The 56765-nt window shown below is 69.5% G+C and carries 50 protein-coding genes and 1 tRNA gene; 18 read left to right on the top strand and 33 right to left on the bottom strand.

Annotated elements, in window-relative coordinates; genetic code table 11:
- Positions 1–128: 128 nt before the first annotated feature.
- From V7Z82_RS00800 to V7Z82_RS00775, 6 genes are all read right to left on the bottom strand, one after another.
- A complete protein-coding gene (locus V7Z82_RS00800; protein ID WP_334146981.1) occupies positions 129–1580 on the bottom strand; it encodes an LCP family protein in 1452 nt (483 codons plus the stop codon).
- Entirely contained in the window at positions 1577–2044 is a 468-nt protein-coding gene (gene purE, locus V7Z82_RS00795) for a 5-(carboxyamino)imidazole ribonucleotide mutase (RefSeq protein ID WP_334148302.1), read from the bottom strand. Before purE ends, V7Z82_RS00800 begins: the two co-directional genes overlap by 4 nt.
- Positions 2045–2163: 119 nt before the next feature.
- A complete protein-coding gene (locus V7Z82_RS00790) occupies positions 2164–3288 on the bottom strand; it encodes a 5-(carboxyamino)imidazole ribonucleotide synthase (RefSeq protein ID WP_334146979.1) in 1125 nt (374 codons plus the stop codon).
- Between the two features lie 79 nt (positions 3289–3367).
- Complete coding sequence (locus tag V7Z82_RS00785) at positions 3368–3925, bottom strand: PH domain-containing protein (protein ID WP_334146977.1); 558 nt, start codon at positions 3923–3925, stop codon at positions 3368–3370.
- 56 nt (positions 3926–3981) lie between these two features.
- Complete coding sequence (locus tag V7Z82_RS00780) at positions 3982–4746, bottom strand: biotin--[acetyl-CoA-carboxylase] ligase (protein WP_334146975.1); 765 nt, start codon at positions 4744–4746, stop codon at positions 3982–3984.
- 2 nt (positions 4747–4748) lie between these two features.
- Positions 4749–6032 (bottom strand): CDP-glycerol glycerophosphotransferase family protein, encoded by a 1284-nt coding sequence (locus V7Z82_RS00775; RefSeq protein ID WP_334146973.1) that lies wholly within the window; start codon positions 6030–6032, stop codon positions 4749–4751.
- Between the two features lie 114 nt (positions 6033–6146).
- On the opposite strand from V7Z82_RS00775, the gene V7Z82_RS00770 reads away from it, so the two are divergent.
- Positions 6147–7169: a glycosyltransferase gene (locus V7Z82_RS00770; RefSeq protein WP_334148301.1), complete on the top strand. Its 1023-nt coding sequence runs from the start codon at positions 6147–6149 to the stop codon at positions 7167–7169.
- Between the two features lie 16 nt (positions 7170–7185).
- Here V7Z82_RS00770 and V7Z82_RS00765 read toward each other — a convergent pair whose 3' ends face one another.
- Genes V7Z82_RS00765 through V7Z82_RS00755 form a run of 3 tightly spaced genes read right to left on the bottom strand, consistent with a single transcriptional unit; the run spans position 7186 to position 11495 of the window.
- The gene (locus tag V7Z82_RS00765; protein WP_334146971.1) at positions 7186–8622 is read right to left on the bottom strand and encodes a CDP-glycerol glycerophosphotransferase family protein; all 1437 of its coding nucleotides are present in this window, start codon (positions 8620–8622) and stop codon (positions 7186–7188) included.
- On the bottom strand, positions 8619–9872 hold the full coding sequence (locus V7Z82_RS00760) for a CDP-glycerol glycerophosphotransferase family protein (RefSeq protein WP_334146969.1): 1254 nt from the start codon (positions 9870–9872) through the stop codon (positions 8619–8621). Before V7Z82_RS00760 ends, V7Z82_RS00765 begins: the two co-directional genes overlap by 4 nt.
- A gap of 54 nt (positions 9873–9926) precedes the next feature.
- Positions 9927–11495 (bottom strand): S1C family serine protease, encoded by a 1569-nt coding sequence (locus V7Z82_RS00755; RefSeq protein WP_334146967.1) that lies wholly within the window; start codon positions 11493–11495, stop codon positions 9927–9929.
- Between the two features lie 98 nt (positions 11496–11593).
- Between V7Z82_RS00755 and V7Z82_RS00750 the strand changes: the two genes are divergently transcribed.
- Positions 11594–12796 (top strand): aminotransferase class I/II-fold pyridoxal phosphate-dependent enzyme, encoded by a 1203-nt coding sequence (locus V7Z82_RS00750; protein ID WP_334146965.1) that lies wholly within the window; start codon positions 11594–11596, stop codon positions 12794–12796.
- Positions 12797–12800: 4 nt separating this feature from the next.
- Here the strand turns inward: V7Z82_RS00750 and V7Z82_RS00745 are convergent, their stop codons facing one another.
- Positions 12801–13610 (bottom strand): carbon-nitrogen hydrolase family protein, encoded by an 810-nt coding sequence (locus tag V7Z82_RS00745; RefSeq protein WP_334146963.1) that lies wholly within the window; start codon positions 13608–13610, stop codon positions 12801–12803.
- 106 nt (positions 13611–13716) lie between these two features.
- On the opposite strand from V7Z82_RS00745, the gene V7Z82_RS00740 reads away from it, so the two are divergent.
- Positions 13717–13790: transfer RNA gene (locus V7Z82_RS00740), tRNA-Met, on the top strand.
- 91 nt (positions 13791–13881) lie between these two features.
- Here V7Z82_RS00740 and V7Z82_RS00735 read toward each other — a convergent pair.
- The 3 genes from V7Z82_RS00735 to V7Z82_RS00725 all read right to left on the bottom strand — a co-directional run bounded on the left by V7Z82_RS00735 (position 13882) and on the right by V7Z82_RS00725 (position 18425).
- Positions 13882–14289 (bottom strand): arsenate reductase ArsC, encoded by a 408-nt coding sequence (locus V7Z82_RS00735; protein ID WP_334148300.1) that lies wholly within the window; start codon positions 14287–14289, stop codon positions 13882–13884.
- 104 nt (positions 14290–14393) lie between these two features.
- Positions 14394–17300: a UPF0182 family membrane protein gene (locus V7Z82_RS00730; protein WP_334146961.1), complete on the bottom strand. Its 2907-nt coding sequence runs from the start codon at positions 17298–17300 to the stop codon at positions 14394–14396.
- Positions 17301–17357: 57 nt separating this feature from the next.
- Positions 17358–18425 (bottom strand): YlbL family protein, encoded by a 1068-nt coding sequence (locus tag V7Z82_RS00725; protein WP_334146959.1) that lies wholly within the window; start codon positions 18423–18425, stop codon positions 17358–17360.
- A 136-nt stretch (positions 18426–18561) separates the two neighbouring features.
- Between V7Z82_RS00725 and V7Z82_RS00720 the strand changes: the two genes are divergently transcribed.
- Entirely contained in the window at positions 18562–19977 is a 1416-nt protein-coding gene (locus V7Z82_RS00720) for a zinc-dependent metalloprotease (RefSeq protein ID WP_334146957.1), read from the top strand.
- Between the two features lie 818 nt (positions 19978–20795).
- On the opposite strand, the gene V7Z82_RS00715 is transcribed toward V7Z82_RS00720, so the two are convergent.
- Positions 20796–22517, bottom strand: coding sequence for an ATP-dependent helicase (locus V7Z82_RS00715; RefSeq protein ID WP_334146955.1), 1722 nt, complete (start codon positions 22515–22517; stop codon positions 20796–20798).
- Complete coding sequence (gene nudC, locus V7Z82_RS00710) at positions 22514–23395, bottom strand: NAD(+) diphosphatase (RefSeq protein WP_334146953.1); 882 nt, start codon at positions 23393–23395, stop codon at positions 22514–22516. Before nudC ends, V7Z82_RS00715 begins: the two co-directional genes overlap by 4 nt.
- A 64-nt stretch (positions 23396–23459) precedes the next feature.
- Here nudC and V7Z82_RS00705 point away from each other — a divergent pair, with 64 nt between their 5' ends.
- Positions 23460–24839: a phosphotransferase gene (locus V7Z82_RS00705; RefSeq protein ID WP_334146951.1), complete on the top strand. Its 1380-nt coding sequence runs from the start codon at positions 23460–23462 to the stop codon at positions 24837–24839.
- Here V7Z82_RS00705 and V7Z82_RS00700 read toward each other — a convergent pair.
- Positions 24785–28264: a UvrD-helicase domain-containing protein gene (locus tag V7Z82_RS00700; RefSeq protein ID WP_442927579.1), complete on the bottom strand. Its 3480-nt coding sequence runs from the start codon at positions 28262–28264 to the stop codon at positions 24785–24787. The two genes, V7Z82_RS00705 and V7Z82_RS00700, sit on opposite strands and share 55 nt — an antisense overlap.
- A 41-nt stretch (positions 28265–28305) precedes the next feature.
- Complete coding sequence (locus tag V7Z82_RS00695; protein WP_334146947.1) at positions 28306–31530, bottom strand: ATP-dependent helicase; 3225 nt, start codon at positions 31528–31530, stop codon at positions 28306–28308.
- A gap of 191 nt (positions 31531–31721) precedes the next feature.
- Here V7Z82_RS00695 and V7Z82_RS00690 point away from each other — a divergent pair, with 191 nt between their 5' ends.
- Genes V7Z82_RS00690 through V7Z82_RS00680 form a run of 3 tightly spaced genes read left to right on the top strand, consistent with a single transcriptional unit; the run spans position 31722 to position 32791 of the window.
- The gene (locus V7Z82_RS00690) at positions 31722–31946 is read left to right on the top strand and encodes a DUF3107 domain-containing protein (protein WP_045280696.1); all 225 of its coding nucleotides are present in this window, start codon (positions 31722–31724) and stop codon (positions 31944–31946) included.
- Between the two features lie 7 nt (positions 31947–31953).
- Positions 31954–32241 (top strand): hypothetical protein, encoded by a 288-nt coding sequence (locus V7Z82_RS00685; protein ID WP_334146943.1) that lies wholly within the window; start codon positions 31954–31956, stop codon positions 32239–32241.
- Between the two features lie 10 nt (positions 32242–32251).
- A complete protein-coding gene (locus V7Z82_RS00680) occupies positions 32252–32791 on the top strand; it encodes a hypothetical protein (protein ID WP_334146941.1) in 540 nt (179 codons plus the stop codon).
- Here the strand turns inward: V7Z82_RS00680 and V7Z82_RS00675 are convergent.
- On the bottom strand, positions 32788–33501 hold the full coding sequence (locus V7Z82_RS00675; protein WP_334146939.1) for a ferritin-like fold-containing protein: 714 nt from the start codon (positions 33499–33501) through the stop codon (positions 32788–32790). The two genes, V7Z82_RS00680 and V7Z82_RS00675, sit on opposite strands and share 4 nt — an antisense overlap.
- A 196-nt stretch (positions 33502–33697) precedes the next feature.
- Here V7Z82_RS00675 and V7Z82_RS00670 point away from each other — a divergent pair, with 196 nt between their 5' ends.
- Positions 33698–35212 carry a DEAD/DEAH box helicase gene (locus V7Z82_RS00670; RefSeq protein ID WP_334146937.1) on the top strand — a complete coding sequence of 505 codons (1515 nt, stop codon included), beginning with the start codon at positions 33698–33700 and terminating at the stop codon, positions 35210–35212.
- Positions 35213–35244: 32 nt separating this feature from the next.
- Here the strand turns inward: V7Z82_RS00670 and V7Z82_RS00665 are convergent, their stop codons facing one another.
- Together V7Z82_RS00665 and V7Z82_RS00660 are read right to left on the bottom strand one after the other, a co-directional pair.
- Positions 35245–36171, bottom strand: coding sequence for a DUF817 domain-containing protein (locus V7Z82_RS00665; protein ID WP_334146935.1), 927 nt, complete (start codon positions 36169–36171; stop codon positions 35245–35247).
- A gap of 72 nt (positions 36172–36243) precedes the next feature.
- Positions 36244–37119 (bottom strand): PHP domain-containing protein, encoded by an 876-nt coding sequence (locus tag V7Z82_RS00660; protein WP_334146933.1) that lies wholly within the window; start codon positions 37117–37119, stop codon positions 36244–36246.
- Positions 37120–37219: 100 nt separating this feature from the next.
- Here V7Z82_RS00660 and V7Z82_RS00655 point away from each other — a divergent pair, with 100 nt between their 5' ends.
- Genes V7Z82_RS00655 through V7Z82_RS00645 form a run of 3 tightly spaced genes read left to right on the top strand, consistent with a single transcriptional unit; the run spans position 37220 to position 40612 of the window.
- Positions 37220–38242, top strand: coding sequence for an endonuclease/exonuclease/phosphatase family protein (locus V7Z82_RS00655; RefSeq protein WP_334146931.1), 1023 nt, complete (start codon positions 37220–37222; stop codon positions 38240–38242).
- A 36-nt stretch (positions 38243–38278) separates the two neighbouring features.
- Positions 38279–39688, top strand: a complete 1410-nt coding sequence (locus V7Z82_RS00650) for an aminopeptidase P family protein (protein WP_334146929.1) — start codon at positions 38279–38281, stop codon at positions 39686–39688.
- 9 nt (positions 39689–39697) lie between these two features.
- Positions 39698–40612 carry a phosphotransferase gene (locus V7Z82_RS00645; protein WP_334146927.1) on the top strand — a complete coding sequence of 305 codons (915 nt, stop codon included), beginning with the start codon at positions 39698–39700 and terminating at the stop codon, positions 40610–40612.
- Here V7Z82_RS00645 and V7Z82_RS00640 read toward each other — a convergent pair.
- From V7Z82_RS00640 to V7Z82_RS00630, 3 genes are read right to left on the bottom strand one after another with little or no spacing between them, the layout of a single operon-like run.
- On the bottom strand, positions 40599–41252 hold the full coding sequence (locus tag V7Z82_RS00640; protein WP_334146925.1) for an alpha/beta hydrolase family protein: 654 nt from the start codon (positions 41250–41252) through the stop codon (positions 40599–40601). The genes V7Z82_RS00645 and V7Z82_RS00640 overlap by 14 nt on opposite strands.
- The gene (locus V7Z82_RS00635; RefSeq protein ID WP_334146923.1) at positions 41249–41893 is read right to left on the bottom strand and encodes a DUF4870 domain-containing protein; all 645 of its coding nucleotides are present in this window, start codon (positions 41891–41893) and stop codon (positions 41249–41251) included. The genes V7Z82_RS00640 and V7Z82_RS00635 overlap by 4 nt, the downstream gene beginning before the upstream one ends.
- On the bottom strand, positions 41890–42678 hold the full coding sequence (locus V7Z82_RS00630) for a general stress protein (RefSeq protein WP_334146921.1): 789 nt from the start codon (positions 42676–42678) through the stop codon (positions 41890–41892). The genes V7Z82_RS00635 and V7Z82_RS00630 overlap by 4 nt, the downstream gene beginning before the upstream one ends.
- Before the next feature lie 87 nt (positions 42679–42765).
- Here V7Z82_RS00630 and V7Z82_RS00625 point away from each other — a divergent pair, with 87 nt between their 5' ends.
- From V7Z82_RS00625 to V7Z82_RS00615, 3 genes are read left to right on the top strand one after another with little or no spacing between them, the layout of a single operon-like run.
- Positions 42766–44034 carry a magnesium transporter MgtE N-terminal domain-containing protein gene (locus V7Z82_RS00625; protein WP_334146918.1) on the top strand — a complete coding sequence of 423 codons (1269 nt, stop codon included), beginning with the start codon at positions 42766–42768 and terminating at the stop codon, positions 44032–44034.
- Positions 44034–44552 carry a DUF1003 domain-containing protein gene (locus V7Z82_RS00620; RefSeq protein ID WP_334146916.1) on the top strand — a complete coding sequence of 173 codons (519 nt, stop codon included), beginning with the start codon at positions 44034–44036 and terminating at the stop codon, positions 44550–44552. The genes V7Z82_RS00625 and V7Z82_RS00620 overlap by 1 nt, the downstream gene beginning before the upstream one ends.
- The gene (locus V7Z82_RS00615; protein ID WP_334146914.1) at positions 44549–45670 is read left to right on the top strand and encodes an Mrp/NBP35 family ATP-binding protein; all 1122 of its coding nucleotides are present in this window, start codon (positions 44549–44551) and stop codon (positions 45668–45670) included. The genes V7Z82_RS00620 and V7Z82_RS00615 overlap by 4 nt, the downstream gene beginning before the upstream one ends.
- Positions 45671–45678: 8 nt before the next feature.
- On the opposite strand, the gene V7Z82_RS00610 is transcribed toward V7Z82_RS00615, so the two are convergent.
- A complete protein-coding gene (locus V7Z82_RS00610) occupies positions 45679–46053 on the bottom strand; it encodes a twin-arginine translocase TatA/TatE family subunit (RefSeq protein WP_334146912.1) in 375 nt (124 codons plus the stop codon).
- An 86-nt stretch (positions 46054–46139) separates the two neighbouring features.
- Here V7Z82_RS00610 and V7Z82_RS00605 point away from each other — a divergent pair, with 86 nt between their 5' ends.
- Positions 46140–46778, top strand: coding sequence for an O-methyltransferase (locus V7Z82_RS00605; protein ID WP_334146910.1), 639 nt, complete (start codon positions 46140–46142; stop codon positions 46776–46778).
- A gap of 89 nt (positions 46779–46867) precedes the next feature.
- Here V7Z82_RS00605 and V7Z82_RS00600 read toward each other — a convergent pair whose 3' ends face one another.
- From V7Z82_RS00600 to dapE, 3 genes are all read right to left on the bottom strand, one after another.
- A complete protein-coding gene (locus V7Z82_RS00600) occupies positions 46868–47041 on the bottom strand; it encodes a DUF3117 domain-containing protein (RefSeq protein WP_017203323.1) in 174 nt (57 codons plus the stop codon).
- 93 nt (positions 47042–47134) lie between these two features.
- Positions 47135–48352, bottom strand: a complete 1218-nt coding sequence (locus tag V7Z82_RS00595) for a hypothetical protein (protein WP_334146890.1) — start codon at positions 48350–48352, stop codon at positions 47135–47137.
- Complete coding sequence (gene dapE / locus V7Z82_RS00590) at positions 48334–49407, bottom strand: succinyl-diaminopimelate desuccinylase (protein WP_334146888.1); 1074 nt, start codon at positions 49405–49407, stop codon at positions 48334–48336. The genes V7Z82_RS00595 and dapE overlap by 19 nt, the downstream gene beginning before the upstream one ends.
- 130 nt (positions 49408–49537) lie before the next feature.
- Between dapE and dapD the strand changes: the two genes are divergently transcribed.
- Both dapD and V7Z82_RS00580 read left to right on the top strand, forming a co-directional pair.
- Positions 49538–50485 (top strand): 2,3,4,5-tetrahydropyridine-2,6-dicarboxylate N-succinyltransferase, encoded by a 948-nt coding sequence (gene dapD / locus V7Z82_RS00585; RefSeq protein ID WP_334146886.1) that lies wholly within the window; start codon positions 49538–49540, stop codon positions 50483–50485.
- A gap of 234 nt (positions 50486–50719) precedes the next feature.
- Positions 50720–52102 (top strand): DEAD/DEAH box helicase, encoded by a 1383-nt coding sequence (locus tag V7Z82_RS00580; RefSeq protein ID WP_334146884.1) that lies wholly within the window; start codon positions 50720–50722, stop codon positions 52100–52102.
- Between the two features lie 97 nt (positions 52103–52199).
- Here V7Z82_RS00580 and V7Z82_RS00575 read toward each other — a convergent pair whose 3' ends face one another.
- The 6 genes from V7Z82_RS00575 to V7Z82_RS00550 form a co-directional block, all read right to left on the bottom strand.
- Positions 52200–53495 carry a citrate synthase gene (locus V7Z82_RS00575; protein ID WP_334146882.1) on the bottom strand — a complete coding sequence of 432 codons (1296 nt, stop codon included), beginning with the start codon at positions 53493–53495 and terminating at the stop codon, positions 52200–52202.
- Positions 53496–53688: 193 nt separating this feature from the next.
- Positions 53689–54801 (bottom strand): succinyldiaminopimelate transaminase, encoded by a 1113-nt coding sequence (dapC, locus tag V7Z82_RS00570; protein ID WP_334146880.1) that lies wholly within the window; start codon positions 54799–54801, stop codon positions 53689–53691.
- Between the two features lie 8 nt (positions 54802–54809).
- Complete coding sequence (gene fdxA, locus V7Z82_RS00565; protein ID WP_045280717.1) at positions 54810–55130, bottom strand: ferredoxin; 321 nt, start codon at positions 55128–55130, stop codon at positions 54810–54812.
- A gap of 9 nt (positions 55131–55139) precedes the next feature.
- Entirely contained in the window at positions 55140–55610 is a 471-nt protein-coding gene (locus V7Z82_RS00560) for a histidinol dehydrogenase (protein ID WP_334146877.1), read from the bottom strand.
- 56 nt (positions 55611–55666) lie between these two features.
- Positions 55667–55981 carry an AzlD domain-containing protein gene (locus tag V7Z82_RS00555; protein ID WP_334146875.1) on the bottom strand — a complete coding sequence of 105 codons (315 nt, stop codon included), beginning with the start codon at positions 55979–55981 and terminating at the stop codon, positions 55667–55669.
- On the bottom strand, positions 55978–56691 hold the full coding sequence (locus V7Z82_RS00550) for an AzlC family ABC transporter permease (RefSeq protein ID WP_334148299.1): 714 nt from the start codon (positions 56689–56691) through the stop codon (positions 55978–55980). The genes V7Z82_RS00555 and V7Z82_RS00550 overlap by 4 nt, the downstream gene beginning before the upstream one ends.
- Positions 56692–56765: the final 74 nt, after the last annotated feature.

Below are 56765 nucleotides of genomic sequence, written 5' to 3'. Positions count from 1 at the left end.
CAGGTCCGGGGTGGGCGGATCCGCGTCGAGCACGTCGCGCGTCGGGCACGCAGCAGCGTGGGCCGAGGGCACGGGTCACCAGGGGATCACGCGTGATCGATCCCATCGGTGCATGGGCCACCACCTGGTCAGGGCGTCGGCGTCGGTGTCTCCGTCGGCGGGTGGAGCGCCTGCTGGATCATCTCGTGGATGTAGGCGTAATCGGGCTGGTGCTCATCGACGCCCTGCTCGGGGGTGAGCTCGATCGTCGTGACCGGCTGCTCCTTGGCCTTCAGCATGAGATCGAAGAACTCGGGCAGCTTGTCCTGCGGGAGATCGGTGTCGATCAGCGCTGTTCCGGCCGCAGCCACCTCGTTGAACCGTGTCAGCACCGTCTGCGGCGTGAACTGGCCGAGGATCGCCTCCTGCAGTTCGCGCTGACGCTTCATCCGGTCCCAGTCGCTCGTCGTGTATCGCGAGCGGGCGTACCACTGCGCCGTGTCGCCGTCCATGCGCTGCTGCCCTGGTTCGATCCAGCCGATCGCCCATTCGTTGACGTCGGTGCCGTGCCAGCCCTCAGGTGGTCCCCCCTTGGGCAGTCGCTCGGTGACGTTGATGTCGACGCCGCCGAGGGCATCGACGAGCTCGGCGAACCCGTGCATGTCGACGAAGACGTAATACGGGATCTTGATGCCGAGCACACCCTCGGCCGCATCCTTGGTCGCCTCGATGCCGGGGGCGGAGCCCTGGGCATCCGCATCCGGATACAGGCCCTTGCCCTCATCGTCGCGGCAGATCTCGGCGGCGTTTCGCACGTGATTCATCCAGCCGTTCCAGCCGCAGGTCGACGAGGCGTAGCCTTCGAAGCCGTTCGGGTAGAGCGCCTGCATGGGGCTGCCCTCGCTGAACGGCGCGTTGGGCAGCTCGCGAGGGATGCCGGTGATCGTGACAGCTCCGGAGGTGGCGTTGACCGAGACGACGGAGATGCTGTCGAAGCGCATGGAGTCGCGTCCGTCACCGCTGTCGGCGCCGAGGAGCAGGATGTTGTAATACCCCTCGTCCGGGGGCAGGCTCGGTCCGCTCTGCCCGAAGATCGAGCCGATCGCGTCACGCGTGGAGCCCACGGCGGTCGCGGCATACGCAGCGCCTCCGCCGACGAGTCCGAGGAGCACGAGAGCCACCACCGGGATCGCGAAGCGCTGCGCGGGCGGCACTCGCACCAGCCGGACGAGTCGCAGGGTGTCGAAGGTCAGCACGATCCACAGCACCGCGTACCCGACCAGCGCGACCTGCAGCAGGGTCAGCAGGAGCGCCGAGAACCAGCCGGCACTGATCAGCCAGAGCAGCACCGGACGGGCGAAGAGCGCGAGGCCGGCGGCGACGATCACCAGGAACCAGGCGCTCAGTGTCGCGCCGAGGCCGAAGCGCCCGAGCTTGCGACTGCCTGCGAGCACCTGTGCCGAGCCGGGAAGGAGCACGTTGAGGACGACGAGCCACCAGCCGCGCTTCGCCATGCCGCCGGCGTCTGATGTGTCCGGGTGCCGCAGCGGCCGGGTCTCGATCAGCGGCCGGGCGGTGGCGCGCGGCGGCGCCAGGGTCACAGCGACTCCTTCAACCGTTCGTTCTTCGCCTCGACCTGGGCCTCGAGCTCGCCCGCGTACGCTTCCACGCGGGCCGCGAGTTCATCGTCGGACGTTCCGAGGATCCGAGCCGCGAGCAGACCTGCGTTTCGAGCTCCGCCGATCGAGACTGTGGCGACCGGGATGCCGGCCGGCATCTGCACGATCGAGAGGAGCGAGTCCATTCCGTCGAGGTACGCCAGCGGCACCGGTACACCGACGACGGGCAACGCGGTCATCGACGCGAGCATGCCAGGCAGATGCGCTGCTCCCCCGGCTCCTGCGATGATGACGCGGATGCCGCGGCCGCGTGCTTCGCGGGCGTAGCTCATGAGCTTGTCCGGCGTGCGGTGAGCGGACACCACCTCGACCTCGTGCGGGATACCGAAGTCGGTGAGCGCCTGGGATGCATCGCTCATCACGCGCCAGTCGGAATCAGAACCCATGACGACGCCGACGAGGGGCGCGGCGGAGGAATGCAGTGGCTCGGTCACCCACTCAGGCTACGGTCTGGCGCTGGAGATTCCCCCAACGGCACGCGGCTGCGCCCCCAGAACTCGACGCCTCAGTCGAAATGCACAGCTGCCGCACGGGCGACGTAGACCGCATCGTCGAGGTCATCGCCCGACACGTTCACGTGACCGACCTTGCGACCGGGGCGCGGTTCCTTGCCGTAGGTGTGGATCTTGGCGGAAGGATGCTCGGCCATCGCCGCGCCGAAGCGCTGCCCGATCGTGCCCTCGACCGGTCCGCCGAGGATGTTCACCATGACCGACCATGCCGCTCGTGGGGCAGTGCTGCCCAGCGGCAGATCCGCGACCGCACGCAGGTGCTGCTCGAACTGGCCGGTGACGGCACCGTCCTGGCTCCAGTGCCCGCTGTTGTGGGGCCGCATCGCGAGCTCGTTCACGAGGATGCGGTCGTCGTCGGTCTCGAACAGCTCCACCGCGAGCATGCCGGTGACCTGCAGGCCCTCCGCGATGCTGCGGCCGATGCCCTCAGCGACCTGCACGAGCCGATCGGATGCCGCGGGGGCCGGCGCGATGACCTCGGCGCAGACGCCGTCGCGCTGCACGGTCTCGACGACCGGGTAGGCCACGATCTCTCCGCTCGGGCGCCGAGCCACCTGCTGCGCGAGTTCGCGTACGAACGGCACGAGCTCCTCGACCAGCAGTGCGTCGTCGTCGACGAGCGCACCGAGCCAGTCGTCGGCCTCGGCGGCAGCACGCACGACACGCACGCCCTTTCCGTCGTAGCCGCCGCGCGGCGTCTTCACGACGCCGGCGCCGTGGTGAGCGTCGAGGAAGTCCTGCAGCTCGGCCGGCGTGCGCACGGCTGCCCACTCCGGCTGCGGAACGCCCAGCTCTGCGAGCTTCGCGCGCATGACCAGCTTGTCCTGTGCGAACTGCAGTGCATCAGGGCCGGGGTGCACCGCAACGCCGTCGGCGACGAGTGCGCGCAGCACATCCTGCGGCACGTGCTCGTGGTCGAAGGTGATCACGTCGACGTCCTGAGCGAAGGCACGAACGACATCGAGATCGCGGTAGTCCCCGACAGCCGTCGCAGCGAGCGAGGCCGACATCCCCTCCGCCTCGGCGAGCACCCTCAGCTCGAGCCCGAGCTCGACCGCCGGGGCGATCATCATCCGAGCGAGCTGTCCTCCGCCGATCACGCCTACACGCAGCGCCATGTGCCGCCTCCATTCGTCGTGACCATTCTCTCGCATCCGGGCGGGAGCGGATCACCGCTTCACGTCGCGGCCGGCAGGCTCAGCGCTCTGTCGAGCCGTCCGCCCCCGTCGACTGCGCGTCGCGGTGCGCGAGGATCTGACTGACCTCGATCTGATCGGCCAGCGTCTCATGCACGAGCGTCACGTTCGGTACGTTCTGCAGCACGAGCGGAGTGTCGACACCGTTGGACAGCGTGATCGATCCGGTGCCCCACATCCGCTGCAGAGGCCCCCGTCGAACGGCGATCGTGTAGCCGCGGGCGTGAGACATCTCACGTCGATGCGTCGAGCCGATGCCGCGGTGCGCGATCACGCGCCTGGTCGTGACGGTCGTGCGTCGAGAGAGCCAGACGACGTACGGCACCACCACCAGCAGCAGCACGAGCGCCCCGGATGCCGCGAGCAGCATCCAGTTCTCGAACGGCGCCGGAAGATTGTCGTAGAAATAGGCCGTGGCGCCGAACGCGGCGACCAGGACAAGCGCTGACCAGAAGAGCCGACGTGCGTGACCCCGGAACCGCGCGATCATCAGCTCTTCCGAAGGCACACCGGGCGGCGGCATCATCGGCCGCCCTCCGAGGGTCACAGGCTGGGTCACCCCACCATTGTGCCCGTGTTCTCGGACAACGCGGTCTTGGCGGCGGCGTGTCAGTCTCAGGCGAGTCGCGCGTGCACGACGTCGCCGGCGGAGATCGCGTGGTCGACGCCACCTGCGGCGACGAGCAGGCGACCGTCGACATCGAGTCCGGTGGCGATTCCTTCGAGCAGTCGCTCGCCGGGCAGCGACACGCGCACGCGGCGCCCGATCGTCGCGCAGCGGGCTGTCACGGCGGCGTGCACGCCGCTGCCGGCAGCGTCGCCTGACTGGGCCAGGGCTGCGAGATGCGTCCGCAGCCCACCGAGGTAGTCGGCGAGCAGACGATCCTGATCGACCTCCGCCCCTTCGGCCGCGAACGAGGTCGCCGTCGGCACCGGGAGCTGATCCGCAGTCATCCGGGTGTTCACGCCGGATCCGACGATCACCGCAGTCCCTGCGGCCTCGGCGAGGATGCCGCAGATCTTCCGCTCGTCGACCAGCACGTCGTTCGGCCACTTCACCGAGACCTCGCGTCCCGGCAACTGCGCCGCGACCGCATCGCTCATCGCCGCGCCGGCGATGAGCGGGATCCATCCGCGTGCCGTCACATCGTCGGGGAGGTCGCGCAGGAGCACCGAGACCGCCAGCGAGGATCCGGGCGGGGCCACCCAGACGCGGTCGAGCCGTCCTCGTCCAGCGGTCTGATTGTCCGTGACCAGCACCGACAGGTGGGGCCAGGACGCCGCCTCCGACGCATGCGCTCGGAGGTCGGCGTTGGTCGATCCTGTCGCGGCGACCGCTTCGAAGCGGCTCGCGACGGCCGCGGCGCGGGGAAAGCCCATGCTCAGAGCTCCTCGTCGTCGGCTTCTTCGTCGTCGTCGTCCTCGTCCGCAGGCGCGGCGCCGACCTCGTGCGCACGCCAGCGCTCCCACTCGGCCATGAGCTGCTCGATCGCCTGGTGGAACTTCTCCGTCGCGACGCCGGGCGTGGTGTCCCCGAAGTAGTGCCGCACCCACATCTGCAGCCGGGCGATGGCAGCCTCGTCGTCGCGGACCCGCTGCACTTCGGCGACGATGTCCTTCGCACTCTCCGTCGTCAACCACTCGCAGTCGGAGAGGTACCCCTTGGTGTCGATCGATGCACGCTCGTCAGCGGGGCGCGTGATCATGAGCGGCTTGCCTGCCGCGAGTCGGTCGTAGACCATGGCCGAGATGTCGACGATCGCGACATCCGCCTCGGCGAGCTGCCAGCCGAGTTCTGCACCGTGGTCGTACACGTGCTGTGCGCGGGGATCGGCGGCGTTGGCCGCCTCGATCGCCGCGATGATGCGCCGGTGCGCTGCGCCGTACTCGTCGTCGATCACACCGCTGCGCGGGTGCGGGCGGTAGATGACCCGGTGCGCGTCGGAGGCGAGCAGCTGGGTCACGAGTGTCTCGCCGTGCGTCGCGATCGATCCGTAGTGCGCGCTCGGGCGGTCGCCCTCCCAGGTCGGGGCGTAGAGCACGACGGTGCGCTCATCGGGCGTGTACGGCAGCACGCCGGAGAAGTGGTCGGCCTGCGGGCGTCCGATCTCGATCGTCCTGCGGTCGATGTCGTAGTCCCAGAGCGTGCGCGACAGCCGGTCGCGAGCGGCCTGTCCTGCGACCAGGGCGTAGTCGTACGCCTTGTACTGGTTCGTGGTCATGTACATCTTGTCGGACTCGCCGTGGTTGATGAAGACGTGCCAGCGACGGCCGTAGCGGAACATCTGGAAGTTCCGGGTGTTCTGGTTCACGTAGAGGACGATCCGGATGTCCTGGGCGGCGATGAATCGCTCGAGATCGCGGATCGTCGGCACGAACGCGACCGGAGGCGCATCCTCGTCGAGCAGCTTCTCGGCACCGCTCGCGTTGCGGGCGAGCACGACGACCGGCCAGCGCGTTGCCAGCTCGGCGAGCGGCCGGTACCACTGGCGCATCTGGTACATGTTGACGGCGCCGTCGGCGAAGTACACCGCGATCTTGAAGTGCCCTTCCGGTGGCGGCGGCGTGTCCGTCAGCCGCCGCCGCACGCGCTGCACGGCCGCTCGGGATGCCAGTGCGCGTTTCAGGAGACGGTATGCCTTCTTCGCGTCAGACAATGCACCCATCCCTCCAGAGTACTGAGTCCATCGAAGTTCCAGGCAGCGTGGGCGCCACCGTGACATGATCGAGAGGTGCAGGAGAGTCAAGCCGCCGGAGCCGCGACAGGGGTCTCCTTCGTGATGCCGGTGCTGAACGAACGCGCATACCTCGAGCACGCTGTCGCCTCCGTCCTGGCACAGGAGCTGGACGGCCCGGCAGAGCTCGTGCTCGCCCTCGGCCCGTCCAGCGACGGCACCACCGAGCTCGCGCACCGACTGGCGGCAACCGACGACCGCATCCGGCTCGTCGAGAACCCGGCCGCCCACATCCCCGTCGGGCTCAACGCCGCGATCCGGGCCAGCCGCTACTCGACGATCGTCCGCGTCGACGCGCACTCCGAGCTCTCCCCCGGCTACGCCGAGCGGGCTCTGCGCACGCTCGAGCGCACCGGCGCTGCCAACGTCGGCGGCGTGATGCATGCCGAGGGACGCGCCCCCTTCCAGAAATCGGTCGCACGCCTGTACAACTCCCCCGTCGGCCTCGGCGGCGGCGCCTATCACGGCGGCGCGCACGAGGGCGAAGCCGAGTCGGCGTACCTCGGCGTGATGCGCCGAGCCGTGCTCGACGAGGTCGGACTGTTCGACGAGTCGATCCGCCGCGGTGAGGACTGGGAGCTCAACCTGCGCATCCGGCAGGCTGGCCACCTGGTGTGGTTCGATCCGAAGCTGTCGGTGACGTACTGGCCGCGCGAGAGCTGGCTGCGGCTGGCACGTCAGTTCCGGGCGACCGGTGCGTGGCGCGGCGAGCTCGTGCGTCGCTTCGGACGCCGCAACGGCCTGCGCTTCTTCGCGCCACCGGCGCTCGTGCTGCTTCTCGCCCTGGCCATCGTGGTCGGCGTCCTGCAGCTGACCGGTGTGCTGAGCGGGATCGCGTCGCTCATCGCCTCCGTCGTGTACGTGCCGCTGGCGCTCTACGTGCTGCTCGTCGTGGCCGTCGCACTGTCACCCGGCGGTGGCAGCATCCGGCAACGACTGTGGACGCTGGTGGTGCTCCCGACGATGCACCTGTCCTGGGGCGTCGGGTTCCTGGCCGGCGTGCTCCGAGGAGCGCACGACACGGTCGACGCTTCGCGCCTGGGCACCCGCAACACCCCGCTCCCCTGAGCGAGGCAGCAGCGGGTCAGCGGGTGACGAATCCCTGATCGAGGATGCGGTCCACCACCCGTTCGGCGGCTCGACCGTCGTCACGTGCGTTGAACTGGGCGCGCCACGCCGCATACCGCGATGCGTAGGCGGCCTCGGTGCCGGCGTCCGCGAGCGCCTCGGCCAGCTCATCCTGCGAGCGCACGAGCGGGCCGGGTGCTCGCTCAGCGAGATCGAAGTAGAACCCTCGCAGCTCACCGCGATAGTGGTCGAGATCCGGCACCAGGAAGTACATCGGCTTGCCGGTCACGCTGAAGTCGAACATCACCGATGAGTAGTCCGTGATGAGCGCATCCGCGGCGAGCAGCAGCTGCGCGGTCTCCGGGTAACCGGTGACGTCGATCACCCTGGCCCCGGAATGGTCTCGACCCTGCAGCAGCGTGCGCGAGTGCCCTCGGACCAGCACCACGGCATCCGTCTGCGTCGCAAGCAGCTCCGCGTCGATGAAGTCGACCATCTCGCTGCGATCGTCGCGCCAGGTCGGTGCGTACAACAGCACCCGCTCGTCCGCCTCGATGCCGAGTGCGGCACGGATGGCCGCTGGATCGCCCGTCGTGAGCGCATCGTTGCGGGGATACCCCTCGACCCAGATCGGGCGCCCGAAGAACGCATATGCCTTCTTGAGGATACGAGCCGAGTAGGGGTTCTGCGCGAGCAGCACGTCCCATCGCCTGGACTCCTTCACGACGGCGGCCATGCGCCGCGGATCGAAGCCCGGCCGGTGCAGCGCAAGCCGCTTCAACGGGGTCCCGTGCCACGTCTGCAGCACCTTCTGTCCGGCCTTGCGGGCGAAGCGGCGACGCAGCCAGTCGTTCACCACGAGGAGTCGCGCTGCGGCGCGGGCGCGCCACCATTCCGGACTGCCTTCGACGACCGCGATCGCGCCGTCCGGCACCGGCACCGACAGGTCGACGACGCTCCAGTAGCGCAGCACACCAGGAGCGCGGACAGCGAGCTCCCGGTCGATCGCCTGCGGGTTGCAGCCGACGCTGCGGCCGTAGAAGCTCTCGAAGAAGACAGCGTTCTCGGTGCCGCCGACCTGCGCGACGTAGCGCTCCTCGAGCGTCGTCTGCCCCTCGACGCTCTCATACACCGGGTCGACGGGTGCTGCGATCCGCACCTGCGTGCCGTCGACGGCGATGCGCAACCCGGAGAGCACGGTCGGCACGATGTCGAGTTCGCCGAGTTCGATGCCGTCGATCACCAGCTCGTAGTCGCCGGTCGGGAGCGGCAGGGTCGGTCCGCCCCACCGCGAGGCTTCGAGCGGGAACGTCGCCTTCCAGGTCTTGCCGCCGCCGGTGATGCGACCCTCGACGCGGGCGCGGGGCCCGACCAGGTGCGCACTCGCCGGACGCGGCCCGGTGCCTGCGATGATCAGCGTCGCTGCCGCATCATCGATCCGGGCCGTTGTCATGCTGCTCCCTTCGGCGCGGGGACGCCCCGCGCGCGGATTGCCTGATACACCCGTCGGGTGTTGCGTCCATCGCGGTACGCATGCATCTCTGCGCTGAGCGTATCGGACCGCGCGGACCGCTCGGCGAACACACTCTCGTCGGACAGCACCTCGCCGAGCTGCCGCAGCAGCGCATCCCAATCGCTTGCCGCATCGGCGCCGGCGACGTCCTCGAAGCGCCCGTAGAAGCCGCGGGTGCCGGCGTACTCGACCGCATCAGGCGCGAGGTAGAGCACCGGCATACGCAGCAGCCCGACGTCGTACGCGAGCGAGGAGTAGTCCGTCACGAGCACGTCGACGGCCGGGAGCACGGGAGTGACATCCGGCAGCAGGCCTGCACCGAGCATCCGCACCCGTCGGCTCGGCACGCTCGGCGCGTAGCCGCCCTCACCGAGCGGATGCGACCGCACCAGCAGGATCGCGTCGTTCGCCTCGAGGACGCGGATGATCTCCACCCACTCGGCAGCGGACGGCACTGCCGGGTCCTCGGCGCCGTCCCGCCAGGTCGGGGCGTACAGGATGGTGCGCGCAGACGACGGCAGCTCGCCGACTGCGTCATGAAGCGCGGATGCGGCACGATCGCGTCGCTCGGCGGCGGTTCCGTGTGAGAGCACGTCGACACGTGGCTCCCCCGTCACGATGACTCGGCCGTCCGGCAGGCTGAACGCCGATTCCAGGCGGCCCCGCGAGCGATGCGAGGCGGCAGGGAGCACGCGGATCCGCTGGGCGGCGCCACGATACAGGAATGCGATGACCTTCCGCAGGATCGCAGCACCGGGGACCGACGGCACCTGCGTGGTGGCCGGCGAGTCCAGGCCGATCCGCTTGAGGGGGATGCCGTGCCAGAGCTGCACGAGGAAAGCGCCGGAGTTCGCGTAGCGATTCACATCGCCCAGACCGTGCGTGACGACGAGCACCCCGGCGCGCGCGGTCGCCCACCACCCCCGCAGACCGTGCTTGCGGACCGTGCGGATGCCGAGTGCGGCCGCATCACGGTCCTCGCGCTCGGAGGATGTCAGCCAGAGGGTGGGATGACCCGCCTCGGCGGCGACCTTCTGCAACGCGAGCGCGCCGTCGCCGACGCCGGCGCCGCAGCCGAAGACCCAGGTCGACCCTCGGGGCACGAGCACGGTACCGATGCGCCCGACGGCATACAACGGGATCCGGAGCAGCTTGGCCGCATTGCCGGAGCCGAAAGAGAAGGACGCCACTCCGCGAGCCTATCGCGGGGTGGCGTCCTTCTCTGTGAGCGGGTCCGCCCTGGGTCAGCCGCCGAGTGCGCCGAGCGTCACGTCGGCCTCGTACTCCTTGCCACCCCGGTTGTAGGTGACGGTCGCATCGCTGCCGGCGGCCGCTGCCCGCACCTGGGCGGTGAGGTCGCTGGCGCTGGTGATCGGCACGCCGTTGAACGCGGTGACGATGTCATCTGCCTTGAGACCGCCGCCGGCGGCAGCGCCGCCGGCGCTCACCTCGGCGATGTACGCCCCGGCGACGTCCGCATTCTCGACGGACGACGCGTCGCGCACCGAAGCGCCGAGGAGTCCATGCGTCGCGGTTCCGTCGGCGATGATCTCCTCCGACACGCGCTGCGCGATGTTCGAGGGGATCGAGAAGCCGAGTCCGATCGAACCGCCCTGCTCGGAGTCGCCCGAGCTCGCGATCGCCACGTTGATGCCGATCAGCTCGCCCTTGCTGTTGACGAGCGCACCGCCGGAGTTGCCGTGGTTGATCGCCGCATCGGTCTGGATGACCGCGATGGAGATCGAGTCGGTGGTCGACTGCGCACCGGATCCGGGGAGATCGAACTGGAACGGTCCCTGCTGTCCGTCCTCAGGGGCCTGCTCCTGCGGCGCATCCTCGGACGAGGAGTCGGGCAATGCGGAGGAGGCGATCTGGATGCTGCGGTTCAGCGCACTGACGATGCCCGTCGTCACCGAGTTCGCAAGCCCGAGCGGCGCGCCGAGGGCCACAGCGGTGTCGCCGACATTGAGCTTCGACGAATCGGCGAACTCGATGGGGGTGAGTCCCTTGGCGTCGGTCAGCTTGATGACGGCGAGGTCGTACACGGGGTCGGTCCCGACGACGGTGGCGTTGTAGATGCGGCCGTCGGAGGCCGTGACGCGGATCGTCGGGTCGGCGACTGCGCCGCCCAGCGTGACGACGTGCGTGTTCGTGAGCACGTAGCCGTCTTCGCTGATGATGACACCGGAGCCGCTGCCTGCCTCGCTCGAACCCGAGACCTCGATCGTGACGACCGAGGGCAGCGCCTTGGAGGCCACTGCTGTGGTCTCGTTGACCGAGCCCGGGTTGTTCACGGTGACCGTCTGCGGCCCTTCCGCGACGCCGGTCGACGGCGTGTTGCCGACCGCGGTCCAGATCGCACCGCCGCCGAACCCGGCGACACCGCCGACGAGGGCGGCTGCGACCACGAGGGCAGCGATCTTGACGCCGCCGCGGGGCTTCGTGCCCTTGACCTTGGTCGCGCCGTCTGCAGCGGCATCCGTGCCGATCGGGGCGCCGAGCGGAATCGTGCTGCCGTACGGCAGCGTCGCCTGCGTCGGCGAAGCGGTGTGGATGCCGAACGCCGCGCCACCGGCGGAGGCCGTCGGAGCGCTGCTCGGCTGATGGGTGGGCGTCGCGGGAGCCTGCGCCGCGATGCCGGGCGCCGGCGACGCGAACGTCTGCGGAACCTCGTGACCGGCCGGGGCCGCCGGAGTGGCGGGAGCGACGGGGGTGTTGTCGGCGGCCGCGTTCGGAGCCGCATCAGCGGCCCCTGCAGCCTCGGTGGACGGCACGTCGGGTGCCGAGTGGTCGTGGGTGTTGTCTTCGTTCATGGTGTGCTCCTTCAACAACGCTCCTTCAGACTGCCGCCCATGTCTGTGCGTTTCGTATGGCGAAGGTGAGTTTCAGCTATGGCCTTAGCCTGTTCTTCATGAGTGTCATTCCCGGTGCATGGCGACGGACGGCAGCGGGTGCGGGGCTGCTCTCTCCCGAAGGAGCGGTCGCCCCCACCATCTTCGCAGAGATGTCCGCTGCGGCGGCGAGAACCGGAGCGATCAACCTCGGCCAGGGGTTCCCCGACGAGGACGGTCCCGCCGCCGTGCTCGAGGCCGCTCGCGAGGCGATCTCGAACGGCGCCAATCAGTACCCGCCAGGGCGCGGCATCCCCGATCTGCTCATGGCGATCAGCGAGCATCAGCGTCGCTTCTACGACCTCGAGGTCGATCCCGCGACCGAGGTGATCGTGACCGCCGGCGCGACCGAGGCGCTCACGGCGACGCTGCTCGCCCTCATCGACGGCCCTGACGACGAGGTCGTCGTGTTCGAGCCCTACTACGACTCCTATGCCGCAGCGGTGGCCCTCGCCGGTGCCCGGCTCCGCACCGTGCCGCTGCGGGCCCCCGACTTCCAGCCCGACCTCGATCAGCTCGCGTCAGTCGTCAGCGACCGCACGCGCATCATCCTCGTGAACGATCCCCACAACCCGACCGGCGCCGTGTTCGACCGCCGCGTGCTGGAGGAGGTCGTGCGGCTCGCCGAGCGGCACGACGCCGTGATCGTGACCGACGAGGTCTACGAGCACCTGGCCTTCACCGGACCGCACACGCCCATCGCCACGCTCCCCGGTGCCGCGGAGCGCACCCTGACGATCTCCTCCGCCGGCAAGACGTTCTCGGCGACGGGATGGAAGATCGGCTGGGTGCACGGCCCGGCTGCGTTGATCACCGCGGTCCTCACGGTGAAGCAGTACCTCACGTACGTGAACGGCTCGCCCTTCCAGCCCGCGGTGGCGGTGGGGCTTCGACTCGACGACGACTACTTCACGGGCGCCGCCGCCACCCTGGCCCACAAGCATGAGATCCTCGGCACCGGGCTGCGGTCGGCCGGGTTCACGGTGCATGCGCCGCAGGGCGGCTACTTCACGGTCGCTGATGCCACGGCGCTCGGCGGCTCTGACGCCGCCGCCTTCTGCCGACAGTTGCCCGAACGAGCGGGCGTCGTCGCCATCCCGCTGACAGCCTTCGTCTCGTCGGAGCACCGCGATGCATATGCGGGGCTCGTGCGATTCGCCGCCTGCAAGCGCGTCGAGGTGCTCGAGGAGGCAGCAGCGCGTCTGGCGGCCTCGGCGCGCTGAGCGGTCAGGCGGGGACGACGCGGTATCGCCGCACCCGCAGCGACGGGTTGGTGGCGCGCACGCGGTCGATCGCCGCGCGCTCCACGGTCGCGACGGCGATGCCCTCCGCCGTGCCGACACCCGCCAGCACGACGCCCTGCGGATCGACGATCTGCGAGTGTCCGACGCCGATCGGCGTCGGATGGTCCGAGGCGACCACGTAGGCGGTGTTCTCGATCGCCCGCGCCGCGAGGAGCGTGGTCCAGTGGTGCTCCTTGAGCGGGCCTCTGACCCATTCGGCAGGCACGACCAGCGCATCGGCGCCGGCGTCGATCAGGGTTCGCGCGACTTCGGGGAAGCGCAGGTCGTAACAGGTCATCAGACCGAAGCGCAGACCGGCGAGCTCGAAGGTCGACGCCTCGCCGAGCGCTCCCGGCTCCACCCAGTCGGACTCGGTCTGGCCGAACGCGTCGTACAGGTGCTGCTTGCGATAGGTGGCGAGCAGGCCGTCGCCGCGCACCGCCACGATCGTGTTGCGGACGCGCTCGCCATCTGATGCTCGTTCAGCGAGGCCTGCGACGAGCACGACCGCGTACTCCGCCGCCAGTGCCGTCAGCGCCTCGACGAACTCGCCGTCGATCGCCTCCGCGTTCTCGGCGAGCGTGTGGTCCATCGGATCCACGAAGTAGCTGGAGTACTCGGGGAACACGACGAGGTGCGCCCCGCGCGCGGCGGCATCCGCGGTCATCGCAGCGATGCGCTCGAGGTTTCCGGATCGGGATGCCGTCGGCGCGAACTGGCAGACGGCGACGGGAACGGCGGGTGACTCGGTCATGTCCTCATCCTCCCCCATCGACACGCGACCCCGACACTCCCGGGGTCGCGTGGGAGTGGCCTCGATTCGCCGACCCTCGGAATCCGTGATAAGTTACTTCTTGTGCCGCGGGGTGGAGCAGTTCGGTAGCTCGCCGGGCTCATAACCCGGAGGTCGCAGGTTCAAATCCTGTCCCCGCAACAAATGAAAGGCCCTCTGGCCGGGAGAAATCCCAGGCCGGAGGGCCTTTCGCCTTTTTTGGCGGCATGTCCGAAAGCCGCGACAGCAGTGTTCAGATGAGCTCGGCGACCAGGATCTGGATGCGGCTGAGTATTTCGTCGCGGATCGGACGGACGGACTCGATCCCCTGACCCGCAGGGTCGTCGAGCTTCCAGTCCTCGTAGCGCTTGCCGGGGAAGAACGGGCACGCGTCGCCGCACCCCATCGTGATGACGACGTCAGAGGCCTGCACAGCCGCTGTGGTGAGCACCTTTGGCTGCTCCCCCGTGATGTCGATGCCGAGTTCGGCCATCGCCGCCACTGCGGTCGGATTGATCTGATCTGCCGGCATGGATCCGGCTGAGCGGACCTCGATGCGGTCGCCGGCGATGTCTCGGAGGAATCCGGCGGCCATCTGGGATCGCCCGGCGTTGTGCACGCACACGAAGAGCACGGAAGGCGTGCCGGTGGTCTCGGTCATGGCGCTCCTGGTCTCGGTCTCTGTCTCGGTCTTCACCGAAGAATGGTCTTCGACGCGAATGGGCGCCCCATCGGGACGCCCATTCGACTCAGCTCATGCGAGGGTCACTCCCCCGCTGCGGCCTCGAGCGCCAGGAGCTTCTCGACCGCCGCGGTGAGGCGCTTGTCGGCCTCCGCGAACTTCGTGAGGTCCCCGGACGTCAGAGCCGTCTGACGGTCGAGCAGCGCCTGCTGCGCGGCTGCGAGCGCGTCTGCCTGCTCGTCGGTCGGTGTGGTCGGCGTCGTCGGCGTCTCGCCTGCATCCGGATCCGTGGCCGGATCCGTCGGCTCGACATCGTCATCACCGGCGGTCGCACCGGAGTCTCCGCCGAACAGTGCGTCGAGCGCCTCGGTCAGCGTGTTCTCGAAGGCGACGCGATCACCGAAGGCGACCAGCACCTTCTGCAGACGCGGCAGCTGCGTGCCTTCCGAGGACTGCACGTAGAGCGGCTGCACATAGAGCAGACCGCCACCCACGGGCAGCGTCAGCAGGTTGCCGTACAGCACCTCGGACTCGCCCTGCTGGAGCAGGTTCAGCTGCGGCACCACCGACGTGTCGGAGTTGTAGGTGTTCTGCACCTGACCAGGGCCCGGGACCGTCGTCTCGGTGTCGATCTCGAGCATCCGCAGCTGACCGTATCCGTCTGCCTTCACGCCCTTCTCGGAGCCGGCGTCGGAGTCCACCGCGAGGTAGCCCATCAGCACGTCACGGCTTCCGCCCGCTCCCTGCGAGTTCGGGATGAACGTGGAGAACATCGAGAACCGCGGTTCGTCCTGACCTGGCATCTGCATGGTCAGGTAGTACGGCGGCTGCAGCTGCGAGTCGCTGCGAGGGTCGTTCGGCGTCTGCCAGCGGTTGTCCTGCTGCGCGAAGGAACCGGCCTTGTCGACGTGGTAGATCCCGAGGATGTCGCGCTGCACCTTGAACAGGTCAGTCGGGTAGCGCACGTGGCTCATGAGCTCACCGGACATCTCGCTGATCGGCTTCACGGTCGACGGGTACACCTTCTGCCAGGTCTTGAGGATCGGGTCCTCGGCGTCCCAGGCGTAGAGCGTGACCGAACCGTCGTAGGCGTCGACCGTCGCCTTGACCGAGTTGCGGATGTAGTTGATGTCGTCGATCGCGAGCGTCGGCGACGGGATGTTCGAGTCGGCGATCGCGTCCGACAGGCTCACGCTCGTCGAGTACGGGTACGTCGAGCTCGTCGTGTAGCCGTCCACGATCCAGACGATGCGTCCGTCGACGACACTCGGGTACGGGTCGCTGTCGAGCTCCAGGTACGGAGCGACCTTCTGCACACGGGTCTTCGGGTCGCGGTCGTAGAGGATCTGCGAGTCCTCGTTCACGAGGTTCGAGAACAGGATCTGCTCGGACTGGAACTTCAGCGCGTACAGCAGCTTGGTGAAGGTGTTCCCGATCGCGGGTCCTCCCTCGCCGTCGAAGGTGGTCTTCGTCTCGGTCGAGCCGTCCTTGCCGCGCGGGTAGTCGATCTCGGCCGGGTCGGAACCCTCGGGCGCACCGACGATCGAGTACTCGGGCGAGTTCTCACCGAAGTAGACGCGGGGCTCGAAGTTCTCACGGTCCGTCAGGAAGCCGGAGGACGGGATGCCGCGCTCGAGGAAGACGGGCTCGCCGTCGGTCGTGCGCTGGTTGCCCGCTGCGGCGACGAGGCCGTAGCCGTGCGTGTAGACCGCCACGCGGTTGTTCCAGTTGTCGCCGTCGCCGAGGCCCGACATGTCGAGGTCGCGCACCGACACCACGGTGTCCTGCATGGCGCCGTCGATCTCGTAGCGGTCGACGTCCATCGTGGTCTGGAACTGGTAGTAGCCGCGGTACTGCTCGAGCTGACGGACCGTCGGCGGGATGACCTTCGGATCCATGATGCGGATCGACGCGGTGGTCTCGGCATCCTCGCGGAGCTGGCCGGCCTCGGCGTCGGTCTCGGCCTCGAAGGCGGTGGTCTCGAGATCTGCGACCCCGTACGCCTCCTTCGTGCCATCGATGTTCCGCTGGTAGAACTCGGCCTGGTACGCGTTCTGGTTCGGCTTCACCTGGAAGGTGGTGACGACCCACGGGTATCCGACGCCGACGACGAGCGAGGCGACGATCAGCAGCGCGGTCGCGGCGAGCGGGAAGCGCCAGCGGCCGATCACGGCGGTGACGAAGAACAGCACGGCGACGAGTGCGGCGATGATCGCGAGGATCGCGAGTCCAGGGATCGTCGCGTTCACACCGGTGTATGCCGCACCCGTGATGCGGTCGTCAGGGGCGACGAGCGTCTTGTAGCGGTCGAGCCAGAGGCTCGCCGCCTGCACGAGCAGGTAGAGACCGGCGATGATCGCGAGCTGGATGCGCGCGGACTTCGAGATGCGCAGCTCCCCCTGCCCGATGCGGACCGCGCCGTACAGGTACGACACCAATGCGGTGACGAGCAGGCTGAGCAGCAGCACGGCCGAGACGAAGGCGAGCAGCATCGAGTAGAAGGGCATCGCGAACATGTAGAAGCCGGTGTCGATGCCGAACTGCGGGTCGACGTCGGACGTCGCGACGCCGTTGGCCCAGAGCCAGACCGTCTTCCAGTTCCCAGCGGCGGCGAAGCCGGCGAAGAGGCCGAAGAAGATCGGCATGCCCCACATCGCAAGACGGCGCAGGGGTTCGATGACCTCCTGGTAGCGGTCGAGCTGCGAGCTGAGCCGCACGTACACCGGCCGCAGACGGTACGCGAGCTGGATCACCACGAACAGCGGAACAGCCATGGCGAGGAAGCCCACGACGAACATCACCGCCGTCGCGATCCACTGCGTCGTCAGCACACCGGTGAATCCGACCTGGTCGAACCAGAGGAATTCGGTGTACAGCGATGCGAAGACGAAGAACACCGCGATCAACGCGGCGATGATCACCAGTGAGATGCCGAGAATACGTCGGGACGTTCGAGGCGTGGCCGGGTTCTGAGCTGAGGTCGAGGTCACCCCTCCATCCTAGGCGGGCCTTACTGGATGGGGGCTGTCATCCCGGTCACGGGGAGGTCACGACGCAGTGCAGGCCGGGAGCTTCGCGACGTCGCCGCCGTCGGCGATCACCGAGAGCGCATCGAGCGACTCCTCGAGGGTCGAGGTGCGGATCACCTGGAGTCCGTCCGGCACGTGTCCGACGACCTCGTCGCAGTTCGACGCAGGAGCGAGGAAGTACTCGGCCCCGGCGTCCCTGGCGCCGTAGAGCTTCTGGCGGATGCCGCCGATGGGCCCGACCGTGCCGTCGGCCTCGATCGTGCCGGTTCCGGCCACGTTCTCGCCGCCGTTGAGCTCGCCCTCGGTGAGCCGGTCGACGATGCCGAGCGCGAACATCATCCCAGCGCTCGGTCCGCCGACGTTGTCGAGCTGGATCGCGACGTCGATCGGGAAGTCGTAGTCCGTGCGCAGCGTGATGCCGATCAGCCAGGTCGTGACGTCGCCCTCGGTGTGCTTCTCCGGCGTGATCGTCACCTGCTGCTCCTCGCCCCGCCGCTGCACCGTGAGCTCGATCGGGTCGCCCTCGGCATCCTGGATCGTCTGGCGCAGCTGCTTGGCTGACTCGACCGTGGCGCCGTCGATCCCGGTGATCACGTCGTCCGGCTCGAGCACGCCGGCCGCAGGGGTATCGTCGACGGCCTCGACGACGACGACCTCGGCGCCGGTGTCGTAGCCCAGCTCGTTCAGCGCCGCGGCGGTCGCCTCGTGCTGGGAGTCGACCATCAGCGTGGCGTTGCGCTCATCCCGCTGCTCGCTCGTCACGCCCTCGGGGAACACCGAATCCAGCGGAACGACGGCGCGCGAGGAGTCCGTCCAGGCCAGTGCCAGCTCGAACCAGCTCGGCGTGCGCTCGCGGTTGCCGACGACCTGGACGGTCGTGAGGTCGAGCGTGCCTGCGGTGTCGAACGTCTCGGCGCCCTCGATGCTGATCAGCGGCACCTGCTCGCCGTCCTCGCCCGCCGCGGTGCCGAGCGTGTCGTAGACGGGACCTGGGCGCTGGATCACGTACGGCGTCGGGAGGAACGTCAGCACCACGAGCGCGACGAGCGCCACGATCAGCGCCCAGACTCCCAGTCCGGGCTTCATGGACCGCGTTCGTTCCACAGCATTCCTCCGTCGTTCGCGAGCGGCGTACAGCGATTCGCCCGCGTCGGGGTCACTCGCAGAATCCTGTGACTAGCGTAGATGCCACGGCTATAGGCGTGCTGAGAGGGCGATCGACATGGCAGACAACGACCCCACCCCCGAGGACTTCCAGGAGTTCCTGCGACGGATGCTGTCCGGGCAGGGCGGTGACATCGATCCTGAGGCGCTGCGCGGAGCCTTCGAGGGCATGGAAGGCATGCAGTTCGACCCCGCCATGATGCAGACGATCATGTCGCAGCTGCAGGGCGCCTTCGGCGGCGACCCGTGGGAGAACGCGCTGCGTCAGGCGCTGCACATCGCCAACCGCGAGGGACAGGGCATCTCCGACGGCTCGCGCACCTCGCTGGTCGACTCGTTCGCGCTCGCGAACCTGTGGCTCGGCGAGGCGACGACGATCTCGGAGCTCTCCGAGACGCCGACCGCGATGACCCGCGGCGAGTGGGTGGAGAAGACCCTTCCGGTGTGGAAGGAGATCGCCGGCCCCGTGTCGACCAGCATCGCCGATGCGCTGACCAGCGCGCTCGACACGCAGGTCCCTGAGGACATGCGCAGCGTCGTGCAGGGTGCGGGCAAGCTCATGCGCGGACTCGGCGGCTCCGTCTTCGCTGCGCAGTTCGGTCAGGTGCTCGGCAACCTCTCGCTCGAGGTGGTCTCCGGCGGGGACGTCGGCATCCCCGTGCTGCCCGCAGGCACCGCAGCGGTGATCCCGCAGAATCTCACCGCCTTCGGTGAAGGCCTCGAGATCCCCGAGGACCAGATCGCCCTGTACCTCGCCACCCGCGAGCTCGCCTACGCCCGCCTGTACCGTCACGCCAAGTGGCTGCACCTGCATGTGATGGCGCAGATCACCGACTTCGCCCGTGGAGTCACGGTCGACGTCGACGCGCTGGAAGACGTCGCGAGCCGTCTCGACCCCTCGAACCCGGAGGAGCTGCGGGCGGCGATCGAAGGCGGAGCGCTGCTGCCGGCGCAGACGGACGCGCAGCGCGAGTCGCTCGCACGCCTGGAGAACCTGATCGCCACGATCGACGGATGGGTCGACGTCGTCACGGCCGAGGCCACCTCCCGCCTGCCGGACGGATCCCGCATCGCCGAGGCGGCTCGTCGACGTCGCGCGGTCGGCGGCCCGGCCGAGGACGCACTCGGCGCGCTCGTCGGCCTCAAGCTGCGGCCGCGCCGCATCCGGGAGGCATCCGCGATGTGGAAGACCGTGACCGACGAGGTCGGCATCGCCGGACGCGACTCGCTGTGGGATTACCCCGACCTGATGCCGTCGGCAGAGGACATCGACGACCCCACCGCACTCGTCGCCCGGCTGCAGGCCACGGCGCGCGGCGAGCAGCCCGTCGCCGACGAGTTCGACGAGGCACTCGCACGACTGCTCGACGGGGACGACTTCTCCGAAGACCGGCCGGCGGGCGAGACGCCGGGGGAAGGACCCGGCGAGGACGGCGAGCAGGGCGATCGCCCTGATGGAGAACGTCCGGTCTGACAGCGAGGCTCGCGCCACTCCTCCTCCCCAATGGCGGAGGAGGACGGAAGTTGTCCACGGATGTGTCGTTCGGCGCGGCCAGCGGTGACGGCATCCTCAGAATCGAGAGATGTCTCCGCGCTCCTCGACGACCCTCACCCGCCTGGACCCGGGGCTGCCGCTGCTGTGGCGTGATGAGCGCACGATCCAGATCGGCGCGATCGACGGCGAGCGCATCGACGCCGACGCAGGCTGGGTCGAGCTGCTGCTGAGCCGCATGCGGGTGGGTTTCCGACGCGCCGCCTTCGACGTGATCGCGCACGGCGTCGGTGCGCCTCGAGACGAGGCCAGGGCGCTGCTCGCCCGACTCGAGCCGATTCTGGTCGACGATCCACCACCGCCGCCGGCTGCCTGGGTCGAGAGCCTCAACGTCGTCGACGGGCGCGTCGACTACCGCATCCGCGAGGCTCTGGCGGACGAGGGGGTGCTCTCCGGAGAGCGGGGCAGGCCGGGGCACATCGGCATCGTGCTCGTCCAGGGAGCCGCGGCCGCGCTGCAACTGGCCGGCTACCTCCGCGAAGACCTCACGCACCTCCCCGTGTCTTTCGAGCGATCGCGGGTGACGGTCGGCCCGCTCGTGATCCCGGGCGAGACACCGTGTCTGACCTGCCGCGACGGACAGGAACGGGATCGGGATGCCGCCTGGCCACGGCTGCATGCGCAGCTGATCGCCCGGGACCCCGGACCGATCAGCGCGGCGCAGGTCGCCGAGGCGGCCACGATCGCTGCACGGATCCTGCACGCGCCGACATCGCCCGACGACGAGTCGATCGTCGGGGTCAGCGCGAACGGTTCCCTCGAGTGGCGCCGGGTGAGGTTTCACGAAGGATGCCGGTGCCGCGCGCCGTCGTCCCCATCTCTGCAAGGAACCGGGACGGCGCCCGCTCCCCCCGTCCGGCCGACCGCGACCACGTCAGGGCCAGCGTTCGCGCGGCGCGCGTGACGCCCACGTAGGCCAGCCGGCGCTCCTCGTCGATCGATTCGAAGGTCGTCGCGTAGGAGATCGGGAGGGCGCCCTCCGCCCACCCGGCGAGATGCACGTGGGGCCACTCCAGCCCCTTGGCGGCGTGCAGCGTCGAGAGCGTCACGGTGCGCATCGTCGGTTCGTGCTGGTCCTTGGCCCTGGCCATGAGTGCATCGCTGAAGCCACGGAGGGTGGCGTCGGGTCCTGCATCCTCAGCGAGCCGCAGGATGGCGCGGCGCGCCTCCCACCCGTCTCGTTGGGCGCCGCCTGCTGCCGGCGGTTCGTCCGTGAGTCCGAGCTCGCGCAGCACGCGCTGCACACCCGGGAGGAATCCCTGCTCGGTCGGAGCGACGGCCGCGGCACGGAGCGCGAGGATGGCCTGCCGCACCTCCGGCATGTTGAAGAACCGGGTGCCGCCGAGCACGGATGTCGCGATGCCTTCGGCCGCGAGCGCCTGCTGTAGCACTGCGGATTGCGCGTGAGCACGGTAGAGCACAGCGATGTCGGCCGGGGAAGCGCCGCCCGTGATGCGCGCCGAGATCGCGCTCGCGATCCCAGCGGCCTCCTCCGCCTCGGTGTCGTAGGCCGTGACCGTCGGCGGATCGGCCGAGAACTGCTCGCGTGCCGGGACGAGCTCGAGCGCACCCGGGCGGCCGTGCATGAGGGCGTTCGCCGCGGTCAGGATCGGCGCCTGCGAGCGGTAGTTGGTCTCGAGGCGCACGACCGTCGCGTCGGGGAAGCGTCGCTCGAACTCGAGCAGGTATCGCTGCTCTGCGCCCGCGAACGAGTAGATCGTCTGGCTGGCATCACCGACGACGCAGATGTCGCGCCGATCCCCCAGCCAGAGCTCGAGCAGCCTGTTCTGCAGCGGCGAGACATCCTGGAACTCGTCGACCGTGAAATGCCGATACTGCTCGTGCACCGATGCCGCGACGCGGGGCTCTGCCTCGAGCATCCCTGCGCACGCCAGCAGCACGTCCTCGAAGTCGAGCTGATGCCGCTCGTCCTTGAGCGCCTCGTACCCGCGCTGGAGCTCGACGAGCTGCGTGCTGTCGACGCCGCTCACGGTGCGTCCGAGCTCGGCGTGCGTGTCGATCGAGATCATGGAGACCTTGCGCCACTCGATCTCGGAGGCGATGTCGCGGAGCGTCGCGGTGCTGCGCCGCAGCCGCAATCCGTCGGCGACCTGTCCGAGCATCCGCACCTTGTTGTCGATGATCGACGGCGCAGGCGACCCGGCGAGCGTCGGCCAGAAGAAGTTCAGCTGCGCGAGGGCCGCCGCGTGGAAGGTGCGTGCGGCGACGCCCTCGACGCCGAGTGCGCGCAGACGACCGCGGAGCTCGCCCGCCGCCTTCGCCGTGAACGTGACGGCCATGACCCGAGCCGGCGAGTACGCGCCGGTGTCGACGCCGTGCGCGATGCGGTGGGTGATCACGCGGGTCTTGCCGGTGCCGGCACCGGCCAGCACCGCCACGGGTCCGCGCAGCACGGATGCCGCCTGCCGCTGCGTGTCATCGAGGGCGTCGAGCGCGCTCACACCCGACCCTCGTGCCAGTCGACGATCAGGGCTCGCGCGATGGACGCGGGGCCAGGCAGACCGACCGGGCCGTCTCCGGCGAGCGCGGTGCTGATCTCGTCGCGGGTGAACCACCGCACGTCGATGATCTCCTCGCCATCGGGGCGAGCCGTCGCCTCGTCCTCGACGACGGCTCGGAAGCCGACCATGAGCGAACGAGGGAACGGCCATGCCTGGGACGAGAGGTACCGCAGCGAGGACAGCGTCACGCCGGACTCCTCCTCGATCTCCCGGTGCACGGTCGATTCGAGGGACTCTCCCGCCTCGACGAAGCCGGCGAAGCACGAGTACATGCGGCCGCCCCAGTTCGCGTTGGCGCCGAGCAGCAGCCGCTCGCCGTCCGCGCTCTCGACCGCGACGATCACGGCCGGGTCGGTCCTGGGGAAGTGGTCGCGACCGCACACGAGGCAGTGCCGCGACCATCCGGCCTGTCGAAGCTCGGTGGCTCCCCCGCACCGCGGGCAGAAGGCGGCGTCGCGCAGCCAGCCGGCCACGGCGATCGCGGCGATGAGCCGCTCGGTCTCGGCCGGGTCGATGCGTCCGCCGAGATCGCGCAGACCGAGCCAGATCTCATCAGGAGTCGAGTCGACCGATGCCGGCTCAGCCGGCAGCGATGCGAGCAGCAGCACGGTGCCGTCGACGTCGCGTCCGAGCAGCGCCCAGTCGGCCTCGACGATGTCGTCGGGCGAGACCCGCAGCATGGCGGAGTCGACGACTCTGACCCGCCCGTCACGGACCGCGATCACCCTGGTCCTCTGGTCTGCGCGCAGTCGATCCAGCACCCCCGGCTCCTCACGGAGCTCGGCGGCACGGTCGAGAGATGAACGCTGATTGGTCATCGACTCCCTCTCTCACGGGCGTGGCGGAGGCGGGACCGCCCCTGAGCCGACCTACCCTGAGGGTATGGGACGCTCTCCATTCACTCTAGCCGCGGCAGTGACGGCCGCACTGCCCGGAGCGGAGGTCACCGGCGCTCGCACCCTGACCGCTGACGCCGACGGTCGTTTCGACTCCGCTGTCGCCTCGCTGGCCGACGGCCGCGAGCTCGCGATCCGCATCGCGGACGACGACGAGACCGCACGAGAGCTGGCGGCGGAGGCCATCGCACTGCGAGCACTCACCGCCGGCGCACGCGCCATGCTGCCCTTCAAAGCCCCCGAGTACATCGGCGAGACCAGGGTCGGCGACGGGCGTGCACTCGTGACCGAGCTGCTGCCCGGATTCCAGATCGAGGCGGCGAACGTGCCGGGTGGCCGGGGCGCTGCCGAGTCGATGGGCGCAGCGATCGCAGCGGTCCACGGACTGCCGACCTCGGTCGTGCGTGGAGCCGGTCTGGCCACGCGATCCGCAGACGAGAGCCGCGAAGAACTCGCCCGTCTGGTCGACACCGCTGCGGCGACCGGGCGTGTCCCCGCCCGTCTCACGGTGCGCTGGCGCGACGCCGTCGCCGATGACGATCTCTGGCGGTTCGAGTCCACCGTGATCCTCGGCGGCGTGCAGGCCACCTCGTTCCTCTTCGACGACGACCCCGACCGCGGACCCGAGGTCACCGGTCTCCTCGATTGGCACGGCCTCTCGGTCGGCGACCCCGCGCTGGATCTCGCCTGGCTGTCCACGGCTCCGGATGCTGCGGGCGACGTGCACGCGTCCTACGCGCGTTCGCTCGACCGAGTGCCGGATGCAGCGCTGGATCAGCGCGCACGACTGCTCGCCGAGCTCGAATTCGCCCGCTGGCTCGTGCACGGCGACGCGATGCGCCGCCCCGACATCGTCGACGACGCCGCAGCCCTCCTCGCCGCACTCGCCGAGGGCCTGCACTCCGACGACCTCAGCGTCATCGCGACCCGGTCCGACGGCGTCGACTCGGCGATGGACGCCCTCGACCGTGTGCCCGAGGCGGCCGCGGCGACGATCGACACCTCGATGCAGACCGACGCCTACAACCCGGACGAGCTGTGGATCGACGTTCCCGATGAGCTGGACGAGGAATCGCCAGGCGCGTCCGGGCCGGACGACAGCCCGACGCCGGACGCCGTGACGCACGATGTCACGGCGGACGTCGATGCTGCCCGCCGCGCCGGCATGCTGAACGTCGAGACCGAGGACCTGTCCGGGGTCTCCGGGCTGTTCAGCGGCACTGGAGGACCGGCAGGCGTCCGCGACTCGCAGCCGCGTGCTGCGGAGCCGCATCCCGAGGACGACGACGCGGTGGACTCGGCCGACGAGGCTCAGCGAGCTGCGCGCGCGGCGCTCCAACGCTGGAAGAGCTCCTCCTCCGAGTAGACCCGGTCGCCCCGGATCACGAGGTCGTCTGCGACGTAGTACAGCGCGACGTCGATCTCATCCAGCGGCACCTCGAACCGCCGGTGGTACGCGAGCCGGTACAGGGCGAGCTGCAGCATCCGATCCTCGCGTTCCTGCGCGGTCCTCGGTGCCTTGCCGGTCTTCCAGTCGACGATCTCGATCCGGCCGCCGCGGTCCTCGCGGCGGTAGACGGCATCGAGCTTGCAGATCACGATGTGCTCGCCGCTGCCGTCGGCGAGACCCGAGACGAGGGCGAAGTCGATCTCGATCTCGACCGCGATGGGCGTGCGCGATCCCCATTCGCTGTGCTCGAAGGTGCGCTGCAGGGCGGCGAGGTCCAGCTCGTCCGCCGAGGCCGCCGATGGATCGGTGACGAACTCGGCATCCGACGGCTCGTCCGCATCGAGCTCCCAGAGCGCCTCGTCGACGCGCATGCCGGTGCCGACGATGTCGGAGCGGCGCTCCACCCACGCGTGGAAGAGCGTGCCCAGCCGGGTCTGCCGGTACGGACGCTCGGGCATCGGGCGCACGATGGACGACAGCGTGCCGGAGAAGTCCGTGACGTAGTCCTTGAACCGAGACGCGGGGACCCTGGTCGGCGGCGCGGCATCGGCACCTCGGAGCCGTGCTGCCCGCTCCGCCAGCAGCCGGCGCAGCTCGGGCGACGGCTCGAGCGAATCCGACCGGGCTGCGGCAGCGCCGACGGACTCCGCGGCGCGCAGGACCAGCTCCCGGCGGGCGCCGAGCGGGTCGAGGGGCCAGGTCAGTGTCGTGCCCGGTCCGTCGTAGGGGTTCTCATCGGGGTCGACCGGCACGATGTCGTCGAGGGCGAGCACCTCGATCGCCTCGATCAGGAACGGGCTGGGCGAGCGCGGCGCCTTCTGTCCGGCCCAGTGCGATCCGCTCAGCAGCAGATCCGTTCGGGCGCGGGTGATCGCGACGTACGCGAGGCGGCGCTCCTCCTGCTGCTGGTACTGCCGGTACGCGTCCTTGAAGCGCCGCAGCGCGCCGCCCTGCGGATTCGCCTTGGTCACCCCACCCGACAGAGAGGACTGCGCGAGCGCGTGCCGTTTCTTCGGATCGCTCTCCTCGCCCATCGCGCCGATGGGGTCCCAGGTGAAGGTCGGCAACGCATCGCGGTCACCGCGGAGCGCGAACGGCACGACGCCGAACCCGAACCAGCCTGAGGTGTCTGACACCCGCCCTGGCAGCTCGTCGACCACCAGTCGCACCACGGCGACCGCGTCCCACTCGAGCCCCTTGGAGCCGTGAATCGTCAGCAGCTGCACCACGCCCGGCTCGGGCGGCTCGGGTCGCGGCATCAGCTCATCGGTGCTCTCGGCCTTGTCGAGCCAGGCGAGGAGGCTGCCGATCGTGCCGCGTTCGTCGGCGGAGAGGAACGCGCGCACCTCGTCGGAGAACGCCCGCAACTGCGTCGCGGCGATGCGCGCGGGGCCCCTGGTCTCATTGGATGCCAGCTCGATGTCGAGCCGCAGCTCCAGCTCGATGAGACGGATCAGTTCAGGGATGGGCTGCGAGGCGGCACGGCGAAGCCGTTCGAGCATCTCGCCCGCTGCGCGGATGCGCCGGCGGCCGTCCGGCGTGATGCCCGTGAGCAGCCGGTAGTCGTCGCGGACGGCGCGCACCACGTCGACCGCATCCACGATCGAGACCGCCTCGTCGGCGCCACGGGAGGAGCGAAGACGCACCCGCACCTCTTCGGGGAGCGGCATCATCGAGGTGTCTCGTTCGGCAAGCGTGCGTCCGAGGTCGTACAGCGCGGCCATGTCGGCGACGCCGACCCCGAAGCGCGGTCCGGTCAGCAGCCGGATCAGCGCCGACCCGGCGGTCGGATCGTGCACCACCCGCAGCACGGACACGACGTCGACCACCTCCGGCGTGGCGAGGAGGCCACCGAGTCCGAGGATGCGATGCGGGATGCCGCGGGCGGCGAGCGCCGCCGCGAAGGTCTGCATGTGCCGCTTCGACCGGAACAGGAGTGCGCCGGTGTGCGGGCGGGTCGTGTCGGGATCCGCGTCGTGGGCAGCGCGTCGTGCGAGGAACCACTCGGCGACCTCGTCTGCCTCGTCGTCGACGGTGAAGGGATACCGGATCTCGACCGCGCCCTCCCCCGCGCCAGGGCGAGGGTCGAGTGGCGGCACGTCGAGGCCCGGTCGCTGCAGCGGCTCGAGCACGCGGTTCGCGATGTCGAGGATGCGGCTGTCGTTGCGCCAGCTCGTCATCAGGCTGTAGGTCTGCGCCGCCCCTTCGCGGGCGAATGCCCCCGAGAACGCGTACAGGTTGTCGGCACTCGCGCCGCGCCAGCCGTAGATCGACTGATGCGGGTCGCCGACCGCCATCACGGCCGTGTCGTGGAACAGCTCGGCCAGGAACCGGGTCTGGATGACCGAGGTGTCCTGGTACTCGTCGAGCAGCACGACGCGATGCTGGTCCCGCAGCTCCGCCCGCACATCGGGCGCCGACTCGACGATGTCGTAGGCACCGCCGACCTGGTCGGCGAAGTCGAGCACGCCGCGGCGCTCCTTCTCGCGCATGTACTCGCGCACGAGCTGCGTGATCGTCGGCAGCCCCAGCAGATTCGTCGCCGCCTTCTCGACATCGGCGTTGCCCCGGTACGGCTCGAAGGCCTTCGCCTGCTCCAGCGCGATCCGCTCGGCGCGGTCGAGGTCGACGCGGTGATCGAGGGCGTCGCCCGCCAGCCGCTGCACGGCGTCGATCACGGTGCCGAGTGCATAGTCGATACCCTCGAGTTCCGGGAGATCGGAGCGCAGCACGACCTCGCGCGCCAGCATCCAGGAGGCCGCCTGGCTGAGCATCGCGACATCGGGATCCCGCCCGATCCGCGCTGCGTGCTCGCGGACGATGCCGTCGGCGAAGGCGTTGTAGGTCGAGACGCGGGGCCGGATCATCATCTCCTCGGCTGCCCGCGGCGTCGTCGGATCCCACCCGGTCGCGTGGACGACGGCGAGCTCGTCGAGCACGTGCGAGCGCACGAGTTCGCGCTGGCGCCCCGGCGCCGCCTCGTCGACGCGACGCAATGCGCCGGACCGCACGATCTCGGGCAGGACCGGCAGCAGCCCTCGCCTGCCGTATTCGTCGATCACGGACAGCCGCGCGCCGATGCGCTCGGCGAGCTCTCCCGCGGCCTTGCGAGTGAAGGTGAGGCCGAGGATCTCGTCGCGGCGCACATGGCCGTTCGCAACGAGCCAGACGACGCGTCCCGACATCGTCTCGGTCTTGCCGCTGCCGGCCCCCGCCACCACCAGCGCAGGCGTCGGCGGCGCCTCGATCACGCGTTGCTGCGCCGCAGTGGGCGACGGCTGGCCGAGCGCGGCGGAGACATCGGTCGCGGAGATCCCGAAGGATCCGGGCCATCCGATCATGCTCGCATCCGTCGTGTCCACCTTCGTCAGTCCCACGTCGGTCATGCGCTGACCGCCGGCACCGTGTGGATTCGGCAGGGATGCACTCGCCGCTGCGTGTCTGCGCAGTGCGATTCGACCTGCGCCGTGAAGCTCGACGCAGACATGCCGCGCGCTGCGTCGGCGACGCGTCGCAGGAACGCCGATCGCGCTTCGTCGTCGAGCGGATGCTGATGCGCGATGCGGTAGTCGCTCTTCGCGAGGGTCTTCGACACGATCACCAGGCGCGCTCCGGCCAGGGACTCGGGGACCGCGCCTTCGATCAGCCCCTGCTGCACCGCGACCTGGTACGCCGCGAGCTGCGCATGCTCGAGCACGCCGGCGTCGTTCTCAGGGTCGGTCTTCCCGGTCTTGAGGTCGACGACCACCGACCGCTCCCCTCCGGCACCGGGGCCCATCTCCACCCAGCCGCGGCCGCGGGAGTGCGCGTGCTCTCCCGCGGTCGCCGGATAGGCCTCGACCCGGTCGATGTACCCGCTCACCACGGCGCGAGGGCCGACGCCCTCCTCGTCGACCGCACGCACCTCGGGGCAGGCGGTGTCGTCGCCGAGCGCCACGGCGAAGTCGAAGCGCGCCTCGCTGCCGAGCACCCGTCCACCGTCGGCGCGCACGTCGCCGAGGTAGGTGTGCAGCCGGTCGACGAACAGGTCGGCGCGTCGACGCTCCTTGCGTCCGATCCACTCCGTCTCGAAATCGAGCTCGGGCCAGTGCTCGGCGACGATCGCGCGCATCTGCTCCAGGTCGCCGTCCGGCACCTTCTCCATCGCCTCATGCACGATCGTGCCGATGCCGGCGGTCGGCGGCATGACGGTGTCGCCGCCGAGGGCCGACACCACCCAGTTCAGCCCGCACTCCTCATAGGACTCCATCTTCGACGGCGACACCCGAGCACCGTCGATCGCGAGGTCACGCAGCGGCGCGACGGTCGAGGCCGGCGTCACGCCGTACCAGTCGGTCGGTGCCGCGCCCGGGACTCCCTCTCTGGCCAGCACCGCGAGCTCTTCGGCCGAGTGCCGCCGCACGGCATCCGAGGTCGAGGTCGTGAGCACCCGACGGTTGCGCGCGACGAGTCCGCGCAGGGTGAGCGGGTGCTCGGCAGAGGCGTGCCGCCCTGGTGGCTCCGGTGGCGGGAGGAAGCCGAAGAAGGCGCTCGGCGTCGCATCGTCGTCGTCGACCGCCGTGATCAGCAATCGCGCGCGAGCACGCGAGATCGCCCGGACGAACAGCCGCAGCTCGTCGTGCAGCGCGCCACGTCGACGGTCGAGCGGTGTCGGCGGCTCGACCACCGCCCCGGTTCGCGCAGCCGTGAGGGCGTCGGGGAGCCGCCAGGTCTGCAGCATGCCACCGCGCAGCCGCACATTGGGCCAGACGCCGTCCTGCACACCGGCGACCACGACGGCATCGAACTCGGTGCCGAGGGCAGTGGCGGGTGTGAGCAGCGTCACCTTGCCCGGGCGGTCCGGGGTCGACAGGGAGTCCTCCGGCACCTCGCTGTCGAGGATGTCGCGCACGAACACATCCGGGCGTTCGTTGGGCGTGCGCTCGACGAACCGCTTCGCCGCGTCGAACAGCGACACCAGCGCGTCCAGCGCCCGCGCCGTCTCAGCGCCGGTTGGCTGCAGCGAGATCTCTCGCCACGCCACGTGCAACCGTCGTCCGTCGACCGCCCGCGCCTGGTCCCACACCCGCCAGAGCAGGTCATGGATGGTCTCGCCCGCAGCGGCCGCGACACCCAGCTCGGCGACGGTGTCGGCGAAGCGCGCAGCCGTGCGGGACTCCTGCGCATCGATGAGCGTGAAGTGCGCCGGCCGCACCATGGCCTGCCGAAGAAGCTCGCGAGCCGGCGTCGATCCGCCCTGCTCGAGCTCGATGTGACGCAGACGCGCCCTGAGACGCCGGAGGCCGATCGCGTCCATGCCGCCGAAGGGCGTGCGCAGCGCCTCTTCCCACTCCAGCGAGGTCCGCTCATCTTCCGGCGTGAGCGCGAGTCGGATGATCCCGACGATGTCGCGCACGATCCCCTCGCTGCCGAGCGGGCGCTGCACACCGGCCGCCCTGGTCGGGATCTCTCGCGCAGCGAGCTCGGTCTCGAGCTGCGTGACCTGTCTGGTGTCGTGCGCGATGACGGCCATCCGATCCCATCGGATGCCGGCGGACAGATGCCATTCGCGCATGACGCCGGCGACCCGATCGAGCTCCTCGTACGGCGACGGTGCGATGAATGTCGACACGACAGGGTCATCGCTCTGCTCCGAGTCCGGGATCGGAGCCGGAGCGCGCCGGTGGTCGACGCGACCGGAGACGCCGATCGCCTGCGTCACGGTGCGGGTGAGCGTGGTGAGTGCGGGCTTCTGCCGATGCGGGCCGTCGAGCACGTGCACCTCGCCCAACGCGCCGGCGAGCTGGGCGAACAGTTCAGGGCTCGCTCCGCGGAACGCGCCGGACGAGATGTCGGGGTCTCCGAACGCGAGCACGGCGACGCCACGAGCCCTGAGCGCGCGCACCACGGCGATCCCGCCGCGGGTGAGTTCCTGGGCATCGTCGATCAGCACCACGCGCAACGGTGCCAGCGGACCGAGCGTCGCAGCATCCGCCGTCTCGAGGATCGCGCTCGCCTCGCTCAGCAGATCGGCCGCGTCACGATGCGCCGACCGCAGCGCGTCCAGCACCGAGCGATACTCGACGAGGAAGTCCGCCGTCGCCGTCCAGACAGGATCCCCCGCTGCGCGCAGCTCACTCGGATGCGCGCCCAGCTCCGTGCACTCGGCGAGGAATGCCCGCAGCTCCGAGCGGAATCCCTTCGACGCGCGGACCGAGGCGCTCAGCGCCTCCGGCCAGGCGATGCGACCGTCGTCGGCGTCACCGGCGAGCAGCTCCGCGATGATGCGGTCCTGGTCGGCACCGGTGAGCAGTGCGGGTGGCTCGAGGCCTGCTCGGACCATCGCTCCGCGCACGAGCTGGAACGCGAAGGACCCGAGCGAGCGCGCGAGCGGACCGGGTGTCGCCTGTCCGATGCGCACGCCGATGCGGTCGCGCAGCGCCGTCGCCGCCTGGCGGCTCGGCGTCAGCACGAGCACCTCCTCCGGCCGCAGTCCCTCATCGTCGAGGAGATGCACGACGCGGTCGACGAGCGCTCGTGTCTTGCCCGTACCTGGTGCGCCGATGATGACGCCGGAGGCCTCCACCGCTGCGGAGACGACGTCTCGCTGCGCGGCATCCTCTGTCATGGCATCCACGCTAGCCCGATGCGCGGACATCGCTCAGCGCGGCATCCGCGGGTCATGGCCCGGCCTGTGCGCTCACGGCGAAACGGGCCATCCCGACGGGCCTCGCATCGGACGCCCGCGATAGAGTTGGGCCAGTCTCGACCGACGACTCCTCCGGAGCGACCGGTCGCCCCGAATCGCAAGGAGCACGCGTGGAAATCCGCATCGGCATCATCAACACCGGCCGCGAGCTGAGCTTCGACACCGGCAGCAGCGCAGAGGATGTGCGCACCCAGGTCGCCACAGCGCTCGAGCAGAACACCCCGCACGTGAGCTTCTCCGACGTCAAGGGCAACTCCTACATCGTCCCCACCGCGAACCTCGCCTACATCGAGCTGGGCACCGAGGAGTCGCGTCGCGTCGGCTTCGTCGCCTGATCCGACCGTGTACATCCTCCTCGCGCTCATCGGCGCGTGCGTCCTCGGCATCGCCGCTCACTTCCTGATCGGCGGACGCGAGCTGCGCGGGGTGGCGTTCACCCCGGCGATCGCGACGGCTGCCGCTGCTGTGATCTACACGGCACTGCAGTGGGGCGGTATCGGCGAGGACAATCCGCTGCTCTGGCTCGCGAGTGTGCTCGGCGCCGTCGTGATCGCCGCGGCCATCACCGCGATCGTGGTGTCGGTGCGTCGGCGATCGGATGCCTCGGCGAGAGCCGCCCTGGGGATCTGACACCAGTGCGATGAGCGCGGCGCGCACCCTGCTGTGGATCAGGATCTGCATCGCGATCCTGATGTTCGGTCTCGTGGTGAGCGGTGTGACGGCGTTCCCGCTGCGCGCCGAGCTCACACTCGGCTCGGAGCTGCTGCACTCGACGCCGGTCGTGTCCTGGTTCCCTGACGCGGTCGGCTGGGTCGACCGCGTCTCGGCCGCGCTGACCGATGTCGACGGGCGATACCCGTTCATCTCCTACGGCACCGACTGGCTCGCCTACGCGCACCTCGTGCTGGCCGTGGTGTTCATCGGTCCGCTCATCGATCCGGTCCGCAACATCTGGGTCACCCAGTTCGGTGTCATCGCGTGCATCGGCATCGTCCCGCTCGCCGTGATCGCCGGCAGCATCCGCGGCATCCCGCTCGGCTGGCAGCTGATCGACATCTCGTTCGGCGTGCTCGGGGCCATCCCGCTCGTCATCGCGTGGCGGCTCACGCGCCGGCTCGAGCGGCATCCGGATTCGCCGATCCGGGCCGCCGAGCCCGATCTCTCGAGCCGAGCCCGCTAGGAGGCGAGCCCCATCGCGTCCATGCGACGAGCGTGGGCGCCCATGAGCTCGGTGTAGACCGGCTCGATGCGCTCCTCGTCGACAGCGAGCAGCTCGGGCCGCAGTGCCGAGCGGCACACCAGGATCGTGTCGCCCACCAGACGTCGCGCCCACATCGACAGCAGCGAGCGCCATTCCTCGTCGCTCTCGATCGTCTCCTGGATGATCGCGACGATCTCGTGACGCGCGTCGTCCTCGCGCAGGATCGCTGCGACCTGTCGCCCCGGCTCCCCGTAGCTGGAGGCGAGTGCGAGATAGAAGTCGTCGAGCATGCCTGCGGTGATGTACACGGCCAGGAGCGTCTCACGCGGACGCGCGCCGATGGTCTTGCGCCGGAACGCGTCGAGGTGCTCGCGGAACGGCAGCATCAGCTGTGTCGGGTCGTCGCCGCGCTCCGTGATCAGCTCGACGATCGCGCGATGCTTCGTCAGCGTCGCCCCGGCTGCGCGCGACAGGGACTCCTTCTCGGAGAGCTCCGGCGTCGCGCGGATCAGCCGGGTCAGCGTCTCGAAGTAGCCCAGCTGCAGATAGGCGGCCTGGCCGAGGAAGCGCGGCAGCTCGGGGGCCAACTCGGCGAAGTCGACGCGGGTCGCGTCTCCCTGGTCGCCGCGACTGCGCAGTGCCAGGGTTCGCCGAGGGGCGTCATCGCGCTGCCAGAACCACTTGACCACGAGGCCTCCCTACCCAGTTCGCTCCGTCGTTCACAATACTCGTGCGGCCGGCCTCTTCCGGCGCTTCGCACCCCCTCGGGTAGGCTGGGCGTGTCCCCGCCGTCGGAGCGGGGCCCCGCGCCTGTGGCACAAGAGACGGCGTGGATCGTTTACGTGGCGGTCTTAGCGAGATCGCCGGACAGGCAATCTGAATACAGTGACTACTTTCTCTGATCTGGGAGTCGATCAGGACATCGTCGACGCGCTCGCCGCCAAAGGCATCGTCGACGCATTCCCCATCCAGGAGCAGACCATCCCCCTCGGCCTTCCCGGCCAGGACATCATCGGCCAGGCGAAGACCGGAACCGGCAAGACCTTCGGCTTCGGCATCCCGGTCGTCCAGCGTCTCGGCACGGACCCGGAGCACGGTGTCAAGGCCCTCATCGTCGTCCCGACCCGCGAGCTCGCGGTGCAGGTGTACGAGGACATCGACCTGCTCACCAGCAACCGCTCCACCAGCGTCGTCGCGATCTACGGCGGCAAGGCCTACGAGGGGCAGATCGACCAGCTGAAGGCCGGTGCGCAGATCGTCGTCGGCACCCCCGGCCGCCTGATCGACCTCGCGGGTCAGCGGCTGCTCGACCTCTCGAACGCGACCGAGGTCGTGCTCGACGAGGCCGACAAGATGCTCGACCTCGGCTTCCTCGCCGACATCGAGAAGATCTTCCAGAAGGTCCCGGCGGTCCGCCACACGCAGCTCTTCTCGGCGACGATGCCCGGCCCGATCGTGGCCCTGGCGCGTCGCTTCATGACGAATCCGATCCACATCCGCGCGACCGATCCCGATGAGGGCCTGACGCAGGCCAACATCAAGCACCTCGTCTACCGCGCGCACTCGATGGACAAGGACGAGATCATCGCCCGCATCCTGCAGGCCGAGGGCCGTGGGAAGACCGTGATCTTCACGCGCACCAAGCGCGCGGCGCAGCGCCTCGTCGATGAGCTCGGAGACCGCGGTTTCAACGTCGGCGGCGTGCACGGCGATATGGGCCAGGACCAGCGTGAGCGCTCGATGGCGGCCTTCAAGGCCGGCAAGCGCGATGTGCTCGTGGCAACCGACGTCGCCGCCCGCGGTATCGACGTCGACGATGTCACCCACGTCATCAATCACACGATCCCCGACGAGGACAAGACGTACCTCCACCGCGCCGGTCGCACCGGCCGCGCCGGGAAGACGGGCATCGCGGTGACCTTCGTCGACTGGGAGGACCTGCACAAGTGGGCCCTCATCAACCGCGCGCTCGAGTTCGGTCAGCCCGAGCCCGTCGAGATCTACTCGTCGAGCCCGCAGCTGTTCGAGGACCTCGACATCCCCCAGGGCACGAAGGGTCGTCTGACGACGGCTCCGAAGGCCGAGGCCAAGCCACCGCGCACCCCTCGTCCCGAGCGGGCTGCGGTCGCCGCCGAGGAGGGCACCGATGAGGGCGGCACGCGTCGTCGCCGTCGCCGTCGCGGGGGTTCGAACCCCGTCGGATCGACGTTCGCCGAGGGCGCCCCCGCCGAGAACTCGGGCGAGGGCGGGAACCAGTCCGCCGATCGCAGCGCCGATGGCGCCGGCACGCACGACGGAGCCGGCAAGGAGCACCACGACGGAAAGCCGTCTCCGACGCGCCGCCGCCGCCGTCGTCGCGGCGGATCCGGCGCGGGAGCCGCTCCGGTGGCCGGGGCCTGATCAGGTCTGATCGACATCACGTCTGATCGAAGTCACAGTGGGGCGGATGCTGCGGCATCCGCCCCACTGTCGTCTCCACGCGTCCGGTCGCCTCGCCGCGCGGACAGCATCGACGCCGGCACCTGCGGCGGGTACACCCAGGCGACGAGGACCACCGAGATGATCATCAGCAGGAACCACGACATGAGTTTGCTCGGCGACACCAGCTGCCAGCCGTCCGCCTGGTCCGGGTACATCCAGGCGCCCGCCCAGGTACCGATGTTCTCCGCGAGGTAGATGAACCCCGCGACTCCGGCGAAGACCGCCAGCAGCGGCAGCCGCAGTGTGCGCCGCCAGACCCTGGCGTGCATGACGGTGCGCGCCCAGAGCACGAGCACCGCGGCGAGCAGCACCCACCGCACGTCCCACCAGAAGTGGTGCGTGAAGAAGTTCAGGTAGATCGCGGCGGCGACGATCGCGGTGAGCCATCGACGCGGATACCGGTCGAACCCGAGATCGAAGAGCCGGTACACGCGCACCATGTACGAGCCGACCGCGGCGTACATGAAGCCGCTGAACAGCGGGACGCCACCGATGCGGAGGATGCCGTCCGCGGCATACGCCCACGATCCGACATCGGTCTTGAACAGCTCCATCACCGTGCCGGTCAGGTGGAACAGCACGATGACCCAGAGCTCCCGCCCGCTCTCGAGGCGGAACACGAGCATCGCCAGCTGGATCAGCACGGCCGCGATCGTCAGGGCGTCGTTGCGCGCGATCGCAGCGTCGTCGGGATACCAGAACCGCGCCGCGACGATCACCGCGAGCAGCGCAGCGCCGAAGATGCATGCCCATGCCTGCTTGAGCAGGAACACCACGACCTCGATCAGGGCGGCGCGGATGCCGTTCGCCGGAGCGCCGCGCAGCATCCGATGGGCGATGGCATCGACACGGAGCTCGAGAGAGGTCGCCCGTTGCATGCCTCGGAACGTATCAGCGGGTCCCGGCGAGAGAGCAGGGAGACGGCCGACAGAATGCCCTGCGTCGGCCGCTCAGGGGTATCGCGGAGCCGTACCGGTGGCGCGCGCGATGATCCGCCCGACCATGTCGTCCGAGGTCGTGTTCTCGCCCGGCCGGTTGGGCTTGCCGGAGCCGTGGTAGTCGCTCGAGCCGGTCGCGATCAGGTCGTGCCGCGCCGTGATCTCGCGCAGCAGCCGCTTCCCCGCCTCCGTGTTCTCGCGGTGGTCGATCTCGAAGCCGGCGAGTCCGGCGGCGATCAGTCGCTCGATGAACGGCACCGGCATCATCCGATCCCGGCCCGAGGTCACCGGGTGGGCGATGATCGCCACTCCCCCTGCGTCAGTGATGAGCTGCACGGCCGTCAGCGGGTCGGGCGCGTAATGCGGCTCGTAGTACCCCTCACGCGGGTGCAGGATGCCGTCGAAGGCGGCGGTGCGGTCGGCGACGATCCCCCTGGCCACCAGGGCGTCGGCGATATGCGGGCGGCCGACCGTGGCATCCCCCACCGTCTGATCGACGACGTCGGACCACTGCAGGTCGTAGTCGCGGCCGATGTTGCGGACGATGCGCTCCGCTCGTCCGATCCGGTCCTCCCGGATGCGCTCGGTCTCGGCGCGCAGAGCCCCGTCGTCCGGGTCGAACAGGTAGCCGAGCACGTGCACGCTGCGCCACTCGTGCTTCGCCGAGAGCTCCATGCCGGGCAGGAACGTCATTCCGAGCGCGACGGCGGCGTCGCCGGCCTCGCGCCATCCGCTCGTGCGGTCGTGATCCGTGAGGGCGACCGTGCGCAGCCCGTGCGCGTGGGCCTGGCGGATCACCTCGGCTGGGGCCTCCGTGCCATCGGAATGGTTGGAATGCAGATGCAGGTCTGCTGGGCCCGCGAACCTGCGGGGGTGATCATCGGCCATCCTCCGAGCGTACCGAGCGCCGCGCACGCCGGACGCGAACACCCCGCCCACGCCGTCGCGAGGCAGGGACTTCACAGCCAGTTCTCCTACCCTGGAGGGGATGCTTCGACTCCTGGGGATCCTGTTCACCGTGCTGCTCGCGATCGCGACGGCGGTGCTCGTGTGGCCGCAGTTCTTCCGGCTGGAGCAGACCTATCCCTTCGCCCAGCTGGTGTCGGTGCGCGGCCTGGTGATCGGCGGTCTGCTGGTCGTCGCGGTGCTCGCGCTGCTGCTCCTGCTCATCCGTCCGCTGCGAGGGTTCGCCGCCTCGGTGCTGATCATCGCCCTGCTCGGAGCCGGCGCATCCGGGATCATCGGGGCGACACGCGGCTTCGGCACGACGGTGCTGCCGGAGAAGACCGACAGCAGTGTCCGCGTGCTCACCTGGAACACCGCGGGCGAGGCGGTCTCCGCCGAGACCATCGCACAGGAGATCCTCGACCAGGGCGCCGACATCGTCGCACTGCCGGAGACCACCGAAGCCGTCGGCGAGCGCATCGCCATCATGCTGCGCGAGCAGGGGCATCCGATGTGGGTGCATCACGTGCAGTTCCGTCCTGATGTGCAGGACGGCCCGCAGTCCTGGCAGACCACCGTGCTGGTCTCGCCCGAGCTCGGCGAGTACTCCGTCATCCAGTCCTCCGAGGACGGATCGAGCAACACCGGCTCGGTGCCGAGCGTCGTGCTGATGCCGATCGACGGCACCGGTCCGACGATCGTCGCGGTGCATGCGGTCGCTCCCCGCATGGAGGAGATGGAGCAGTGGAAGTCGGATCTCGAGTGGATCGCCGACCAGTGCCCGCAGGGCGACGTGATCCTCGCCGGTGACTTCAACGCCACGATCGACCACATGACATCGCTCGGTGTCGACGGCGGCGACATGGGCTACTGCCGTGACGTGGCGTCCCGCACCGGCAACGGACTCGCGGGCACCTGGCCCAGCTCGCTCCCTGCCCTGGCCGGCGCGCCCATCGATCATGTGATGGCATCGCCGAACTGGACACCGACCGGATCGGTCGTCCGCGAGGATGCCGCCGGCAGCGACCATCGCGCGCTCGTCGTGCAGCTCGAGCCAGCCGGCTGAGTCCCGCGTCCGCTCCTCTAGTGACAGACTGGAGGGATGAGCACCGCAGAACGCGACACGATCGCCGAGCCCACTGTCGAGAACAGCACCACGAACCGCAAGCAGCCCTTCCCCCAGGGATTCCTCGACACGATCTCGACCGGCTGGGCCGAACGTCCTGAGACGCTCCCGGCCCCGCGCGAGCAGGCTGCCTTCGCGGCTGCGCGCCGCGCGGCCCTGTCCGCCGCGTTCCCCGGCAAGCGGCTGGTGATTCCCGCCGGCTCGCTCAAGCAGCGCAGCAACGACACGGACTACGTGTTCCGCGCGCACTCGGCATTCGCGCACCTGACCGGCTGGGCATCCGATTCCGAGCCCGACTCCGTGCTCGTGTTCGACCCGACCGACGACGGCCATGACATCACGCTCTTCTTCCGCGAGCGCGCCGACCGCACGACCACCGAGTTCTACGCGGATGCCACGGTCGGCGAGTTCTGGATCGGCCCCCGCCCCTCGCTCGCCGGTGTCGCAGCCGACCTCGGCATCGCGACGGACCACCTGGCCGAGTACAGCCCGGTCGACGGTGAACTGATCCTGGATGACAGCGACGATCTCACCCGGGTGGTCTCCGAGCTGCGTCTGATCAAGGACGAGTACGAGATCGCCGAACTCCGCCGCGCCGTGGAGATCACCGCGAACGGCTTCGACGACATCATCCGCGAACTGCCGGCAGCCGTCGCCCACGCGCGCGGCGAGCGGGTCGTGGAGGGCGTCTTCCACCGCCGCGCCCGGGAGGACGGCAACGGCGAGGGCTACGACACGATCGCCGCCTCCGGCCCGCACGCGTGCTACCTGCACTGGACGCGCAACGACGGCACCGTGGTCCCGGGCGACCTGATCCTGGTCGATGCCGGCGTCGAGACCGACAGCCTCTACACCGCCGACATCACCCGCACGCTCCCCGTCTCCGGCACGTTCACCGAGGTGCAGCGCCGGGTCTACGAGACCGTGCGCGAGGCAGCGGATGCCGCATTCGCCGCCGCGCAGAACGGCGTGCGCTTCCGCGACGTGCACGCCGCCGCGATGACCGTGATCGCCGCGCGCGTGGCCGAGTGGGGTCTGCTGCCGGTCACCGCCGAGGAGGCGCTCGACGCCGACAAGGGCGGCCAGCACCGCCGCTACATGGTGCACGGCACCTCGCACCACCTCGGCATCGACGTGCACGACTGCGCGCAGGCCCGACGGGAGATGTACTACGACGGCATCCTGGCTCCCGGCATGGTCTTCACCATCGAGCCCGGCCTGTACTTCCAGATCGACGACCTCACCGTTCCTGCCGAGCTTCGCGGCATCGGCGTGCGCATCGAGGACGACATCCTGATGACGGAGGACGGCCCGGTGAACCTCTCCGCCGGCATCCCGCGCACTGCCGACGAGGTCGAGGCCTGGATCGCGCGGACGCAGAACTGATCCGACCCCATGCACGAAGGCGAGCTCGCGCTCGACGACGAGCTTGCACGCAGGCTGATCGCCGACTCCTTCCCGGACCTCGGCGATCAGGTCCTGCAGCGTGTGCGCGCTGCCGGCACCGTGAACACCATCGTCCGCGTGGGTGACGACCTCGTCGCCCGGTTCCCGCTGGCCGCCGCCATGCGCGAGGACCTCGCCGCGGAGGGTGCAGCCATGAGCGCGTTCGCCGCGGTCTGCCCGTTCCCGGCGCCACTCCCGCATGGCATCGGCAGCGGGAACGAGAGCTATCGGTCCGCCTGGGCGATGCAGACGTGGGTGCCGGGTGAGACCGCCGGGTTCGACGCGCACGCCGGCTCATCCTCGCTGGCGACGGACCTCTCCGAGCTGATCCTCTCGCTGCGGACGGTGGAGGTGGGCGGCCGCGTCTTCGACGGTCAGGGCCGCGGAGGCGATCTCCGCGATCACGACGGGTGGGTCACGGAGTGCCTCTCGAAGAGCGATCACCTGTTGGACGTGCCGCGCACGACGGCGCTCTGGCAGGCGCTCCGCGATCTCCCGCGGTCAGGACCCGATGTGATGGGTCATCGTGACCTGACCCCCTTCAATCTGCTGGTCGGGCGGCGAGCGGGCCTCGACCGACTCGTCGGCGTGCTCGACAGCGGCAGCTTCGGCCCGGTCGACCGCGCGCTCGATCTCGTCTGCGCCTGGCATCTGTTCGACCCGCAGCCGCGCAGGCTCCTGCGCGATCGTGTCGCCGCGACCGAGACCGAGTGGTTTCGCGGTGCTGCCTGGGCGCTGCAGCAGGCGATCGGGCTCGGCTGGTACTACGAGCGGTCGAACTCCGCGATGGCTGCACTCGGCGTCTCCACGATCCGGCGGCTGCTCGCCGATGAGGAGTTGTCGGCCCTGCTCAGTCGAGGATGAACGCAGCGACGATCGGCGCGATGGACGCCCCGGCCTCGGCCGCCGACCGTTTGACGCCCTTGATCTCGAAGCTGTGCCCACCGCCGTCGATCCACGCGACGCGCGCGTCCTGACACGTCGCGACGACGCTCTCGAACTGTTCGATCGGCTGGATGAACGGGTCGTTCGAGCCTTCGACGAACAGCTGCGGAACGTCGACCGCCGGCAGGTGCTCCGCGCGCGGCTTCTCGGGCTTGCCGGGTGCATGGAGCGGGTAGCCGAGGTAGGCGAGCCCGTTCACGGCGAGTCCCTCGGCGACCGCCATCGACGCCATCCGGCCGCCGTAGGACTTGCCGACTGCCCAGACGCGGGCAGCGGGGTCGCTCACGCGCGCGAACTCGACCACCGCGTTCCACGTCGCCATGGCGTGTGCGGCGGGTCCCGGCATGCGTCGCCCCTGCTCGACGTAGGGGAAGTTGAAGCGGAGCGTCGAGAATCCGAGGGCCGCGAGCGCATCTGCGAAGCCGATCAGGAACGGATGATCCTTCCCTGCCCCGGCGCCGTGCGCGATGATCACGGTCTCGCCGTTCGTGCCGGGTGTCCAGTTCCCGGTGACCGTCGCGGGTCCGGCCGGCAGCTCGACGGTGACCTCGACGGTCACGCGCGCAGGAACGGGATCGCGAAGGGCACGCGCATCGCCGAGCCGGATGACACGCGCACGGTGCCCATGATCACGAGCACAACGTGCACGATCGAGATCGCGAAGTAGATCGTGATCGGGATGCCGATCGGGAAGAAGCCGGTCACTCCCGATCCGCGCCCGAGCGAGAACAGCACCACGACGTGCAGCACGAGCAGCAGCGTCGAGACCAGCAGGTAGGTGAGGCCCCAGTTCAGCGCGGAGCGGGCATTCTCACGGGCGAGACCGCCGGCGCGTCGAGACGACCCACCGCTCACCGCCATGGCGATGCCGGATGCCAGACCGCCCACGAACGGGAACGGGATGAAGATCAGGAAACCGAGGACCCATGGGAGGAGCCCGCGCGGCGGAGTCGCCGGCGGGTATCCCGGAGCCGGGTATCCCTGGACCGGAGAGCCCGGCGCGGGGTGACCGGGTGCGTGAGTCGGGGACCCGGGAGCCTGGTATGCGGGTGCCTGGAAGGCGGGTGCCTGGAAGGCGGGTGCCTGGTATGCAGGTGCCCCGGGCGGCGTCCCCGGTGGCGTAGCCACGGGAGGCGGGGGCGGCGGAGCGGCGGGACCGGCGAACGGCCGTTCGGGCGTGGGGTCGGCGGGAGTGGTCATCGAGCCACCCCCGGCTCAGCCTCCGGTCCGGTCACGGCACCGGGCTCACCCTCCGGGATCGGCTGTGTTCCCGGCACCGGCTCGACTCCTGGAGCCGGATCGATACCTGGGGCCGGCTCAGTGGTGGGCTCGGGGACGACCGGCGGAGCGACGGGAGCGGGCGGGGCGGCAGGTGGAGCCGCAGGCGGTGCAGCAGGACGCGGCGGCACCGGCGCATCGCCAGGGGATCCGCCCGCAGGCTGCGCGGCACCGCCGACTGGGATCCGCTCGCCGTATCGCGGCGGCTCGTCGAGATTGACCGGCGGACGCACCGGCTCCGGTCGAACGGCACCGAGCACCTGACGGGCCTTGCCGAGCGACGCGGGCATCACCGTGACCTCGTAGTGGTCGGCGGCGAACTGCGTGACGCTGGCGAAGTCGCGGCGACGACGCACGATCGCGTAGGTCACGAGGCTCAGCAGCATTCCGACGGCGACACCGATGAAGACGAACCCGACGAAGAGCTGCATCGGCACCTCGGGGTTGCCGAGCACCAGGATCGCCGCGAGGAACAGACCGATCAGCACACCGTTGATCGCGCCGGAGCGAGCTGCCGCCGCATAGCCGAGCTTGCCGGTGACGCGCTCGATGGTGCGGACGCTCTGGCCGACGATCGCGATGTCGCGCGCCGGCACCTCCCCCGCGATCAGCTTGGAGACGGTCTTCTGGGCCGCCTCGTAGTCGCGCATCGACGCGACCATCTCGCCGGTGTCGTTGCTGTTCGCTGGTCGATTGAGCATGCTCATCCGGCTATTCTTCCACGCCCCACCCGCCGGGCGTCGGGAACCGACGACGGGGAGGTCACCACGACCCCCGCGCACTACGCTGGAAGCGTGAGCACACAACGGGTATTCGCCGCGCGCCTGGCAGGTTGCGCCGTCTTCGACCCCGTGGGCGACCGGCTCGGCAAGGTCCGTGACGTCGTCATCGTGTATCGAAGTACGGCAGCGCCGCGCGTGATCGGACTCGTCGTCGAGATCCCCGGCCGCCGGCAGGTGTTCCTCTCGATCGGCCGCGTCACCTCGATCCGCTCCGGGCAGGTCATCACCACCGGGCTCATCAACGTGCGCCGCTTCTCGCCGCGCGCCGGAGAGGTGCGGGTGCTCGCCGAACTGCTCGGCCGCCGCGTGACCTTCGCCGACGGCACCGGCACCGGCGTGATCGAGGACGTCGCGATCGAGCCGAACCGCCTCGGCGAATGGGCCGTGAGCCAGCTCTTCCTCCGTCGACCGAAGACCAGCGCCTCGCCGTTCGCGAAGGGACCGACCACCTTCGCCGCGTGGAGCGAGGTCACCGAGCAGCGTGCACCAGGGGAATCGCAGTCCGCCGAGCAGCTGGTCGCCTCGTACTCCGAGCTGCACGCCGCCGACCTCGCGAACACGCTCCTCGATCTGCCGCAGCAGCGAATGATCGAGGTCGCCGAAGAGCTTTCCGACGACCGTCTCGCCGATGCCATGGAGGAGATGCCCGAGGACGAGCAGGTGCACATCCTCGACCGTCTCGGTGACGAGCGCGCGGCCGACATCCTCGACCAGATGGAGCCGGATGACGCGGCGGACCTGCTCGCGCAGCTCGCGCCCGATCGCCTGGAGCACCTGCTCGAGCTGATGGAGCCGGAAGAGGCGGAAGACGTCAGGATGCTGCTGCGCTACGCACCCGACACCGCCGGTGGTCTGATGACTCCGGAGCCGATCATCCTGTCGGCTGATGCCACGGTCGCGGAAGCGCTCGCATTGATCCGTCGGCACGAACTGCACCCGGCCCTCGCCGCTGCCGTGTTCGTGACACTCCCGCCCTTCGAGACGCCGACCGGGCGCCTGCTCGGCATGGTGCACTTCCAGCGGATGCTGCGCTACCCGCCGCACGAGCGTCTCGGCGCGATCATGGACGACAGCCTGGAGCCGGTGCCGGTCACGGCATCCGCCGCCGAGGTCGCCAGGATGCTGGCGAGCTACGACCTGGTCTCGCTCCCCGTGATCGATGTGGCGCATCGACTGGTCGGCGCGATCAGCATCGACGACGTGCTCGACTACCTGCTCCCCGACGACTGGCGCTCGCACGATGAGGACGACACCGTCGCGCCCGCCAAGGAGGTGCGCTGATGGCCCGCTCCCCCGGCCTCGATGCGCCGCTCGGTCGCGGAACGACCCGCGTCCGTCCCACCTCACGCGACCGCTTCGGCCGATTCACCGAGTGGGTCGCCCGCGCGATGGGCACCCCGGCGTTCCTGCTGATCCTGACGATGTTCTGCGTGCTCTGGATCATGTGGAACACCCTGTTGCCCGACGAGCTGCGCTTCGACGATGCCGCCCTCGGCTTCACGGCACTGACCCTCATGCTCTCGCTCCAGGCCTCGTACGCTGCACCGCTCATCCTGCTCGCACAGAACCGGCAGGACGATCGCGACCGCGTGCAGATCGAGCAGGACCGTCAGCGTGCGGAGCGCAACCTCGCCGACACGGAATACCTCGCCCGCGAGATCGTCGCCCTGCGCCTGTCGCTCGAGGAGCGCAACTCGCAGGTCGTGACGCGTGACGTGCTGCGGCACGAGTTGAAGGCCCTGCTCGCGGAGCTCGAGGACTCGCACGAGAAGCCGTCCGCCGACGGCGCCTCCGCATGACGACCGCCGACAGCGTTCGGGCGGCGGTCGCCGCCGTCACCGATCCGGAGCTCCGGCGCCCGATCGGCGATCTCGACATGGTCCGCGACATCACGGTCGACGGCGGGCGGGCCAGCGTTGGCATCGTGCTGACGATCGTCGGCTGCCCAGCGGCCGACCGCATCGAGACCGACGTCCGCAACGCAGCGGCATCCGTCGCCGGAGTCGATGAGGTCGACGTCGAGGTCGGTGTCATGACGCCGGCCGAGCGCAAGGCGCTCACCGAGAAGCTGCGTGACGGACGCCCTGCGCGGCAGATGCCGTTCGGCCCTGATTCCCTCACCCGCGTGATCCTGGTCTCGAGCGGCAAGGGCGGCGTGGGCAAGTCGACCGTCACCGCGAATCTCGCCGTCGCACTGGCCGAGCAGGGGCTCGCCGTCGGGCTCGTCGACGCCGACGTGCACGGCTTCTCTATCCCCGGGCTCCTCGGCATCCCGGCCGGCACGCAGCCGACGCGCATCGACGACCTGATGCTGCCGCCGGTCGCGCACGGCGTGAAGACCATCTCGATCGGGATGTTCCTGCGCGACGGCGAGGCGGTCGTCGCCTGGCGAGGCCCGATGCTGCACCGCACGGTCTCGCAGTTCCTGACCGACGTGTTCTTCGGCGACCTCGACATCCTCCTGATCGACATGCCACCGGGCACCGGCGACATCGCGATCTCGATCGGACAGCTGCTGCCGCACGCGGAGGTGCTCGTCGTCACCACGCCGCAGACCGCTGCCGCCGACGTCGCGATCCGCAGCGGGCTGGTCGCTCGCCAGACCGGGCAGCGTGTGATCGGCGTCGTCGAGAACATGGCGGCATTCGCACTGCCGGACGGCACCGTGATCGACCTCTTCGGCTCGGGCGGCGGCACTGCGGTCGCCGAGGCGCTGTCAGAGTCGGGCGACGTCGTGCCGTTGCTCGCATCGATCCCGCTGAGTCCTGCACTCAGGACCGGCGGCGATTCGGGTGAGCCGGTCGTCCGTGCCGACGCGACGGATGCCGCCGCGTCGGAGATCATCGCCCTGGCGCGAACGCTCTCGCGTCAGGGACGAGGGCTCTCCGGCCGGTCGCTGCCGATATCGCTCAACTGAGACGCGGTTCAGGTCGCTTCCGGGTCGTACGGCGGCTTGTTGGTCGCCGTGAACTCCTGGGGAGCCCGCGACACCGCAGGCTCCGCGATCGTGGTCTGCGCTGCGGCAGCGGCGGCCGCAGGGGCAGGAGTCTCGAGCAGGGCTTCGCGGATGATGCGTCGAGGGTCGTACTGACGCGGGTCGAGCTTGCGCCAATCGACGTCGTCCATCTCCGGACCCATCTCATCGCGCATCCGGGTCTTCGTGTCGCGAAGGTACTCGCCGGCCTTGCGGACCATGCGCGCGAACCCCTCGGCGACCGCCGGAAGCCGATCCGGGCCGACGATGAGCACCACGATGAGACCGATCAGCAGCAGCTTCTCGAAGGTGAGCCCGAATTGCATCTGTCCAGGCTACCGCCGCGCCTGCGCTCCCGGTGCACACCGAGCGAATATCCTGAGAACACCACAGGTCATCGAGGAGACACGGTATGAGCGAACATGACGCGAACGCGCGGTTCATCCGCGAATCCATCGTCGAACCCGACTCCATCGCTCGTGCGCGCGCACACGCGGTCGAGCTGGGAGCCGCGCCGATCAGCGCAGCCGTCGGCTCGCAGATCGCGGTGCTCGCCGCCGCGACGAATGCCAGGTCGATCGTCGAGATCGGAACCGGCGCAGGTGTGTCCGGCCTCTGGCTGCTCCGCGGCGCGCCGCAGGCGGTACTGACCTCGATCGACAACGAGCCGGAGCACCTCGCCGCAGCACGCCAGGCGTTCTCCGACGCGAAGATCCCCTCGACCAGGGCACGCTTCATCACCGGGCGCGCAGCCGATGTGCTCCCCCGCATGAACGAGGCCTCCTACGACATCGTCCTGGTCGATGCCGACCCCGAGAACGTGATCGACTACGTGTCGCACGGACTCCGTCTCGCCCGTGCGGGCGGCATGGTCCTGGTGCCGCGCGTCCTCGCCGGCGGACGCGTCGCAGATCCTGTGCAGCGCGATGAGATCACCTCGGCCTACCGCTCGCTCGTGCAGGAGACGCAGGAGTCCTCCGCAGTGCTCGCCACGATCTCCCCGGCAGGGGAAGGACTGCTGCAGCTGATCAGCGTCGGCGAACGCGACTGACCGGAGCAGCACTTCCGGGCGCACGAGAAGGGCGATGGATCGGTTGATCCATCGCCCTTCTCGGATCCTCGTGGAGGGATCCGGGTCGATCAGGCGGGTGCCACGACGGCTGCGAGCACGTCGTGAAGCTCCTTGGCCTCGGCGTCGTTCACTGAGACGACAAGTCTGCCGCCGCCTTCGAGCGGAACGCGCACGATGATGAGTCGCCCTTCCTTTACGGCCTCCATGGGTCCGTCTCCGGTCCTCGGCTTCATCGCTGCCATCGTGGCTCCTTTTCCTCGGTGGTATGTGATGAGTTTATCGGGTACGACGAGTACCTGGACGTCACGTGTGAGAAATCCACCCGAGCTTCATGATCAGGGCACCTGCCAGAACGTGTTCCCGAGGGCGTACATGTGGAAGATCCAGAGCCATTGGCCGATGAGCGCGACGACCAGGACGCCGCCCCGCCACACCCGTGATCGCGGCACGGCAACCGCTCCCCAGAGCGGGCTGATGGGCAGCAGCAGACGGAACGTGCTCGACTGCGGGAAGAACACGGCCAGCAGATAGAGCAGGTAGCTGGCACTCCAGAGCCGCAGATCCGGGCCGAGGGCTCTGACCTGCGGCGAGCGCAGCAGCGCGAGACCCGCACCGACGACGAGGAGCACCAACGCGACCAACCCCGCCCATGTGGGGAGACCCCACTGCGCGAACCAGAACTGCGCGGCCTGGATCCAGCCCTCGAACGGGATGAACCCCTCCACACCCCCGACGACCCAGTGCCGACGCCAGGCCAGTTCGGTCGCGAGGTACGCCCCGTGATTCCCCGTGACCAGCCCCGCGATGACCTGCCATGCGAAGCCGGATGCCGTCGCCAGCGCGCCGAGCGCGACGATGTGCACGATGTCGATGCGCGACAGCGGCTCGACGCGGCGGCGCACCCAGCGCAGGATGCCGTGCAGGCCGAGGTACAGGGCGAAGGCGAGGATGCCGGGACGGGTGAACGCCATCACCGGGATCAGCAGGTAGAGCCAGCCGTACCGGTGGCGAGCCACCGCATCGAGCGCGAGGAACAGCAGCATCAGGAACAGCGTCTCGGCGTACGCGACCTGGAACATCGCGGCCAGAGGACCCGACGCGAACAGCACCACCGCCCAGGTCGCGGCGGATGCGCCGATCCGGTCACGCAGCAGCCGGTGCAGGGCGAGACAGGCGATGTAGCCGGCGATGAGTGAGATCAGGAAGGCGCCGGCGCCCCAGGAGCCGAAGAGCAGACCGACCGCTTTCGCCGCGAAGGAGAACACCGGCATGAATGCCCATGCGTTCTCGGCCACATCGCCCGAATCGGTGAGCGGCAACTCGGTCGGGTATCCGTTCTCGGCGATCAGCCAGTACCACTGCGCGTCCCAGGCGAGCACGAAGTCGCCGAGGCCAGGGTCGGCGCCGATCCTGGACAGTGAGGTGGCAAGCGACGCGGCGAGCACGAAGAAGACACTCGTGACCACGCGCGCGGCGAGATAGATGACCGCGATGCGCAGTGCGAGGGGCGTCTGCGCCCAGCGGCGCGAGAGGCTCAGCGCGCGGTGAGCCATGCGCGAAGACCCCGCTCGACGGCGTCGATCTGCGCCACGGGAACGCGCTCCTCATCGTGGTGCGCGAGATGCGGATCGCCAGGGCCGTAGTTCACCGCGGGGATGCCGAGGGCCGAGAACCGAGCGACGTCGGTCCAGCCGTACTTCGGACGCGGTTCGGCGCCGACTGCGGCGACGAACTGCTGGGCGATCGGCGCATCCAGCCCCGGACGGGCGCCTTCGGCGGCATCCGTGATTTCGATGTCGAAGCCGGCGAGCACACCGCGCAGGTGGGCCTCGGCATCCGCTGCGGACTTGCTCGGGGCGAAGCGGTAGTTGACCTCGACCTCGCATGCATCAGGGATCACGTTGCCGGCGACCCCGCCGGTGATGCGCACGGCGCTCAGGCTCTCGCGGTACAGGAGACCCTCGACCGCGACCTCCTTCGCCCGGTACTCGCTGAGCCGCGTGAGGATCGGGGCCGCACGGTGGATCGCGTTCTCGCCGATCCAGGCACGAGCGCTGTGCGCCCGCACACCGGTCGTCCGGACGATCGCACGGAGCGTGCCGTTGCACCCACCCTCGACCTCGCCGTTCGACGGCTCGCCCAGGATCGCGAAGTCTGCCTGGAAGAGATCTGGGCGCACTGCTGCCAGCAGTCCGAGGCCGTTCTTCGACGCTTCGACCTCTTCGTTGTCGTACCACATCCAGGTGATGTCGACTGCGGGGTCGGTCAGCTCAGCGGCGAGCTTCAGCTGCACCGCGGTGCCCGCCTTCATGTCGACCGTGCCGCGACCCCACAGGTACGGCTCCCCGTCGACCTCGATATCCCGGGTCGGCACGTTGTCATTGATCGGCACGGTGTCGATGTGGCCGGCGATCGCGACCCGCTGCGCGCGGCCGAGTGCCGTGCGCGCGACGATCGTGTTGCCGTGGCGGATCACCTCGAGATGAGCCAGCGGTGCGATCGCCGCCTCGATCTCGTCCGCGAGGCGCTGCTCGTCGCCCGAGACGCTGGGGATGTCGCAGATCGCACGCGTGAGGTCGAGCGAGGAGGCTGTCAGATCGAGCACCATGTCCCCAGCCTAGCTCCGGGTTCCGGTCGCTGTTCCTGCCGCCCAGCCGCTGAGCAGGCGGCAGAAGACGCGACCGGAACACATCGTCATCCGGCAGGGCGCGCGCACGCGTTCGGGATACCGTTGAGGCATGACTGAATCGCGCAGCGTCTGGGGCATCGGACTCACCACGATCGCCGGCAACGGCACCGTCCTGGATGCCTGGTACTCCGAGCTCGGCACGGGAGAGCTCCCGACGGATGCCGCCGCGGCATCCGCCCTGGACTCGCTCACCGGACCCGATGAGCGACGCGACGTCATGGTCGAGGCAGTGCAGCTCCGGATCGACCTCGATGCCGCGCCGGTGTCCACCGCCGACGCGTACCTGCGTCTGCACGCTCTCTCGCACCTCCTGGTGCGTCCGAACGATCTCAACCTCGACGGCATCTTCGGTCACCTGCCGAACGTCGCATGGACGAACGCCGGCCCCGTGCACCCCGAGGACGCCGCGCGTCTGCGTCCGCAGCTGCAGCGCGCGGGCATCCAGGTGCAGGGGCTCGACAAGTTCCCGCGTCTCACCGACTACCTGCAGCCCGCCGGTGTGCGCATCGCCGACGCGTCGCGCGTGCGTCTCGGCGCCCACCTCTCCCCCGGCACCACCGTGATGCACGAGGGCTTCGTGAACTTCAACGCCGGAACGCTCGGCGCCTCCATGGTCGAGGGCCGCATCTCGCAGGGCGTCGTGGTCGGCGACGGCAGCGACATCGGCGGCGGCTCGTCGATCATGGGCACGCTCTCCGGCGGCGGCACGCACCGCGTCTCGATCGGCGCGCGCACGCTGCTCGGCGCGAACGCAGGCATCGGCATCTCCCTCGGCGACGACTGCGTCGTCGAGGCGGGCCTGTACGTGACCGCCGGCACCAAGGTCGTGCTCGTCGACGGCCAGGTCACCGCCGATGGCACGAAGCAGACGGTCAAGGGCGCTGAGCTCTCCGGTCAGCACGGGCTGCTGTTCCGACGCAACTCGCTCAGCGGCGCCGTCGAGGCGGTCCGACGCGCCGGTGTCGGCGTGACGCTGAACGAGGCGCTGCACGCCTGAGCGCACGGCTCACCTCTTCCTCGCGACCGCCTGCAGTGTTCTCCAAGGTCCGCGTGATAGTGTCAGCGTGACGTCTTCGCCATGCGAGGCGTCTGCGTCGTCGACACGCTCCCGCGCCACTCACCCGGTTCTGGCCATTTCGAACGGCGAAACGATGCGCGATCCCGCGCCGTCGCCCACCCTCCCGCACCAGGACCACTCGTTCGTGCGTGCGTGCAATCTCGGAGATACTTCATGACTTCCTTCCTCGATCTCGGCGTGCCCGCCGACCTCGCAGCCGTCCTCTCGAAGGACGGCAAGACCGAGGCGTTCGCGATCCAGCGCGACACGCTTCCCGATTCCCTCGCCGGCCGTGACCTCCTCGGTCGTGGCCGCACCGGCAGTGGCAAGACCATCGCCTTCGCCCTGCCGCTCGTGAGCCGTATCGCGGCATCCTCGCGCAGCAGCCGTCCCGGCCACCCGCGCGGTCTGGTGCTCGCACCGACCCGCGAGCTCGCCACCCAGATCGCCGCGACCATCGCGCCGCTCGCCGAGGCCAAGGGCCTCCGCGTGACCACCGTCTTCGGCGGTGTCAGCCAGCGACCGCAGGAGCAGGCCATGCGCAGCGGCGTCGACATCGTCGTCGCGTGCCCCGGCCGTCTCGAAGACCTCATGAAGCAGAAGGTCGTGCAGCTCGACGCCGTCGAGGTCACCGTGCTCGACGAGGCCGACCACATGGCCGACCTCGGCTTCCTGCCCGGCGTCACGCGCATCCTCACGGCCACGCCGTCCGGTGGACAGCGCCTGCTGTTCAGCGCGACGCTGGACCGCGGCATCGACACCCTCGCCCGCCGCTTCCTCTCCGACGCCGTCAGCCATGAGGTCGACGAGGAGAGCGTGCCGGTCGGAGAGATGACGCACCGCGTGCTCGTCGTCAACTCCACCGAGAACAAGACGACGCTGGTCCGTGAGCTCGCCTCGGGCACCGGTCGTCGCATCCTGTTCACGCGCACCAAGCACCAGGCCAAGAAGCTCGCCAAGCAGCTGACCGCCGCCGGCATCCCCTCGGTCGATCTGCACGGCAACCTGTCGCAGAACGCCCGCGAGCGCAACCTCAGCGCCTTCTCGGCCGCTCCCGCCGACGGCGGCGTGCGTGTCCTCGTCGCGACCGACGTGGCCGCCCGTGGCGTGCACGTCGACAACGTCGACCTGGTCGTGCACGTCGACCCGCCCATGGAGCACAAGGCGTACCTGCACCGCTCGGGCCGCACAGCTCGCGCCGGCGCAGCCGGAACCGTCGTCACGGTCGTGCTCCCCGAGCAGCGCCGCGACGTCAAGGACCTGCTCCGCAAGGCTGCCATCTCGGCCGCCCTCGAAGACGTCACGGCAGCCGCAGTGAACGAGCTCGTCCCGGAGCGCGCCGAGCACGTGCGCCCCGCGCCGGTCCAGGCACAGCAGCCGCAGCGTCAGGCGAAGCAGCGCCCAGCCGGTGGCGAGCGCGCCGGTGCGGCGACTCCCCCGGCCCGTCGTCGTCGCCCCCGCTCCGGCGGACAGGGTGGCGGCCAGGGTGGCCAGGCAGGCTTCTCACGTCAGGGCGGCCAGAGCCGTCAGGGCGGTCGCAGCTCGCAGGGTCGCTGACCCCCAGCACACGCAGAAGCGGCGTGTCTCCCTCGGGAGGCACGCCGCTTTCGTGTGTGCTGGCCGATCCTCTCAGGGGAGGATCGGCGAGTCGAGATCAGCGGGTCGGGAAGTCGCGCTCCGGCGATCCCGTGTACAGCTGCTGCGGCCGACCGATCTTCGTCTGCGGATCGAGCTGCAGCTCACGCCACTGCGCCAGCCAGCCGGGCAGACGGCCGATCGCGAAGAGCACCGTGAACATGCGCGTCGGGAAGCCCATGGCCTTGTAGATCACGCCGGTGTAGAAGTCGACGTTCGGGTACAGACGGCGCTCGCGGAAGTAGTCGTCGGCCAGCGCGAGCTCTTCGAGCTCCTTGGCGAGGTCGAGCAGCGGGTCGGTCACGCCCAGCGAGGCGAGCACCTCGTCGGCCGCATCCTTGACGAGCTTGGCGCGCGGGTCGTAGTTCTTGTAGACCCGGTGCCCGAAGCCCATCAGCTTCACGCCCTCTTCCTTGTTCTTCACGCGCTCGACGAAGCGGGACACGCTCTGACCGGAGTCGCGGATCTGGCCGAGCATCGTGAGCACGGCCTCGTTCGCACCGCCGTGCAGCGGGCCGGAGAGGGCCTGGATGCCGGCGGAGACGGACGCGAACTGGTTCGCCCCGGTGGAGCCGACCAGACGCACGGTCGAGGTGGAGGCGTTCTGCTCGTGGTCCTCATGCAGGATGAGGAGCAGCTCGAGCGCCTTCGACATCACCGGGTTGACCTCGTACTCCTCGCTGTGCACGCCGAAGTTGAGCTTCAGGAAGTTGTCGACGAAGCTCAGCGAGTTGTCCGGGTAGAGGAATGCCTGGCCCACGCTCTTCTTGTGCGCGTACGCCGCGATCACCGGGAGCTTCGCGAGCATGCGGATCATGTTCAGCTCGACATGCTCGGGGTTGTGCGGGTCGGTCTGGCCCTCGTAGTAGGTCGAGAGCGCGGCGACGGCCGACGACAGCACCGACATCGGGTGCGCGGTATGCGGCAGCGCCGAGAAGAAGCGCTTGAGGTCCTCGTGCAGGAGCGTGTGGCGGCGGATCTTCTCGTCGAACTCCGAGAGCTCGGATGCCGAGGGCAGCTCGCCGTAGATCAGCAGCCAGGCGACTTCCAGGTAGCTCGTGGTGTTGGCGAGCTGCTCGATCGGATACCCGCGGTAGCGCAGGATGCCCTTGTCGCCGTCGATGAACGTGATCTCGGACTTCGTCGACGCCGTGTTCACGAAGCCGTAGTCGAGGCCGGTGTAGCCGGTCTGGCGGGTCAGCGTCGAGAAGTCGATGCTGCTGTTGCCGGCAGTGCCGTGCACCAGTGGGAACTCCGCGGTGGTCTCGCCGATCGTCAGCTTCGCCGTAGCCTGCTGGTCTGCCGCTGCACTCACGCGGACCTCCTCGTCGTGTCTGACTGCTCGCGTGTCGCGTGGATGTCAGCCATATCTCTTCTCAAGCCTGAACTGGCGATGTGGTGGCAAGATGCCGCCTGGTCGGATCACGACCGGATCGCTTTTACAGCCTAGTAGGGACTCAGGCCTACTGTGACATCCGCCAAGCAGACGACGCGGTCGATGAGGATTCCTACAGCACACTCGCGCGCAGGCGGCGCGCAGCCTCGGCCACGCGCTCGGTGGGCGCGGTCAGCGAGAGCCGGACGTGCTCGGCGGAGTCCGATCCGTAGAACGGACCGGGACCTGCCAGGATGCCGAGATCGGCGAGGCGTGCGATCGAGTCCCAGGCGTCCCTGCCCTCGGTCGCCCAGAGGTAGAGGCCGGCCTCGGACCCGTCGATGCGGAAGCCTGCCGCCTCCACGGCAGGGCGCAGCAGATCGCGGCGCTCGCGGTAGAGCTCCTTCTGCGCGGTCACATGCTCGTCGTCGCCGAGGGCAGCCGCCATCGCGTGCTGGATCGGCGCCGGCGGCATGAGACCGAGGTGCTTGCGCGCTGTGAGCAGCTCGCCGACGATGCGTGCGCAACCTGCGACGAATGCAGCGCGGTACCCGGCCAGATTCGACTGCTTGCTCAGCGAGTACACGCTGAGCAGGTTGGCTCGGCTGCCGTCGGTGACCCGCGGATCCAGGACGGAGGGCACCGGCTCGCTCGCCCACTGGCCGTCCCAGCCGAGCTCGGCGTAGCACTCGTCACTCGCGAGCACGGCTCCGAGTTCGCGCGCACGGCGGACGGCCGCTGCGAGCTCGTCGACAGTCCAGGTGCGGCCGTCCGGGTTGCCAGGAGTGTTGATCCAGATGAGCTTCGTGCCCTCTGGCCAGCTCGCGGGATCATCCTCGGCGAGCGGCGTCGCACCGGCGGTGCGGGCACCGACCTCGTAGGTGGGATAGGCCACGCGAGGGTGCACGACGATGTCGCCCTCGCCGAGGCCGAGGAGCGTCGGAAGCAGCGCGACCAGTTCCTTCGACCCGATCGTCGGCAGCACGTTGTCGACCCGCAGGTCGGTGACGCCGCGGCGACGGGCGTACCAGTCGACGATCGCCTCGCGCACTGCCGGGGTGCCGACGGTCTGCGGATACGCGTGCGCGTCCGTCGCCTCGGTCAGCGCTCGACGGATCACATCGGGGGTCGGGTCGACCGGCGAGCCGATCGAGAGATCCACGAGACCGTCCGGATGCTGCGCTGCGCGCTCACGGAACGGGACGACGGCATCCCAGGGGTAGTCGGCGAGGTCGCGGACGCTCACGTCGAGGCCTACTCGCCCTGAGGCGGGAGCGCTGCGATCACGGGGTGATCGAAGGAGTACACCCCGACCTTGGCGGCGCCACCGGGAGAGCCGATCTCCGAGAAGAACTCGACGTTCGCCTTGTAGTAGTCCTGCCACTCATCGGGCAGGTCATCCTCGTAGTAGATGGCCTCGACCGGGCAGACCGGCTCGCAGGCGCCGCAGTCCACGCATTCATCGGGGTGGATGTACAACGAACGCTCGCCCTCATAGATGCAGTCCACGGGGCATTCGTCGATGCAGGCACGGTCCTTCACATCGACACACGGCAGGGCGATCACATACGTCACCCGTCCAGTCTACGGCGCGCGCGGCTCGTTCTCCTGCGAGGAGGCGGGGTGCGCCGGAACGGCGGTGATCAACGGTTCCGGCACGACGGGGACGGCAGTCGTCGCAGCCTCGGTTCGCACCGGAAGGCGCGAGAACGACGGCCACGCCACCACGAGCAGCACGAGACCGGCCACGAGGTAGGTCCAGATCCGTCCGGCGAGCGAGTCCTCCACCACGACGGACCCGCCAGGGCCCACGCCGGAGATGAGCAGCAGCATCCCGACCATGCCGACGCCGGCAGCCAGCGCCGCGCCACGGTCGTGCGTGAGTGAACGGACCGCAATCAGGATCGCTGCGCAGGCGATGGCGCCGACGATCAGGCCGACCGGGATCGGCCCCCAGGTCAGGCTGTGGGCGATCGTGCCGGCGACGCCGTACACACCGCCGACGAGGATCGCAGAGATCCACGACAACACTCTCGACACCCAGCTGACGCGCACGCGTCGATTCTACCGGCGCAGTCGTCGTCGGTGCCGCCGGTCATCGCTGTGCGAGCTCAGAGCGCGAGTCCCCACAGTCGCAGCAGCGCAGCCACGAGGGCCGCAGCGAACACCACCACCAGGAAGGACTGCCGCAGCCACAGCAGCCCGGCGGCGACCAAGAGCGCCGGAACGCGGGCGTCGACCATGATGGCCTGCCCTGCGCCGAGCGTCTGGACGGCCACGAGGGCTGCGAGCAGCGCCACCGTGAGCAGATCCGAGATGCGTGCTGGTCGCGGAGCTTCGAGCACCTTGGGCGGCACCAGGTAGCCGACCGCCTTCAGTCCGAGGCAGACCAGCGCGGCGAGCAGGATCGCACTCCAGATGGTCATGGCGTCACCGCCGTTGCATCCGCAGCGGCAGGTGCGGGCCGGTCGCCGAGCCAGTTGAACCAGCCGACCACGATCGCGACGACCGCCGCGAGCAGCACCGGAATCCCCGGCATCAGGAACGGCGTGACCGAGGCGGCGACGACGGCGGCGGCGATGCCGACCGCGATGGCCTGCCGCTGCTGGAGCCGCGGCCAGAGCAGTGCGAGGAACGCGGCAGCGGCTGCGGCATCCAGTCCCCATGCCCGCGGGTCTCCCAGCACGTCGCCGACCAGCGCGCCGATCAGGGTGGTGATGTTCCAGCCGACGAAGATGCCGATCCCGGTGATCCAGAATCCGACGCGCCGGAGTCGCGGGTCACTCTGCGAGATCGCGACGGCGGTCGACTCGTCGATCGTGAAGTGCGCGGCGGCGGCACGCTGCAGCGCCCCCCCGCCGATCACCGGCGACATGCGCATCCCGTACGCGACGTTGCGGACTCCGAGCAGCACCGCCGAAGCGATCGCCGACGGCAGGGCCGCGACGCCGCCGGCGGTGAAGACGCCGACGAAGGCGAACTGCGAGCCGCCGGTGAACATCAGCAGGCTCAGCACGCAGGTCTGCCAGACGTCGAGACCGGATGCCACGGCGAGGGCGCCGAACGATACCCCGTACGCGCTGGTGGCCAGCACGACGCCGAGCGCCTCTCGCCACACCTCACGCTCTGGTGTCATCACCGGAACACCCCGATCGTTCGATTCGCTGAACACATGATGATCATTCTGAACATCTGTGTCGGCATAGTCAA

It is taken from the genome of Microbacterium sp., assembly GCF_036823965.1.
Classification (GTDB): domain Bacteria; phylum Actinomycetota; class Actinomycetes; order Actinomycetales; family Microbacteriaceae; genus Microbacterium.
Note: the sequence above shows the minus strand (reverse complement) of the source record. Positions and strands in the feature narration are given on the sequence as shown.

Coding starts and splice junctions, on each gene's coding strand:
- V7Z82_RS00775 (WP_334146973.1), bottom strand. CDS start 6,032: ATGGGTGCATTGTCTGACGCGAAGAAGGCATACCGTCTCCTGAAACGC.
- V7Z82_RS00765 (WP_334146971.1), bottom strand. CDS start 8,622: ATGACAACGGCCCGGATCGATGATGCGGCAGCGACGCTGATCATCGCA.
- V7Z82_RS00645 (WP_334146927.1), top strand. CDS start 39,698: ATGCACGAAGGCGAGCTCGCGCTCGACGACGAGCTTGCACGCAGGCTG.
- dapD (WP_334146886.1), top strand. CDS start 49,538: ATGACTGAATCGCGCAGCGTCTGGGGCATCGGACTCACCACGATCGCC.
- V7Z82_RS00695 (WP_334146947.1), bottom strand. CDS start 31,530: ATGACAGAGGATGCCGCGCAGCGAGACGTCGTCTCCGCAGCGGTGGAG.
- V7Z82_RS00650 (WP_334146929.1), top strand. CDS start 38,279: ATGAGCACCGCAGAACGCGACACGATCGCCGAGCCCACTGTCGAGAAC.
- V7Z82_RS00750 (WP_334146965.1), top strand. CDS start 11,594: ATGAGTGTCATTCCCGGTGCATGGCGACGGACGGCAGCGGGTGCGGGG.
- V7Z82_RS00700 (WP_442927579.1), bottom strand. CDS start 28,264: ATGATCGGATGGCCCGGATCCTTCGGGATCTCCGCGACCGATGTCTCC.
- V7Z82_RS00615 (WP_334146914.1), top strand. CDS start 44,549: ATGACGACCGCCGACAGCGTTCGGGCGGCGGTCGCCGCCGTCACCGAT.
- V7Z82_RS00595 (WP_334146890.1), bottom strand. CDS start 48,352: ATGGCTCACCGCGCGCTGAGCCTCTCGCGCCGCTGGGCGCAGACGCCC.
- V7Z82_RS00635 (WP_334146923.1), bottom strand. CDS start 41,893: ATGACCACTCCCGCCGACCCCACGCCCGAACGGCCGTTCGCCGGTCCC.
- purE (WP_334148302.1), bottom strand. CDS start 2,044: ATGGGTTCTGATTCCGACTGGCGCGTGATGAGCGATGCATCCCAGGCG.
- V7Z82_RS00630 (WP_334146921.1), bottom strand. CDS start 42,678: ATGAGCATGCTCAATCGACCAGCGAACAGCAACGACACCGGCGAGATG.
- V7Z82_RS00665 (WP_334146935.1), bottom strand. CDS start 36,171: ATGCAACGGGCGACCTCTCTCGAGCTCCGTGTCGATGCCATCGCCCAT.
- V7Z82_RS00745 (WP_334146963.1), bottom strand. CDS start 13,610: ATGACCGAGTCACCCGCCGTTCCCGTCGCCGTCTGCCAGTTCGCGCCG.
- V7Z82_RS00600 (WP_017203323.1), bottom strand. CDS start 47,041: ATGGCAGCGATGAAGCCGAGGACCGGAGACGGACCCATGGAGGCCGTA.
- V7Z82_RS00655 (WP_334146931.1), top strand. CDS start 37,220: ATGCTTCGACTCCTGGGGATCCTGTTCACCGTGCTGCTCGCGATCGCG.
- V7Z82_RS00755 (WP_334146967.1), bottom strand. CDS start 11,495: ATGAACGAAGACAACACCCACGACCACTCGGCACCCGACGTGCCGTCC.
- V7Z82_RS00735 (WP_334148300.1), bottom strand. CDS start 14,289: ATGACCGAGACCACCGGCACGCCTTCCGTGCTCTTCGTGTGCGTGCAC.
- nudC (WP_334146953.1), bottom strand. CDS start 23,395: ATGACCAATCAGCGTTCATCTCTCGACCGTGCCGCCGAGCTCCGTGAG.
- V7Z82_RS00725 (WP_334146959.1), bottom strand. CDS start 18,425: ATGAAGCCCGGACTGGGAGTCTGGGCGCTGATCGTGGCGCTCGTCGCG.
- dapE (WP_334146888.1), bottom strand. CDS start 49,407: ATGGTGCTCGATCTGACAGCCTCCTCGCTCGACCTCACGCGTGCGATC.
- V7Z82_RS00790 (WP_334146979.1), bottom strand. CDS start 3,288: ATGGCGCTGCGTGTAGGCGTGATCGGCGGAGGACAGCTCGCTCGGATG.
- V7Z82_RS00705 (WP_334146951.1), top strand. CDS start 23,460: ATGGGACGCTCTCCATTCACTCTAGCCGCGGCAGTGACGGCCGCACTG.
- V7Z82_RS00620 (WP_334146916.1), top strand. CDS start 44,034: ATGGCCCGCTCCCCCGGCCTCGATGCGCCGCTCGGTCGCGGAACGACC.
- V7Z82_RS00555 (WP_334146875.1), bottom strand. CDS start 55,981: ATGACCATCTGGAGTGCGATCCTGCTCGCCGCGCTGGTCTGCCTCGGA.
- V7Z82_RS00720 (WP_334146957.1), top strand. CDS start 18,562: ATGGCAGACAACGACCCCACCCCCGAGGACTTCCAGGAGTTCCTGCGA.
- V7Z82_RS00605 (WP_334146910.1), top strand. CDS start 46,140: ATGAGCGAACATGACGCGAACGCGCGGTTCATCCGCGAATCCATCGTC.
- V7Z82_RS00610 (WP_334146912.1), bottom strand. CDS start 46,053: ATGCAATTCGGGCTCACCTTCGAGAAGCTGCTGCTGATCGGTCTCATC.
- V7Z82_RS00780 (WP_334146975.1), bottom strand. CDS start 4,746: ATGGGCTTTCCCCGCGCCGCGGCCGTCGCGAGCCGCTTCGAAGCGGTC.
- V7Z82_RS00680 (WP_334146941.1), top strand. CDS start 32,252: ATGAGCGCGGCGCGCACCCTGCTGTGGATCAGGATCTGCATCGCGATC.
- V7Z82_RS00770 (WP_334148301.1), top strand. CDS start 6,147: ATGCCGGTGCTGAACGAACGCGCATACCTCGAGCACGCTGTCGCCTCC.
- V7Z82_RS00660 (WP_334146933.1), bottom strand. CDS start 37,119: ATGGCCGATGATCACCCCCGCAGGTTCGCGGGCCCAGCAGACCTGCAT.
- V7Z82_RS00550 (WP_334148299.1), bottom strand. CDS start 56,691: ATGACACCAGAGCGTGAGGTGTGGCGAGAGGCGCTCGGCGTCGTGCTG.
- V7Z82_RS00580 (WP_334146884.1), top strand. CDS start 50,720: ATGACTTCCTTCCTCGATCTCGGCGTGCCCGCCGACCTCGCAGCCGTC.